This window comes from Nocardiopsis eucommiae, from assembly GCF_965344335.1.
Taxonomy (GTDB): domain Bacteria; phylum Actinomycetota; class Actinomycetes; order Streptosporangiales; family Streptosporangiaceae; genus Nocardiopsis; species Nocardiopsis eucommiae.
On sequence record NZ_CBDRIY010000041.1, the window covers coordinates 1 to 55,678 of the forward strand.

Sequence of the window (55,678 nt, forward strand, 5' to 3'; positions counted from 1 at the left end):
CACAACAACATCTTCTGGCCCGCCACCCACACCAAGAAGCTCATCTCCCTGTACCGGCGCCGCTTCGAGCACTACGGCCACGGCAGGGCCGAGCAGGCGATCGTCGGGCTCGGCGGCCAGGTGTTCATGCGGAAGAACTCCCAGGACGCGGTCAGGGAGTTCCGGCCCTACTTCGACAACGCGCCGGTCTACGGCGGTGGCCCCTCCCTGGAGGAGTTCACCCGGGAGACCCCGCTCACCGTGGGCAGTCCCCAGGAGGTCATCGACCGTACCCTGGGCTTCAGGGAGTCCTTCGGTGACTACCAGCGCCAGCTCTTCCTGATGGACCACGCGGGTCTGCCGCTCAAGACCGTCCTGGAGCAGCTGGACCTCCTCGGTGAGGAGGTCGTCCCGGTGCTGCGCAGGGAGTTCGCCGCGAAGAAGCCGGACCACGTGCCCGACGCCCCGAACCACGCCTCGCTCCTGGCCGCGAAGGAGCGTGCCACCACGAACACGGAGGTCCAGGAATGACCCGCAGGCTCGTCACCGTCACGGCCGGGCTCAGCAACCCCTCCTCGACCCGCCTGCTCGCGGACCGGCTGACCGCCGCCGCCGAGGAGGCCCTCACCGACCGCGACGAGAAGGTCGAGGTCCGGGTGGTCGAGCTCCGCGACCTGGCCCACGACATCATGAACGCCATGACCACCCGTGTCCCCACGGGCGACCTGCCCGGGGTCCTGGCGGACCTGGCCGAGGCCGACGGGATCATCGCGGTGACCCCGGTCTTCAACGCCTCCTACAGCGGGCTGTTCAAGTCGTTCTTCGACGTGGTCGACACCGAGGCGCTGGACGGCAAGCCGGTCGTGGTGGCCGCCACCGGGGGCAGTCCGCGCCATTCCCTGGTGCTGGAGCACGCGCTGCGGCCCATGTTCACCTACACCCGCTCGGTGGTGGTGCCCACGGGCGTCTACGCCGCCTCCGAGGACTGGGGCGCGGGCGAGGGCGGCGGTCGGGAACTGTCCGAGCGCATCGCGCGGGCCGCCCGCCAGCTGGCGCTGCTCGTCACCGACAGCGCGCCCACGGGGACCGACCCCTACGACGAGCCCACCCCCTTCGCGGACCTGATGTCCGGTCTGGGTCGGTGAACCCGACCCCCTCAGGGGAGCCCGCTCCGCGACCACGTGCCCTGCACTGCGCATCCCGCGTTGTGCAGGGCACAACTTTGTCCCCGCTCCCTTCTGCCTGGTCCGAGCGCGTCCCTAGAGTCATCCCACCGATGGTCGGCTCCCGCTTTCCCTACCTCCGACCTGGGGAGTTTCGATGCGACTCACTACCCCCGCGCGCCTGTGCGCGCTCCTCGGACTCGCGGCCCTGACCACCGCCTGCGCGCCCCTCCAGACCCCCGGGGCCGCCTCCGGTGTGGACGAGCCGGACGGCACCCTGCGCGTCTGGCTCTTCTCCGAGGTCGACCAGGCCCCGAAGGAACGGGTCGTCGACGCGGCCGTCGCGGAGTTCGAGGCCGCGCACGACGGGGTCGACGTCCAGGTCCAGTACATTCCCGTGGAGACCCGGGCCGAACGCTTCCAGGGCGCCTTCCTCGACCCCGGATCGGCCCCCGACGTCGCCGAGTACGGCAACACCGACCTGGCGGGATACGTCGAGTCGGCGGGGTTCGTGGACCTTACCGAGGACCTCGCCGACTGGGGGCCGCACGAGGACATCGCCGCCGACGTCGCCGCCACCGCACAGGTGGACGGCGCCTCCTACGGTGTGCCCTGGTTCCTCGGCGCCCGCGCCCTCTTCTACCGCACCGACGTGCTGGAGGAGCTCGACCTGGAGGTCCCCCGGACGCTGGAGGAGGTCGTGGAGACCGGCCGCGCCGTCCGGGAGGCCCGCCCCGGGATGCTGGGGATCTCCGCTGGCGGCGCCTACACCTACGCCATGATGCCGTTCGTGTGGGCGCACGGCGGCGACATCGCGGAGCTCCGTGGCGACACCTACGCCGCCACCATCGATTCCGCCGAGTCCCGTAGGGGCCTGGAGCTGTACGGACGCATCCTGTCCGACGACGTCTGCCCGCCCCAGACCTGCTCACAGCTGACCGGCGACGCCTCCGTGCAGAACTTCCTCGCCGGGAACGCCGCCATGACCATCGGCGGCAACTTCAACCTCAACGCGCTGCGCGACAGCGAGGTGGCCGAGAACGCCGCCGTCGTCCCGCTTCCCGGAACCGAACCCGGCACCGTGGCCCCCGCCTTCGCCGGGGGCAACAACCTCGGCGTGCTGGCCGGAACCGAGCGCCGCACCCTCTCCGTCGAGTTCGTGAAACTCCTGGCGGGCAAGGAGTACCAGCTGAAGATGTACGAGGCGATGGGCAACCTGCCCGCCTACACCGACGTCCGCGAGGAGCTGGCCTCCTCCGACGAGGAGATCGGCCCCTTCGTCGAGACCATCGACGCCGGGACGCGGTTCGTTCCCGTCACCGGCGCCTGGGCCACGGTGGACGCCGAGGGCATCCTGCCCGGCATGGTGCAGCGGGTGGCGGCCGGGAACACCGACGTGGACCAGGCCACCGACGAGGCCGCGCGCGCCCTCGACACCGCGTTCGGGGGAGAGTGACGCCCGTGGACGCCAGACCCCCCGTCTCCGCCCCCGCCCCCGCCGTACGGCGCCCCACCGGTCGACCTCCGGGATCCCGTAGCCGCCGCGTCGAACCCTGGATGTACCTGGTGCCGGCCGCGCTGGTGCTGGGCGTCATGCTCGTCTACCCGCTCTACCAGCTGGTCCTGGTGTCGTTCTTCGACTACCGCCAGCCCCAGGTCACCGGCGCCGAACCCCTGGAGTTCGTCGGCTGGGCCAACTACCGTGCGCTGCTGGCCGACCCCCAGTTCTGGGAGGTGCTGCTCAACACGGTCGGCTTCGCCGCCGCCTGCGTGCTCGGCACCCTCGCCGTGGGCGGCGCGCTCGCGGTGCTGGCCACCCGCCTGACCCCGTGGGTGCGCACGGTGCTCTTCCTGGCGGCCCTGGGAGCCTGGGCCACCCCCGCGGTCACCGGCAGCGCCGTCTGGCTGCACCTGTTCGACCCCACCCTGGGTCCGGTGAACCAGGCCCTGACCTGGCTGGGCCTCGGTGACTTCTCCGGGCACTCGTGGACCTACGACAAGTGGTCCGCGTTCGCCCTGGTCGGAGCCCAGGTGGTGTGGTGTTCGTTCCCGTTCGTCATGGTCACGCTCTACGCCGGGATCCGGGCCATTCCGGAGGAGGTGGTGGAGGCCGCCCGGCTGGACGGAGCCTCCACGTCCAGGATCGCGTGGTCGGTGATGCTGCCGATGCTGCGCCCGGCCGTCACCATCGTCACCATCCAGTCCATCATCTGGGACTTCAAGATCTTCACCCAGATCTACGTCATGACCGGGGGCGGCGGGATCGCCGGACAGAACCTGGTCCTCAACGTGTACGCGTACCAGAAGGCGTTCGCCTCCGGGCAGTACGGCCTGGGATCGGCGATCGGCGTGATCACGACCCTGCTCCTGCTGCTGATCACCCTCGTGTACCTGCGCGCGCTGCGCCGCCAAGGGGAGGTACTGTGACGCTCCGTAGACTCAGGAACGACGTCGCCGGGCTGCTGGTGGCGCTGGTCGTCGCCCTGCCGCTGTACTGGATGCTGCTCTCGGCGCTCAAGCCGCGGGCGGCCCTGGAGGCAGGTGACCCCACCCCCTACACGCTCGAACCGACCCTGGAGTCGTTCCGCAGGGTACTGCTGATCGACGGGTTCGGGCAGTACCTGCTCAACAGCGTGCTGGTGGCGGTCGTGGTCGTGACCGCCTCCACCCTGTGCGCCTTCCTGGCTGCGGTGGCGCTCACCCGCTACCGCTTCCGTCTGCGCACGACCCTGCTCGTCATGGTGCTGACGGTGCAGATGGTGCCGGTGGAGGCACTGACCATCCCGTTGTTCTTCCTGATGCGCACCCTGGGGTACGGCATCCCGGGGATCGGGCTGAACCAGCTGGGTTCGCTCATGCTCGTGCACACCGCTTTCGCCATCCCGCTGGCCGTGTGGATGCTGCGCGCCTTCGTCGCGTCGGTGCCGCGGGAGCTGGAGGAGGCGGCCTGGCTGGACGGCGCGGGCAGCCTCACCTTCGTCACCCGGGTGCTCTTCCCGCTGGTCGCCCCCGGCGTGGTGGCGTGCAGTATCTTCTCGTTCATCATGACGTGGAACGACTTCCTGTTCGCCCGCACCTTCATCATCTCCGCGCAGGAGAACCAGACCCTGCCCATCGCGCTGCTGTCCCTGTTCAAGCCGGACGAGAACGACTGGGGCGGCATCATGGCGGGGTCGGTCCTGATGACCCTGCCCGTCCTGGTGTTCTTCCTGTTCGTGCAGCACCGGCTGGCCAACGGTCTGGGCGGGGCGGTCAAGGGGTGAGTTCCGAGCCCGCGCCCCGCCGCAACGCGTCGGCGTCGCTGCGTCGCGCCCTGGCGGTGGTGGAGCAGGTCCGCTCCACCCCGCCCGAGCGCGGCGGCACCACCCTGACCGAACTGGCCGAGGGCCTGGGCGTGAACAAGAGCACCGTGCTGCGCCTGTCCGTGCCGCTGGTGGAGTACGGCCTGCTCACCCGGGACCGGCGCACCGGCCGGTTCCGGGTGGGCACGGCCGCGCTGCTGCTGTGGCAGTCCTACCTCGACCACATGGACCTGCGCTCGGTCGCCTCGGAACACCTGCGCGGCCTGATGCGCCACACCGGTCACACCTGCCACCTGGTGCTGTTGGACGGACACGACGTCGTCTACGTGGACAAGGTCGAGAACGCCGCGACGGTGCGGATGGCGTCGCGGATCGGCGCCCGGATGCCCGCCTACCGCACGGCGGTGGGGCGGGCGATCCTGGCCTTCGGCCCGGACGACCTGGTGGCCGACGTCGTGGCGGCGGGGCTGCCCGCCGTCACCGCCCGGACGGTGACCGATCCGGTGGTCCTCGCGGAGGAGCTGCGCCGGGTGCGCGAGCGGGGGTACGCGATCGACGACCGCGAGAACGAGCCAGAGGTGCGGTGCGTGGCCGCGCCGGTCTTCGACCACAACCGCGATCCCGTGGCGGCGATCAGCGTGTCCGCGCTGGTCAGCCAGTTGCCCGTGGCGCGGGTGCGCGGGCTGGGGCCGGAGGTCGCCGCCGTGGCGGCCCGGGTGTCTGCCCAGTTGGGCGGCCGGGCCGTGGACACTTCGGGTGGAGGGCACGGGGCTCCGTAGGCCGGAGGTGGTACGGACCGGTCACAGCTCGGCGGATGGACCAGCGGCTTCCGGAATCGGAAGAAACCTCCGCAGAGTTTTCTGTCCGTCACCCATTGCAGCCGGTTTTCAATGGTGTTAACTTTCCGGAAAGCGAAGCATGGGAGCGCTCCCGAATCCGGGGTGGCGCCCTCGGCTCGCAGTCCGGACAGCGCCACGACCGACCGGTGCGCGACCGGATCCGAGGGGTCAACCCCGGCCGGGTCCGCACGTCGCGTCGCCCTCCCGGCCCCCTCCGGGACCGTGCGACGCCCCCGCAAGCTCACTCTCCTTGGCACCCCCCTACGCGAGGAAACGACGATGAGCAGATTCCCTTCCCACGCACACCCGACCAGGTCGCGGCGAGCGCTCGCCACGGCCTCCGCCCTCCTGCTGGGCGCGACCACCGCGCTGACCGCCGCCCCCGCGGTCGCCGCCCCCGACGGGGCGTCCGCCGCCAACGAACGGGTGGACAACCCGTACGTGGGCGCCGACGTCTACGTGAACCCGATCTGGTCCGCCAACGCCGCCGCTGAACCCGGCGGTGAGGCCGTCGCGGACGAGCCCACCGGGATCTGGCTGGACCGCATCAGCGCCATCGAGGGCAACGACAGTCCCACCACAGGTGACATGGGGCTGCGCGACCACCTCGACGAGGCGGTCGCGCAGGCCGCCGGAGAACCGCTGGTCTTCCAGCTGGTCGTCTACAACCTGCCTGGTCGCGACTGTGCCGCTCTGGCCTCCAACGGCGAGCTCGGGCCCGACGAGATCGACCGTTACGAGTCCGAGTACATCGACCCGATCGCGGACATCCTGAGCGACTACGAGGACACCTCCCTGCGGATCGTCACGACGATCGAGCTCGACTCGCTGCCCAATCTGATTACCAATGTGTCCCCCCGCAACACCGCCACCCCCGAGTGCGACGTCATGCTGGCCAACGGCAACTACGTCAACGGCGTCGGTTACGCGCTGGCCCAGCTCGGCGCGATCGACAACGTCTACAACTACGTGGACGCCGGCCACCACGGCTGGATCGGCTGGGAGGACAACTTCGCGCCCTCCGCGGCCCTGTTCCACGAGGCCGCCAACGCCAACGGGGCCACCCCCGACGACGTGCACGGTTTCATCGCCAACACCGCCAACTACTCGGCCCTGAAGGAGGAGCACTTCGCGATCGGGGAGACCATCAACGGGACCCCGGTGCGCCAGTCCAGCTGGGTGGACTGGAACAACTACGTCGACGAGCTCTCCTTCGCCCAGGCCCTGCGCGGCGAACTGGTCTCCCAGGGGTTCGACCCGGGCATCGGGATGCTCATCGACACCTCCCGCAACGGCTGGGGCGGTGCCGAACGGCCCACCAGTGCCGGACCCACCACTGACGTGAACGCCTACGTCGACGGCGGCCGCTTCGACCGCCGCATCCAGTACGGGAACTGGTGCAACCAGGCCGGTGCCGGTCTGGGCGAGCGGCCCACCACCGCGCCCGAGCCGGGGATCGACGCCTACGTGTGGATGAAGCCCCCGGGTGAGTCGGACGGCTCCAGCACGGAGATCCCCAACGACGAGGGCAAGGGGTTCGACCGGATGTGCGACCCCACCTACGAGGGGAACCCCCGCAACAACCACAACATGAGCGGCGCGCTGCCCGACTCGCCCGTCTCCGGCCACTGGTTCTCCGCACAGTTCCAGGAGCTGCTGGCCAACGCGCACCCGCCCGTCCAGTAGGAGGCCCTCCCGGATCGGGCGCCCGCCGCCGTCCCCCGGCGGCGGGCGCCCGGCAGGGGCCACCTCTCCGAACGGAGCCCTCGTGAAGCAACGCCTGACACTCGCCCTCACCACGGCCCTCGCACTCGTGGCCGCGCTGTTCGTACACATGATCCCCGCCCACGCCGACACCGGGTTCCGGGTCAGCGACGGGCGCCTGGTCGACGCCGCGGGAAACGACTTCGTCATCCGCGGGGTCAGCCACCCGCACACCTGGTTCACCCACGAGACCGGAGCCCTGGCCGACATCGGGTCGCTGGGCGCCAACACCGTCCGCGTGGTCCTCAGCAGCGGCGACCGCTGGCAGGAGAACGACGTCGCGGACGTCGCTGCGGTCGTCGCCGACTGCAAGGAGAACCGACTCGTCTGCATGTTGGAGGTGCACGACACCACCGGCTACGGGGAGGACCCCGAGGCCGCGACGCTGGACCAAGCCGTCGACTACTGGCTGCGGATCCAGGACGCGGTCGCGGGGGAGGAGGACCACGTCCTGGTCAACATCGCCAACGAGCCCTTCGGCAACGACGAGGCGACCAACGCGTCGTGGGCCTCCGCCACCTCGGAGGCGATCCAGCGCCTGCGCGCGGCGGGCTTCGACCACACGCTGGTCGTGGACGCCCCGAACTGGGGACAGGACTGGACGCACACCATGCGCGACGGTGCCCAGGGAGTCTTCGACGCCGACCCCCACGCCAACACCGTGTTCTCCATCCACATGTACGGCGTCTACGAACAGGAGTCGGTGATCGTCGACTACCTGGAGTCCTTCACTGACCGTGGTCTGCCCCTCGTCGTCGGTGAGTTCGGGTTCGACCACAGTGACGGCGACCCCGACGAGGACGCCATCATGCGGCACACCGAACGGCTCGGCCTCGGCTACGTGGGCTGGTCGTGGAGCGGAAACAGCGGCGAGGTCGCCTACCTGGACATGGTCGAGGACTTCGACGTCGACTCCCTGACCCCCTGGGGAGACCGGATCTTCCACGGGCCCGACGGCATCGTCGAGACCTCGGTGCGGGCTCCCGTCTACGGAGCGGAGCAGCCCGGCCCACGAGCACGTACGTGAGACCCCCGGCCGCGCGCCGTGCGCGGCCGGGTTCCCCCAACGCACACACGAGGAGTGACCTATGCGGTCACGTCAGACCATCGCCGCCCTGGCGCTCGGAGGCCTGGCCGTCGGCTACGCCGTCGTCGCCGCGCCCGAACCCGCCGAGGCCCACGGGGCCTTCACCTATCCCGCGTCCCGCACCTACGCCTGTTTCCAGGACGCCACCGGGGGAAGTTCCGGGGGCGCCCTCCAGCCCGTCAACGCCGCCTGCGCCGACGCCCTCTCCGAAGGCGGCGACTATGCCTTCTGGAACTGGTTCGGCAACCTGATCAGCAACTCCGCCGGCCAGCACCAGGAGTTCGTGGCCGACGGAGAGCTGTGCGGCCCGACCGAGCAGTTCGCCGCCTTCAACGCGGCCCGCACCGACTGGCCGTCCACCCCGTTGCAGCCGAACACGACCGTGGAGTTCCACCACAACGCGTGGGCGCCCCACCCGGGAACCTTCTTCACCTACGTCACGGTGGACGGCTGGAACCCGAACTCGCCCCTGAACTGGGACGACCTGGAGCTGATCGACGAGGTCGTCGACCCCCCGCTGCGCAGCGGGGGAGTGGCGGGCGCCGAGTACTACTGGGACGTGGACCTCCCCGACCGGGAGGGGCGTCACCTCGTCTACTCGGTCTGGGAGCGCTCCGACAGCCCCGAGGCCTTCTACAACTGCTCCGACGTGGTCTTCGGCGACGACCCGGGGTCCGAACCCGGGCCCGGCCCGGACCCGACGGAGCCCGAGCCCACGGACCCGCCCGGCCCCGACCCCACGGACCCGCCCGTCACCGAGCCCACGGACCCGCCCGCGCAGGACTACTGCACGGCGGAGTACCGGGTCACCAACGCGTGGAGCGACGGCTTCCAGGCGGAGGTCGAGGTCACCGCGGGCGAGGACGGCGTGAACGGGTGGATGGTGGACTGGGTGTTCGCCAACCGCCAGGAGATCACCAACGTCTGGAACGCCTCGCTCGTCAACCACGGCGCGCACTTCGAGGCCTCCAACGTGGCCCACAACGGCACGCTCGCCGCCGGTGACTCCACCTCCTTCGGGTTCACCGCGACCTTCGAGGGAGCCAACATCCTGCCCGGCGTGGAGTGTCAGCGGCCCTGACCGGTGACACGTCGGACCGGTCCCGGGGCGTCGTGCTCCGGGACCGGCCCCACCCTTCCTAACGCTGTTAGGTAGCCTGGGCCGATGGACTCCGCGCGCATCTACGAGAACTGCCAGGACCGCCTCCTCGACCTGGCCCCCACCCTCGACCGTGACCAGCTCTCCACCGTCGTCCCCGCCTGCCCGGACTGGACCGTCCAGCAGGTGTACGCCCACCTCACGGGGCTCGGCGCCGACGTGGTGAGCGGAGCGGTCACCCCGCCGGTCGGCGACGAGGTGACGGCACGCCAGGTCGCGGACCGCGCCCACCTGGACATCGGTGCCATCACCGACCAGTGGCGCGAGAGCGCTCCAGCCCTGCTGGAGCTGTTGCGGACCCGGACGCGCAGGCGCTACGCCCTGCTCGCCCTGGACCTGTGGCACCACGAGAACGACCTGCGGGGCGCCCTGGGCCTGGCCGCGCTGACCAAGGACGCCGACCAGCTCGCGGACTTCCCACTGGGCGGGCTGGCGAAGGTCTGGTCGGCCGACCGCCCCGCCGTGCGGGTGGTCGCCACCGACACCGGGCAGGAATGGGTCCTCGGAGAGGACCCCCGGCTCACCCTGCGCGGCACCGCCTACGAGCTGGCGAGGGCGGTGACCGGACGGCGCGGCGTCCGCCAGATCCTGGCCATGGACTGGACCGGCGGCGACCCCGCGACCGTGGCCCCGCTCCTGCCCACCCTCCCCGCGCCCGAGGCCGACCTCACCGTCTGACGGCCCCGGGGGTCAGGGCCTGTAGGGGATGCGGTCGACGGCCCGCACCTCTCCCAGGGTGGACCACTCGTTGCGCCCGAGCCGCGCCATCGGACGCAGCAGTGTGGCCTCGGGAAGCCCGTCCACCACGACGGACTCGTCCACGGCCACCGTCTGGACCCGGCCGAACACCACGGTGGAGTCACCCAGGCGCAGGGTCGAGTGCAGGGCGCACTCCAGCGCCACCGGCGACGCGGCCACCCGGGGAGGCCGCACCGTCGTGCTCGCCTCCCGCTCGATGCCCAGCTCGTCGAACTCGCTCAGGTGTGGCGGGTACTCCGTCCCTGTCGCGTTGACCTGGTCCTGGAGCGGCTCGGTGGCCAGGTTGACCACGAACTCCCCGGTGGCCTCGGCGTTGCGCAGGGAGTCCTTGCGCCCCACCGAGGTGAACTGCACGATCGGCGGTTCGGTGCAGGAGATGGTGAAGAAGGAGTGCGGCGCCAAATTGTCCACGCCGGACTCGGAGGTGGTGGAGACCCACGCGATCGGGCGCGGGAGGATCACCGACGACATCAGCTTGTAGAAGTCCCGGCCGGGCAGGGCGGCGGGGGTGTGTTCGGTACGCATCACCGACGAGTATCCCGTGTGCCGGGGGTGGAGGCGGGCATACCCACCGGATGGAACTGGTCACCGCCGACGACGTCCGCGCCGCGGCCTCCCGGATTCGGGGCCACGTGGTGCGCACGCCCCTCACCCTGGGTCCCCACGGGACCGACCTCCTCCTCAAGCCGGAGAGCCTGCAACCCACCGGCGCCTTCAAACTGCGCGGCGCCACCAACGCCGTCGCCCAGCTCACCCCGGTCCAGCGCGAACGCGGGGTGGTCACGCACTCCTCGGGCAACCACGGTCTCGCGCTGGCCCTCGCGTCCGCCCGTCAGGGTGTGCCCTGCACCGTCGTGGTGCCGCAGGGCGCCCCGGAGGTCAAGGTGGAGCGGATTCGCGCGCACGGCGCGCGTGTGGTGACCGTGCCGCCCGCCGAACGCCTGGCCACCGCCACCGAGCTTCGCGACCGTGAACTCCGCGCGCTGATCCCGCCCTTCGACGATCCCCGGGTGATCGCCGGGCAGGGCACCGTGGGCCTGGAGGTCCTGGAACAGTCGCCCGAGGTCACCACCATCGTGGTGCCCGTGGGTGGCGGCGGACTGGCCTCCGGCGTGGCCACGGCCGCGCGGGCGGCGCACACACGGGTGCGCGTGGTGGGTGTGGAGCCCGAGCTGGCGGCCGACGCCGCCGAGAGCCTGCGCGAGGGGCGCCTGGTCGCCTGGGCACCGGAGCGCACCCACCGGACCATGGCCGACGGGGTCCGCGTCTGCCTGTCCGAACGCACCTTCGCGCACCTGTCGGCCCGGTTGGACGAGATCGTCACGGTCTCCGAGGAGGAGATCGCCCGGGCCGTGTCCGCGCTCGCCCACGGGGCCCGACTCGTCTCCGAACCCAGTGGCGCGCTGGCCACGGCGGCGGTGCTGGCGGGGAAGGTGGAGACGGTGTCGGGGCGGCCCGAGGCCACGGTCGCCGTGGTGTCGGGGGGCAACGTCGACCCGGCCCTGTTCACGCGGCTGACCACGGTGGACTGAGCCGGGGGCGACCGAGGTGAGGGACCCCCGTCTCGGGGCCCCTCACCGGGCTCCTCGGCCTCAGGCGGAGCGCCATCGGAAGCGTGAGTCCTCCGCTGTGGTGGTGCACTGCATGAGGGTGCCGTTGCTGGTGTGCCCGTACTGCCAGTGCTGCGAGCAGAAGGATCCGGGGTGCACGCCCTGGACCGGCGCGGGTGCCGGATCGGGGTCGGGTGCCGGTGCCGGTTCGGGCTCCGGGTCCGGCGCGGGTTCCGGCTCGGGTTCGGGTTCGGGTTCCGGAGTCGGGCTGGGGTCACCGATCTCCCCGGGGCAGTCCAGGTCCCCGGGGACCGCGAAGAGCTCCACCGCGAAGGCGTCGGAGAACGGGGCGGTGGCATCGTTCCCGTCCGGTTCCTGACCGCACACGGTGTGCCCGTCGGCCCGTGCCGGGTCCGGGGCGTCCGTGTCCCCGAAGGCGCTGGTGACCTCCACGGTGAGGCCCGCGCCCTCGATCCACGCCCGGGCGTCCCCGACACTCCCGTCGACGAAGTCGGGCAGCGTCGGCCACTCCTCGGAGGCGTCGGGGTCCTCGGGGCAGTCGACCCCCTCGGGCGCCACGGTGAGCGCCGCCGTGTCCCGGTCGACTTCCTGGCCGCACACGGCCATGGCCGATCGGGTCCAGGCCACGTCCTCCGCGAGCGCGCCGAGTACGAGGTCACCGAGGTCCAGACCGGCCTCGTCCAGTTGGTCCTCGGCGTCCGGGAGGTCGAGTCCCACCAGTTCGAGGACGGGCTCCTCCGTGGGGGACGCGGACGCGGGTTCCTCGGCCGTCGGCGGCAGGAGGAGTGCGAGCACGACCAGGGCGACGAACCCGAGAAGGGTCAGGGTCGCGCAGCCGCCGCATCCCAGGCCGACCATGGCCAGGGGGGAGAGCTTCTTCCGTCCGGGGGCGGGCCCGGGCACGGAGGGGGGAGGGTTCATACGGCTCCGTCTCAGCTTCTGGGAAGGCGGAGCGGGCGCCGATCACCGTGCCGCACCATGCGGCCGAATCCCACCATAGTGGGGCGGAAGGGGAGAGCGGTCAGTGTGGCGGAGGGTCAGCCGTCGGTGGACCGACGGTCGGAGGCCGCACGGTCCTCGCGTCGGCGCATGGCCATGTCGGACAGGACGGCCAGGCCGAAGGCGATCACCATCGCCGCGATGACCGCCAACGTGGTCAGTGCGGTGCCGAACGAGGTGGGGTCGATCATGGGGAGCTCCGGGGGTCGAGGGCGCCAACGCTCGTGCGTCCGACATGCCGGGCATGTCGGCGCCTCCAACCGTAATAGGTGTTAACTTTCAGACCCAGTGTAAGCCCGAGTGAACTGCGTCATATCCGCGCTCGGGGGGTCCCGGTTGGGGAACGGCGATCCAGGGCAGGTTCCGGGGCATGTCGGACGCCGAACGCACCCCCGACGGACGCCACGTCGTCGTCGGGGGCCGAAGGTGGCGGGCCAGTGACCCCGAACTCCCGGAGTCGGTCCGCCAGCGCCTGGTCGACCTCCTCATGGAGGCGCGCCGCGGTGTGGCCTCGGCCCTGCGCGCCGGGGACGCCGAGGCCGAGGAACGGGCCAGGGCGAACGTGCGGCACGCCAAGGAGGGGCTGGGGGAGAGGGGCACACCCTGGTGGGAGATGCCCGTCGAGGAGCGCCGACACCGCTGGGAACGCGCGCTGCGCGACCTGGGCGCGGAGTGACCACCGGTGTGCCCTCCCACGGGGCGGAGGACACACCGGCCGTGCTCAGGGGGTGGGCGGAGTGGTGCCCGGGCAGGTCTCGGTGACCGGCTCCCGGGTCTCGAAGAACTCCACCGCCACCTCGGCGCAGGGCAGCTCGTCCAGCGTGCCGTGGCCGTCGTCCTCCACGCTCAGCACCCGTCCGCCGACGACCTCGCGCATGTCCAGGGCCCAGCGGTGGGGGGTGACCATCTCACGGGTGTGGCCGACCAGCTGGAGCGGGCTCTCACCCCGGCGCAGCTCCGGAGCCCGGCCCTCCGTGGGCCAGCCCACGCACAGGTGCTCGTAGAAGCCCAGGGTGCCCATGGCGGGCAGGCGCTCGGCCCGTTCGGTCCGGTGCCGCCACACCTGGTCGAAGTCGCGCGGGCTCTCGGAGTCGTTGCAGAGCAGCGCCATCTGGGCGAAGAACGTGCCGCCGTCGGTCTCGGTGTCCCAGCCGAACCCCTGCACCGGAGGCCGCCCCGGCCCGGGGACGCCCCCGTCCAGCAGGGTCACCAGGGCGGCGGCGTTGTCGGGCCACTCGCGTTCGGGCGTGGGCAGCAGCGCCGTCACGGTGTCGCCGTCCACCACCGTCCCGTCGGGCGCGGTGCGCGGATGCTCCGCCAGCTCGTCACGGAGCTCCAGCACACGCGCCCGCACCGGCCCGCCCTCCGTGCCGAGACCGTAGACCGCGTCGTGCTCGGCCACCCAGTCGGTGAACCGGTGGAAGACCTCCTCGCCCGCCTCCGCCTGGCCCTCCTCCAGCCGGGACACACTGGTGTCCGGGGAGACCACCGAGTCCAGGAGCATGGCCTCGACCCGGTCGTCGTACAGGGAACGGTAGGCCGCGCCGAGCAGGGACCCCCACGAGATCCCGTAGAAGCCGATGGTCTCGGCGCCCAGCGCCTGACGGACCAGGTCCATGTCACGGGCCGCGTTCTCCACGGTCAGGGACTCGACCAGCTCCGGGTCGTGGGCGTGGCACTCCGCGTTGATCCGGGCGTGCTCCTCGGCGAGTGCACGCGCCCGCTCCTCCGCGCTCGGATCCCCCGTGGGATCGGTCGCGCGGTAGTCGTGGTCGCACTCCAGCGCCGCGCTGTGGCCGACGCCGCGCGGATCGAGCCCGACGAGGTCGTGCCTCAGCCCGAGGTCGCCCGCCTCACTGTCCAGGATGGCTCCGGGCATGGTCACGCCCTGCTGTCCAGGTCCGCCGGGGTTGAACAGCACCGGATAGGTGTTCCCCTCCGCTGCCGGAACCCGGGTGACGGCGAGTTCGATGGTGCGGCCGCCGGGGTCGTCGTGGTCGACGGGCACGGTCACGGTCCCGCACAGGGTGCGTTCGTCGTCCTCGTCCCAACCGGCGGCCACCTCCGCGCAGAGCCGCCAGTCCGGTTCCGGGTCGGGCGCGGCCCCGGCCGGGACGGCGCCGGCGGTGAGCAGCAACCCTGACAGGGCTGTCAGCGAGGCGGCGCGTACAAGGGGCATGAGGGTCTCTCCGCTCGTGGGGGTGGGGGCCGGGAGGGGCGCGGGGGGCGCCGCACGCCCCGGTGTCCCGGAGTCGCCGTCATGCTACGGTCGGCCACCACCTCCGGGCATGCCCCCGGCGAAGGATCCTCGTGGTCTCGGAAGTACCGGGTCGCGGCCGTACCTCCGTCTCCTTGGTCGGTGCCGACACCCACTTTCGTGGGGGGAGCGTGCCCCGGGGATCCGTCCCACGGTCCGGACACGGGGGTGGGCGTCCTAAACTCAGCCCCCATGCGCACCCGGATCCCTCACCCCAGCCGCTGCCTCGCCCGGTGGCGCGGCCTGGACCCCCTCACCCGACGCGAGTGGCGCTGGACCGTCGCCGACTGGCTGTACGCCCTGGGGACCGTGCTCCTGACCCTCCAGTTCCAGATCCAGTCCATGGACGGCTGGGGCCTGGCCGGAACCTGGATGAGAGAGCTCTTCGAGGCCGAGTCCGCCCGCTACGGGCCGGAGCTGCCGGGGCTGCTGTACTACGTGCTCCCCGTGCTGGTCGTGACGGCGACCATGCTGGTACGGCGTGCCCGGCCCCTGTGGCTGCTGGGGTCGGCGCTCGTCCTGCTCCTGGGGTTCGGCAACGTCGTGCCGGTCCTCGTGGCGGTCTACTCCCACGCCGTCCACGCCAGGGGCCCGCTCTCCCCGGTGGTGTGGTCCGCGGCCTACGCCGCCGGGATCGTGCTGGCCTTCCGGGAGGCCGCCGACATCGTCTTCATGGGAGTGACGGCCGTGCTGTTGCTCCTGGCCGTCGGGCTGTACGTGGGCACCCGCCGCGAGCTGGTGGACGGGCTCAGGGAGCGTGCCGAACGGCTCGACCGGGAACAGCACCTGCTCGCGGAGCGCGCGGTGAGCGCCGAACGCAACCGCATCGCACGCGAGATGCACGACGTCGTCGCCCACCGGGTCAGCCTCATCGTCCTGCACGCCGGGGGGTTGGAGGTCTCCACCAGCGATCCCAGGGCCCTGGAGACCGCCGGACTCATCCGAGGAACGGGACGCCAGGCCCTGGGGGAGCTGCGCGACATCCTCGGTGTGCTGCGCGAACAGCCCTCCGCCCCGGCACCGACGCGGCCGCGACCGCAGCCCACTCTGGGACGGGTACGGGAACTGCTCGACGAGTGGCGCGCGGCGGGTATGACCGTCGAACTCCGGGACGGGCTCACGGGAGGGCACGACCTCCCGCCCGCCGTCCAGCGCACCGCCTTCCAGGTGGTGAAGGAGGGCGTCACCAACGCCGCCAAGCACGCCGCCGGGGCCGACGTGACCGTCACGCTCCAGCCGGATGCGGGCTGCCTGACCGTGGACGTCACCAACGCGGAACCGCCGGGCGACCTCGTGCCCCCGCCAGCGAGCGGGTACGGACTGTCCGGTCTACGGGAGCGGGTGGACGCGCTGGGGGGCCGACTCACCTCCGAGGGGACCCCCGACGGCGGGTGGCGGCTGAGCGCCGCACTGCCCACGACGGTGGACGCGGAACCCGAACCCGTCTGACGGGCGGACACGCGACGGTCCGGGAACCACGAAGGGGCCCGGGGACGCCGCGCGCCCCGAGCCCCGACGACGTACGGGCCTACAGGATCGAACCGGGCGTGTAGGCGGCGGCCTCCGGGCGGGCCGAGGTGACCTCCTCGATCCGCGCCACCACGGCGGCCACCTGGTCGGCGGCGGCACCGGTGAAGGTGATCCGGTCGGCCAGCAGCGCGTCCAGGGCGGCGCGGTCCAGCGGGAAGCGCTCGTCGGCGGCCAGCCGGTCCAGCAGCTGGTTGCCCACGCCCTCCTGACGCATGGCCAGCGCCGAGCCCACCGCGTGCTCCTTGATGAGCTCGTGCGCGGTCTCGCGGCCCACCCCGGCGCGCACCGCCGCCATCAGCATCTTGGTGGTGGCCAGGAACGGCAGGTACCGGTCCAGCTCCGCGGAGATCACGGCGGGGAAGGCACCGAACTCGTCCAGCACCGTCAGCATGGTCTCGACCAGCCCGTCGAAGGCGAAGAACGCGTCCGGCAGCGCCACCCGGCGCACGACCGAGCACGACACGTCGCCCTCGTTCCACTGGTCGCCCGCCAGCTCACCGGTCATCGACGCGTACCCGCGCAGGATCACGGTGAGGCCGTTGACCCGCTCGCACGAGCGCGTGTTCATCTTGTGCGGCATCGCGGACGAGCCCACCTGGCCCTCGGCGAAGCCCTCGGTGACCAGCTCGTGCCCCGCCATCAGGCGGATCGTCCTGGCCAGGGAGGAGGGACCGGCGGCGAGCTGCACCAGCGCGGTCAGCACCTCGAAGTCCAGCGAACGCGGGTACACCTGGCCCACGCTGGTGAAACGGTGCTCGAAGCCCAGGTGGGAGGCGACCTCGTCCTCCAGCGCGTCCAGGGCCGCGCGGTCGCCGCCGAGCAGGTCCAGCATGTCCTGGGCGGTGCCGACCGGGCCCTTGATCCCGCGCAACGGGTACCGGGCGATCAGCTCGTCCAGGCGCCCGAGGGCCACCAGGACCTCGTCCGCGATCGACGCGAACCGCTTGCCCAGGGTCGTGGCCTGCGCCGCCACGTTGTGGGACCGGCCCGCCATGACCGTCTCGCCGTACTCGGCGGAGAGCCGACCGAGCCGGGCCAGCAGCGCCACCACGCGGTCGCGCACCAGCAGCAGGCTGTCGCGGATCTGGAGCTGCTCGACGTTCTCGGTGAGGTCGCGCGAGGTCATGCCCTTGTGGACGTGCTCGTGACCGGCGAGGGCGTTGAACTCCTCGATCCGGGCCTTCACGTCGTGCCGGGTGACCCGTTCGCGCGCGGCGATGGAGGCCAGGTCGACCTGTTCGAGGACCTTCTCGTAGTCCTCCACCACACCGGCCGGAACGTCCACGCCCAGACGCGCCTGGGCACGCAGCACGGCCAGCCACAGCCGCCTCTCGGCGACCACCTTGTACTCAGGGGACCACAGCCGGGTCAGCTCCGCGGACGCGTAGCGGGCAGCCAGGACATCGGGGATCACAGGTTTCGCGCTCACGTCGTCCGACCCTATCGCCCCGGGCGGGCCGGGTGCGCGTCGGTCCAGCCCCAGTTCACCGGTAGTGCCGTCCCTACCCCGAACCGGTGGGCCCGGCGGATGTCCCCGCCCCCGCGCCGCGCCCTAGCGTGGGGGACATGATCACCCCGAACGTGCGCCGCAGAGGGCCGAGCACGCTCCTCCAGTCGCTCGCCAGCCCCCGGTACCTGCTCTCGGCGTGGCCGTGGCGGTCCCTGGCCTACTCGCTCACCACCCTGGCTGTCGGGGGCGCGCTGCTCCTCGTGGCGGCGCCCGTGTACGCGCCCTGGGCCGTGTTCGTGGCCCGGCTGGGGAACGGCCACGGCGCCGGAGAGCAGGCGTCGTGGTTCCTGTTCGGACTGCTCATGGTGCTCTGCTTCGCGCCGCTGGTGGCCATCCCCCTGGGTGCGCTGGAGCGGCGGCGCCTGTACCTGGTGATGCCGGAGGAGAACCGCAGCGGGCACCGGTCCCCTCCCGCCGGGCTGTGGGGCTGGGCGCGCACCCGCTACTCCGAGGCCGCCACCTGGCGTGAGGTCGCCTACGCCGCCGTCATGTTCCCGATCTTCGGCCTGGTCCTGCTGGTGACCACGACGCTGACTGTGGCCACGGCCGTCCTGGCGGCCGGCCCCTTCCTGCTGCTCGACGAGAACGAGGGTCCGATCGCCCTGGGCTGGACCACCCTCACCACCCCCTCCGAGGCCCTGCCCTACGCCCTCGCCGCCCCGCTGACCGCCCTCCTGCTCCTCTACGTGTGCGGGCTCACGTCCTATGGCCACGGGGTGATCGCCCGCGCCCTCCTGGTCGGGCCGCCCAAGGAGGTGCTGCGCGCCGAACTCGACCAGGTCACCGAGTCCCGTGCGCGCCTGGTCAACGCCTTCGAGTACGAGCGCCGCCGGATCGAAAGGGACCTGCACGACGGCGCCCAGCAGCGTCTCGTGGCGCTCAGCATGGACCTGGGCATGGCCCGAGTGGACCTGGACGAGGGCACCCCGGCCGACCTCCGCGTGGCGGCGGCCCAGACCAAGGTCGACGACCTCATCACCGAACTCCGCGAACTGGTGCGCGGCATCCACCCGCGCGTGCTCACCGACCGGGGACTGCGCGACGCCCTCCAGGAGCTGGCCGACCACTGCCCGGTCCCCGTCACCGTGGAGACCGCGATCCCGCACCGCCTTCCCCCGCACGTGGAGGGGACCGCGTACTTCGTGGTCGCGGAGGCACTGACCAACGTCTACAAGCACGCCCGGGCCCACGCCGTGACCGTGCGCGCCCACCTGGCACCCGGCGACCCCCGGGCCGCGACCAACGGCACCCCAGGCGGGGCGCGGGAGGACGGAACCGCCGTCCTCACCGTGGAGGTCACCGACGACGGGGTCGGCGGGGCCGACGCCGACCGCGGGAGCGGCCTGACCGGCCTCGGTGACCGGGTCGCCGTGATGGGCGGGACAATGGGACTCACGAGCCCCGAAGGCGGGCCGACCCGAATCCGAGTGGAGCTGCCGTGCGGTCCGATTCCCGCGAACCCGACGCCGTGACCCCCGTACCGACCGTGCTCGCGGAGGACGGCGTGCTCCTGCGAGAGGGCCTGGTGGGTGTCCTGGAACGCTTCGGCTTCCCCGTGGTGGCGGCGGTCGAGGACGGCGACGCCCTGGTCGAGGCGGTCACCGAGCACCGGCCCCGTCTGGTCGTCACCGACATCCGGATGCCCCCCGACTTCACCGACGAGGGGCTGCGCGCGGCCGTTCGCCTGCGCAAGGCCGACCCGGGACTGGCGGTGGTGGCGCTCAGCCAGTACGTGGAGCTCAGCTACGCCACCGACCTGCTCGACTCCGGCGACGGCAAGGGCGTGGGCTATCTGCTCAAGCAGCGCGTGGGTGACGTCCGTGAGTTCGCCTCGGTCCTGCGCAGGGTCGTGGAGGGCGCCACCTTCGTCGACCCCGAGGTGGTGCGGCAACTGCTGCGCCGCAGCTCCGACCCGCTCGAACGCCTGACCGCCCGGGAGCGTCAGGTGCTCGAGCTGATGGCCGAGGGCCACTCGAACGGGGCCATCGCCCGCAAGCTGGTGGTGAGCGACGCGGCGGTCGGCAAGCACGTGGGCAACATCCTCGCCAAGCTCGACCTGCCGCCCGACGACGACGTGCACCGCCGGGTCCAGGCGGTCCTGGCGTTCCTTCGCGCACAGGCCGACTGAACCCGGAGCGATGGCTCAGGCGTCCATGGTCCGGTCCACGACGACCACGGTCTCGTCGCCCACGACCCACGCGTCGTGGCCGGGCGGCACGAACGCCACCTGGCCCGCCCGCAGCTCGCTCTCGGACCCGTCGGACGTGCGGATCCGCAGGGTCCCGCTCATGAGCGTGAGCGAGTGGGTGGCCATGCACAGGTCCGTGCCCGCGGCCGGGCCGATGTGCTCGCTCCACCGCCACCCCGGTTCCAGGGTGAGGCGGTTGAAGCTCTGGCCGCCCAGGTGCACGGACTCGGCGTGCCCGTGGTCGAACTCCATCCGTTCGTCGGAGGCGTCGAAGTCACCGATCCGCACGGCCCCCGGGGACTCCTCGTCCCAGGCCTGCACCATGGACTGGTGGACGATCCGGCCGCCCTCCAGGTCCAGCATGGAGATGCTCCTGACGGTGAGGCCGTCCGGGTAGGTGCACCGTTCCGTGTAGGCGGCGCGGTCGCCGTCCGTCACGCACTCCAGGACCTCGTGGTCCAGGTCCATCGAGTAGACCTGCCGGATCTGCTCCTCGATCGACGCGCGCCCGTGCAGGACGGTGGGTGCGCTGGGCGGGGTGCGACGGTCCACGGTCTCCATGTCCGCGTCCTCCGCGAACTGGCCCACGAGGGTGGCGGTGTCACCGTTCTCGACGGCCCGCCGGAACGCCTCGATGTCGAATTCCGTGCCGCTGCCGCTGCCGCTGGTGTTGACAGACATGGTGCGGACCCCCTTCCGCTGGGAACTCAGAAGGCACGTCGGATTCACGGGTGCCTCTCCCTCCACTCTCCTCGCCCCCCTGCCCCCGGTTCGACCAATCCCGGGTCAGGCCTGGGTTTGCCCGGACCGGGGGAGGGGATCGACCGGTGACGGAGCACGGGGAGCGCGCAGCACCCCGAAGGAGGCAGGATGAGGCCCACGGTCGCCGCACCCGAGAGCGTCACCTGGAGGGTGCACCTGGACCGCGCCATGTGGGTGGCCGGCGTGCGGGCCCTCATGCTCCAGGCACTGCACCCGATCGCCATGCAGGGGGTGTGGCAGCGCTCCGACTTCCGCACCGACCCCACCGGGCGCCTCATGCGCACCGCCCACTTCGTGGCGGTCTCCACCTACGGCAGCCCGGCCGAGGCCGAGGCCCTCGGTCGGCACGTGCGCCGCGTCCACCGCGCGCTGAGCTTCACCGACCCCTCCGGCGGTCGGCTCCACCGGGTCGACCAGCACGACCTCCTCGTGTGGGTGCACTGCGCGGAGGTCTCCTCGTACCTGGAGGTCTGCCACCGGGCCGGGGTGGAACTGAGCGCCGCCGACCGCGACCGCTACCTCGACGAACAGGCGCACACCGCCACCCTCGTCGGGCTCTCACCCGGCGACGTCCCCCGCGACGTCGCCGCCATGCGCCGCTACCTGGCCGCGGTCCGGCCCAGCCTGCGTGTGACCCCCGAGGCCCGCCGGGCCGTGCGGTTCCTGCTGTGGCCCAGGATCCCCGACCGGCTCGCCTGGCTCACGCCGCTGCGACCCCTCTGGTTCCCGGTCGGCGCCCTGTCCTACGCCACCCTGCCCCGGTGGGCGCGCCACGCCTACGGGACGCTCCCGGAGGTCCCCGGGTCGGACGCGGCGGCCACCGTGAGCCTGCGCGCGCTGCGCTCGGGGCTGAACCGGGTACCCGACCGCCACTACGACCGGATCTTCGACGAGGCCACGGTGCGCAGCGCGCACGACGCCAAGCGGAGGCTCCTCGCGGCCGGGTACCGGGTGGAGGACGGCCTGCGCGGGGTGCGCCGTGCCGCCGACCCGCGGGGGCTCCGGGCCACCGCGCCCGGAAACGGGTCTCGACCCTCTCCGACCCCACGGACTACCGTGGAATGAGGGGACGGCCTCACCATCGGTGCACCGGAGGTGACATGGTCAAACGCAGGAAGATCCGGTACGCGCTCGTCATGGGGACGTGCCTGGTGCTGTTCGTCGGAGCCACCCCCGTGTACTACCTGTTCGGCACGGGGTGGGCGGTGGCGATGTGCCTGGTCGCCATGGTGCTGCCGCCGATCGCGGTGACACTGGGGAGCATCTCCGACCCCGACGACCCGCGCGACCACGACAACAGGTACGGGCCCAACGCCGAGTAGGCCGGGCGACCACGCCCGGCTCCCCGCGTCGGGGCCCGTACCCGGTGTCAGCGTTCCAGGACGCGCCGCAGGGCGCTCAGGACCAGCTCGGCGCGGTCCAGACGGGCGTTGTGTCCCATCAGACCGATCCGCCACACCGTCGCCGCGTGGGGACCCACACCCGCGCCGATCTCCAGGCCGTAGTCGCGCAGCAGCCGCTCACGCACCTTGCCCGAGTCCACGCCGTCGGGCACGCGCACCGACGTCAGCTGCGACAGCCGGTGGCCCTCGGCGGCGAACAGCTCCAGGCCCATCTCCTGAAGGCCCTCGCGCAGACGCGCACCGGCCGCCTCGTGGCGGGCGGACACGGAGTCCACACCCTCCTCCTCGATCCGCGCCAGCGCGGCGTCCAGGGAGGCGACCATCGCGGTCGGGGCGGTGTGGTGGTAGGCGCGCCCGCCCGGGCCGCCTCGCACGTACGCGCCGAGCAGACCGAGGTCCACGTACCACACGGGAGGCGCCTGCACCCGGCGCTCCCAGGCCCGTTCCGAGAAGGTGAAGGGGGCCAGCCCCGGAGCCACGCCCAGGCACTTCTGGGTGCCGGAGTAGGCGATGTCCACCCGCCACTCGTCCAGGGCCATCGGCATGCCGCCCAGCGAGGTGACGCAGTCGGCCAGCAGCAGGGTGTCGTCGGACCGCTCACGCAGGGCCCGGCCCAGGGCGCCGATGTCGCTGACCACACCGGTGGAGGTCTCCGCGTGCACGGCCGCCACCAGCTTCGGCGCGGGGTGGGCGTCCAGGACGCGCTGGACGTCCACGGGCCGACCCCACTCGTGGTCCACCCGGACCACCTCGGCGCCGTAGCGCCCGGCGACCTCGCACATCCGCTCGCCGAACAGGCCGTTGACCGCCACGACCACGACGTCACCGGAGCGGACGGTGTTGGCGAAGGCGGTCTCCATCCCGAGGGAGCCGGTGCCGGAGAGCGGGAGTGTGAGCGGGTTCTCGGTGCCCCAGAGGGAACGCAGGCGTTCGCAGGTGCGTTCCAGCAGGGTGATGAACTCGGGGTCCAGGTGTCCGAGGAGCGGGGCGGCCAGACCCAGAGTCGCCTCCGGGTAGGGGTTGCTCGGACCGGGGCCCAGTAGGGTGCGTTCGCTGACTGACATGGTCGAACACTAGCCGGGAAGGGCCGGTCGGGCCCAAACGGGGGTCACGGGGCCCGCGCGCCCCCGCCCACCTCGAAACCGCCGCCCGAGTGGGCCCGAACCAGGAAGGAGACGGGTGTCCACCACCCAGCCGGAGGCTGGTGCGCGCACACCCGAACCACCATGACCGAGACCAACACCGAGACGGCCACCGGAGCCGACACCGACGGCGTGCGCATGCTGCGGGTGGCCCACGACGACCCCCGGGTGGCGGGGCTGCTCGCCGGACTCCTGGCGGAGTACACCGAACGCTACGGCGCCGAGGGCGCCGCCACAGAGCTCAGCCGTTACCCGGTCACCGAGTTCGTCGCCCCGCACGGCTGCCTGGTCCTGGCCGAGCTCGACGGAGAGGTCGTGGCGGGGGGAGCGCTGCGCCCGTACCGGAGGGACCGCGCGACCCAGGCCGAGACGGTCGAGTTCAAACGGGTGTGGACCAGCGCGCGGCACCGGCGGCGCGGACTGGGACGGCGGATCATGACCGCGCTGGAGGGCGCCGCGCGTGACCTCGGCTACTCCCGGGTCATCCTGTTCACCGGTCCCTCGCAGCCCGAGGCCGTCGCCCTGTACGAGCGGATCGGCTACCGCTGGGTGGACCCCGCCACCGTCGAGGACCTGCCCTACCCGAAGGCCATCCCCTTCGCCCACGACCTGGTATGACACGCGTACGCACGGGCCTGTCGGCGCCGCTCCGGACGTTATGGGCAGCGCTATGTCCGGCGTGCGGACAGGGGTACGAACGCCCCCGTACGATGAGGAGGAGGCGGCCGCCACCAGCGGTCCCCGCTCCCCGCACCCTTTCGACGAACTCTGGAGAGTCACAACGTGAGCGAGCAGCAGCGTCCCGAGGCCGAGGTCGACGCCCCCGTGTTCAGGCCACGCAAGAACGGCCAGGCGCAGTCGGTCTCCGACGAGCTCGCGGCGTGGATGACCACCGGCTGGGCCGACACCGAACTGCGGGACCTCGCGCCGATCGAGCAGGCCGAGCACACCGCCCGACGCCGGGCCGCGCTCAGCGCCGCCTTCCCCGGCGACCGGCTGGTCATCCCCTCCGGTCAGCTCCTGACCCGCTCCAACGACACCGAGTACCCCTTCCGTGCCGCCACCGACTACGCCTACCTCACCGGTGACACCACCGACGGCAACTGCCTGGTGTTCACCCCGAGGGCCGACGGTGGCCACGACGTGGTCCTCCACCTCAAGCCGCGCTCCAACCGCGACAACGGCGAGTTCTGGCTCGGCGGCTACGGCGAGCTGTGGACCGGCCGCCGCAACAGCCTCGGTGAGGCCTCCGACCTCCTGGGCGTGCCCACCGCCGACGTGCGCCGGCTGCCCGCCGAACTGCGCGCCGACGCTTCCGTCACCACCCGCGTGGTCCGCGGCCACGACGCCGAGATCGACGCCCTGGTGGACGAGCTGCGGGCCGACGCCGACGACGAGGCCCGCGCGAAGTCCGCGCGGCAGGACGAGGACCTCGGTGTCGTCCTGGCCGACCACCGCCTGGTCAAGGACGAGTGGGAGGTCGCCCAGCTCCAGCTCGCGGTGGACGCCACCGTGCGCGGCTTCGGTGACGTCGCCAAGGCGCTCCCGCAGGCGAAGGACACCTCCGAGCGCTACGTCGAGGGCACCTTCTTCCTGCGTGCCCGTGTGGAGGGCAACGACGTCGGTTACGGCACCATCGCCGCCTCCGGTGCCAACGCCACCACCCTGCACTGGACCCGCAACGACGGCCCCGTCCGCGAGGGCGACCTCCTCCTGCTGGACGCCGGTGTGGAGACCACCACCCTCTACACCGCCGACGTCACCCGCACCATGCCGGTCTCGGGCACCTTCACCGACCTCCAGCGCAAGGTCTACGACCTCGTCTACGAGGCCCAGGAAGCCGGAATCGCCGCCGTGGCGCCGGGTCGGCCCTTCACCGCCTTCCACGAGGCCTCCCAGCGCGCGCTGGCCGAGGGCCTGGTCGAGTGGGGCCTGCTCGAGGGCCCGGTCGACCGCGTCCTGGAGCTGGGCCTCCAGCGCCGGTACACCCTGCACGGCACCGGCCACATGCTCGGCATGGACGTGCACGACTGCGCCGTCTCCCGCCAGGAGAACCACCTGTACGGCGACCTGAGGCCGGGCATGGTCCTCACCGTGGAGCCGGGCCTGTACTTCCAGCCCGACGACCTCACCGTCCCCGAGGAGCTGCGCGGCATCGGCGTGCGCATCGAGGACGACGTCCTGGTGACCGAGGAGGGCCGCACCGTGATGTCGGCCGGTCTCCCGCGGTCCTCGGCCGACGTCGAGGCCTGGCTGGCCGAGCGCCTGCCGCGCTGAGCGCGACGTTCCCGAGCGCACGGGCCGTCCTCCCCTGACGGGAGGCGGCCCGTCGCCGTTCACGCCGTCGGAAGCGTGCGCACCCGGGATTCGGTCACCGGAGACCCGGTTCGCCGGACGTGGTCGACGGTTTTCGGCTGTCCGTAGCCCGAGCCCTTTCCGGGGCCGGAGTGGGGCATGACCGCCCTGTCCGGATATTCACCGGGGCGGGTGTGGAACCATCGGTGCTGATCCACCTACGGGCTGCCCGATCAGTGGGCGGTCCGATCTGGCACCCGCTACGGTTTTTGTGGCGAGCGGATACGTAGGACGGAACTGGGGGAGGTTCACGCGTGCGCGCGGAACGGCTGTGGCGCAGGGGGTTGAGGTTTCCCCGCCTGTTCCTGGCGGAGCGGACGGTCCTCGTTCACGGCGACGTCGACCCGAACCCCGATCCCCGGAAGTCGCGGTACGAGGCCCGGGCCTTCGACACCCGCTCCCTGCGTCCCCTGGGCACCGCCTTCGAGGCGCAGGGACCGGTCAACCTGGCGCGGTCACCCGAGGGACAGGAGTGGCCCGGCACGGTCCTGGTGCAGGCCTCCCGGCGCTCGGTGACGGTCCGCGACCCGAGCACCGGAACTCCCCTGCTGGAGACCGACCTCGCGGAGCCCGGCGAGCTGTGGCCCGACGACGTGGCCCTGCGCGTCCTGGACAAGGAGGCGGTGGTCCTGCTCTTCGGTGAGGACGGCGACGGCGGGACCCGGTGGTGGGCGGTGGACCCGTTCACGGGAGCCACCGTTCCCGACCTCACGGACTCCCGCCCGGGCCACGAGGCACGGGGGGAGCGGATGTCCTTCGCCGGTGACTTCCTGGTCGCCCCGGGACAGGACCCGGGGTTCGACCCGGTCATCCTCGCTGACTACGAACACCCCCGCGAGCGCGTGTACCGGCTGGAGGACGGCGAGTACCTGGGCGAGGTGGAGAGCCACGCCGACTCCGAGACCGTGGCGGCCCGGGTGGGCGGGCGCTCCCTGCTGGCGGTCGCGGGGCGGATCCACTCCCTGCCCGACCTGGAACTGGTCGCGGAGCTGGGCGGTCCCCGCACGCTGGTGTCCCTGGTCGAGTGGGAGGGCGAGGCGATCGCGGTCTACCAGGAGGAGGACGCCCGGCCCGGCGGCCTGGGCTCCTGGTACCTGGACCGGCTGCGCGTCCGGTATCTGGACCGCCCGGGACAGCCGGTCGTGGAGATCCCCGGGACCTGGCCGGGCGAGCTGGAGGACCTGGTCGCCGCCCCGGATCGGGTGGTGGTACTGGCCACGACCGAGGGAGTGTACGCCCTGCACGTGACGGTCTAGGGCCGACTCCCGGGGGCATCGCGCCCGCCCGTCTCCCGACACCGGTCGGGGTCAGGTCGCCCCGGACCGGGCCAGGTAGCCCCGGGAGGCCTCGTAGGCGCGGTCGATCCGCTCCCGCACGGTGTCCAGCCGCCGGAACGCCAGGGGCCTGTCGTCGCCGTCCAGGGATCCCCCGCTGGGCAGCACGTGCAGGCGGACGTCCTCCGGCAGTGTCGCCAGATCCCGTGCGAAGCGGTGGCGGCGCGCGATCTCGAAGGCCACCCGCGCTGTCTCCACCGGATTGGTCGGCACTGAGAGCGGCTCCTCCACCCGGCCCACCTGCAACACGTACACCGTGCGCGCGCCCGCCCGCACGGCCGCCTCGATCGGGATGGAGTTGACGATCCCGCCGTCCATGAAGTGCTCGCCGTCGATCCGGACGGGCGGCAGCAGCCCCGGGACGGCCGAGGAGGCCAGGACCGCCTCGATCAGCGGCCCCTCCGAGAACCAGTGCTCGGCGGCGCGCTCGATGCTGGCCGCCACCACCCGCAGCGGTACCGCCAGATCCGCGAACACGGGATCCGGCCCCAGCGTCCTGACCAGGAGACGGCGCAGCGGCTCGGGCGAGATCAGGTGGGTGCGGGTCGTCACGATCCGGTGCAGCTGACGGCCCACCGCTTCCCCGAACACCGTGTTGGCCTCCTCGGAGGTCCAGGTCCGGGTCAGCCGCTCCACCGCCGTCCAGGAGGGGTCGGCGGCCAGCACCGCGCCGTTGATCGCCCCGATGGACGTCCCCACCACGAGGTCCGGGGTGATCCCGTCCTCCAGCAGGGCGCGGATCATGCCCACCTCGACGGCGCCGCGCACCCCGCCGCCGCCGAGGACGAAGGCCACCGGTCCCGGGCCCCGTCGGTCCGGAGGGGGTGTGGGGGCGTCGGGAACGGGCGTGGTGCCACGGGGGGTCTCGGGCGTGTCTGTCACCCGGACAGTCTAGGAAGGGAACCCCGACCGGGCGGGGGCGCCCGCCTCCCTCAGCCCTCGACCGTGCGCAGGACCTCGAAGTCGACCCCGGCCCGGTGCAGCCGCCGGATGAGGGCCCCGCCCATGGCCACGGCGGTGGTCACCTGGCCGGAAGTCGGCGGCAGGTCGTCCTCCCACAGGCACAGCGCCGACTCCGCGAGCATCCCCGAGGTGGCCCCGTACCCGGGCTCGCCGCCCGACACCAGCGTGTGCACCCGGCGGCCGCCGCCCGAACCCGAGAAGTGCACGGTGAACCACCCGTTGGCGAGCTCCTCCTCGGTGGGTCCCGCACCGGGTGGGCGCAGCGACTTCAGCCGGTCCCGCAACGGCCTCACCTGGGCGGCGGCCATCACCCCGGCCGCCCCGCCGACCGCGCCCAGGGCGCTGCCGAACCGCCGGAAGGCCGCGTAGTGGCCGTAGGTGAAGTCCGGCCCGTACCGTTCGAGGGCCGCCGCCGACCTGACCACCACCCGGGGGTCCAAGGTCGGCAGCGGGACGGTCCACCCCCGCGCCAGCCGGGTGCGGGGACGGCCGCGGTGGTCGATCCGGACCCTACGGTCCCGGGGGCCGTCCTCGACCCGGTGCCGCTCCCGGGCCGCAGCCAGCATGCCCGCCGGGTCCGCGAAGGCGTCCACGGCCGAGTGCAGGGTGCCCCCCGAGACGTTCCCCCGAGCCCGGACGAACCCCTCCACGTGCAACGGCACCCCCTCGGGCAGCTGCTCGACGGTGAACAGCGCGCCGAGGTCGTGGGGGATCGAGTCGAATCCGCAGGCGTGCACGATCCGCGCCCCGGTGCGCACGGCGGTGGCGTGGTGACGGACGTACATGAGGTCCACGAAGGCGGGCTCGCCGCACAGGTCCACGTAGTCGGTGCCCTCGGCCGCGCAGGCGGCCACCAGGGGCTCGCCGCGTTCGCCGTAGGGGCCCACCGTGGAGACGACCACCCGCGCCGAGGCGGCGAGGGCGCGGATCGAGGCGGTGTCCTCGACGTCGGCCAGCAGCAGCTCCGGCAGCGGCCGGTCCGGGTCGATCTCGGCCAGCTCCGCCCGCACCGCCTCCAGACGGTTCCGGTCCCGGCCCGCCAGCGCCCACCGCAGCCCGCGCGGGGCGTTGGTGGCCAGGTACTCGGCGGTCAGCGCCCCGGTGTAGCCGGTCGCGCCGAACAGGACGATGTCATGACCGCGTTCCACGGGGGTCCAACCTCTCAGATCTGCTCCATGCGCCGCCCTCAGTCTCGCACGCCGGGTCCCACCGGTTTGGCGGGCCGGGGGCACCGGGTAGGCAGCTCCGGAACGGCATCCGATCACGGGGAGACACCATGGCCGACCTGGCCGACCTGCACGGCACCGCGATGGCGGAGTTCGACCGCCGCGTCGCGGAGGTGGCCCTGACCGACTGGGCACGGCCCACCCCCTGTACGGACTGGGACGTGCACGACCTGGTCAACCACCTCACCACCGAACAGATGTGGGTCCCGTCCCTGCTCGACGGCGCGACCATCGAGGAGGTGGGGGACCGGTTCGACGGCGACATGCTCGGCGAGGAACCCGCCACCACCTGGTCCGTCGCCTCCAGGGAGGCCCGCACCGCCTGGCTGGCCCCCTCCTCACTGGAGCGGACGGTCCACCTGTCCTTCGGTGACGTCCCGGGCCGCGTGTACCTGTGGCAGATGACCTTCGACCTGGGGATCCACGCCTGGGACCTGGCCAGGGCGGTCGGCGCCGACGAACGGCTCGACCCCGCCCTGGTGGCGGAGCTCCTGGCCTGGGCCAGCGAGAACGCCGGGGTCCTGTCCGGGAGCTCCCTGTTCGCGGGGCCGGTCCCCGTGGACGACGACGCCGACCCCCAGACCCGTCTCCTGGCCCTGACCGGGAGGAGGGTGTAGGGCGTTCTCCGGACCCACCGAAGGGATCCGGGAGGCGGGGACCGAAGGGAGCCCTCAGCCGTGCGCCAGGGCCCGGCCCAGCACCCGCGCCCCCTCGGGGAAGGCACCGGGTCGGGGACCGGCGTAGTTGAGTCGAAGGTGGGGGCCGGTGGGTTCGGCGGGAAACCACTCGCCTCCCGGAGCCACGAGGACCCCCGCCTCCTCGCACTCACGGACGACACCGGAGAGGTCGGTGGCGTCCGGCAGCCGCAACCACAGGTTGAGCCCGCCCTGCGGGACCGCGTCCAGGTAGGCGGTGGGGGCGTGCTCCCGCAGGGCCTCGACCAGCAGGTCACGGCGGGCGGCCAGCTGTTGCCGCAACCCCCGCAGGTGGGTGCGCCAGGCGGGCTGGGTGACGACGTCCAGCGCCACCTCCTGCAACACCCCGCTGACGTACATGGCCTCGGCCTGGACGTCGGCGAGGACGCGTTCCCGGGCGGGGCCCCGGACGACCATCCCGGCCACGCGCACCGACGGGGACACGCTCTTGGTGAGCGAACGCAGGTACACCACGTGCCCGCCGTCGTCCCGCGCGGCCAGTGGGGTCGGCTCCGCGTCGATCCCGAGGTCGTGCGCCCAGTCGTCCTCCACCAGGAACGCGCCGTGGCGCCGCACGGTCTCCAACACGCGGTCGCCGAGGTCCGTGGACCATCGGGCCCCGGTGGGGTTGGCGAAGTTGGGCTGCGCGTACAGCACCCGGGCTCCGGTCCGTTCGAAGGCGCGGTCCAGCTCGTCCGGGTCCGGGCCGTCGGCCCCGCTCGGGATCGGGACCGCCTCCACGCCCGCACGCGCGGCGGCGCGGGTGGCGCCCCAGTAGGTGGGCGACTCGATCAGGAGCGGGCGTCCGGCACCGACCAGCGAACGGAAGACCGAACCCAGCCCGCTCTGGCTTCCCGGAAGCACGATCACGTCTCCGGCGGCGGGCGGTGTGACCCCCACGGGAGTGTGGGAGCCGAGGCTGTGGGCGAACCAGGTCTGGAGGTCCGGCAGTCCGGTGGTCGGGGGTCGGCTCACGGTCGCCTCACCCCGGGCGGCGCGCGCGAAGGCCGCGCGCACCAGGCGCTCCGGAAGCAGGTCCCGGTCCGGGTATCCCGAGTGGAGCGCGACCGCGTCGTTGGGCGGGGTGCGCAGCGCCGTGTTCAGGCCGGGGGAGTGGTGCCGTGGGGCGCCGAGAGCGGCGGTCTGCCAGCCGTAGTCGTGGGGTCGGGCGACCCGGACCGCGCGCACGAAGGTGCCCACGCCCGGGCGGCTCTCCACGACCCCCTGGGCGGCGAGTGTGCGCAGGGCCCGCTGCACCGTGACCGGACTCGCGGCGTACTGGGCCACAAGTGCGCGGGTGGAGGGCAGGCGGGCCCCGGGCGGCGCGCCGGCGATCCACGTGCGCAGCCCTTCGACGATGCGTGCACTGCTATCGTTGGACATGAGGATCAATAGTAGCGCTACTCTCGATCAGCCCCGGGTGCTATCCACGCGAACCGGGCTCTGGTGGGGGCTTCTCGGGGTCGGGGCCTTCTCCCTGACGGTGCCCCTCACCCGTGTGGCCGTGGCGGGCGGGACTCTGTCGCCCCTGTTCGTCGGCTCAGCTCGCGCTGTGGTCGCGGCCCTGTTGGCGGCCGTCGCGCTCACGCTCACCCGGCAGCACCTGCCCCGGGGTAACCAGTGGGTCCGCCTGGCCTTCGTCGCCGGCGGTGTGGTGGTCGGGTTTCCGCTACTCACCTCGTTCGCCCTCACCACCGCCTCGGCCAGCCACAGCGCGGTCGTGATCGCCCTGCTGCCCGCCGCGACCGCGGTGACGGCGGTGCTGCGCGGCCACGAACGGCCCCCGGTGTTGTTCTGGACCATGGCGGCGGTGGGCGCGGTCGCGGCCGTGGGATTCGCGGCCGTCCAGGGGGCCGGGGGCGGGCACGGCCTGGTCTGGTCCGACCTGCTCCTGCTCGGCGCGGTGGTCGCCGCCGCGATCGGCTACGCGGAGGGCGGTCTCCTCGCCCGCGAGCTGGGCGCCTGGCAGACCGTCTCCTGGGCGCTGGTGGTCGCCGCGCCGCTCATGATCGCCCTCTGCGGCGTCGCCGTGGCCCGGCAGCCGCCGAGCGGGACCCCGGCCGAGTGGGCCTCGTTCGCCTACCTGGCGGTGGTCAGTATGTACCTGGGGTTCTTCGCCTGGTACCGGGGGCTGGCGATCGGTCCCATGACCCGGGTGAGCCAGATCCAGCTCACCCAGCCCGTGATGACCCTCGGATGGGCCGCGCTGCTGCTCGGTGAGCAGCTGACCTGGCCCACGGTCCTCGGCGGGGCCGCCGTGGTGCTGTGCGCGACGGTCGCCGTCCGGGCCAGGCTGGGGCGGGTGTCCGCCGGGGCGCGCGGTTCCGCTGGCGGGGCCCGCGACCAGGACCGCGGGAACGCACGAGGGCGTCGAAGCCGGTCTCACCACCGGTCATCGACGCCCCGTGTGCCCCGTCGCTGACGGGCCCTAGCCGACGGTCACCCGCTCAGCCTCGGTGCCCTCGGTCCCGGCGGAGGACCCGGGCTCCTTGTCCTCCGACTCCGGGCGGGAGGCGGGAGAGGAGACGATCCCTTGCTCCACCGCCATCTCCCTGACCAGGCGCGGCGCGCTCCACAGCGTGGGCAGCAGGATCAGACCCACCGGCACGGCGGTCACCACGATGAACGACTGGAGTGCCTGGACCCCGTTGTCGCCCACGGTCAGCAGCGCGATGGCGGCGGCGCCCATGCCCACGCACCAGAACGCCCGCACCCACGGGATGGGCTCGCCCGCGCGCATGCTGGAGGACGAGATCGAGTACGACATGGCGTCGAGGGTGGCCGCGAAGAAGATGAGCGTCACGACCACCATGACCAGCGCCAGCACGGCGCTCATCGGCAGGGCCTGCACGATGGCGAGCGCTGCGGCGGGCAGGCCGTGCTCCTCGTACGGGCCGGAGATGGCCCCCGGGTCGCGCTGTTCGAGCCACAGACCGCTGCCGCCCAGCGCCGTGAACCACAGGGAGGTGATCACGGCGGGCAGTACGGTGGCGCCCACGTAGATCTGTCGGACCGTGCGGCCCTTCGAGATGCGCGCGATGAAGATGGCCATGATCGGGCCGTAGCCGATGAACCAGCCGAAGAAGAAGACCGTCCAGTAGCCGAGCCACTCGGTGTCGCCCCGGAAGAGCGCCATCGGCACGAACTCACGAACGTGCACGGCGCTGGCCTGGAGGAACAGGTCGACCACGAAGGGCAGGGAGGACAGACCAACGACGCACACGACCAGCGCCAGCGCGGCCCAGACGTTGATCCGGCTGAGCAGCTGGATGCCCCGGTCGAGACCGCTGAGCACCGACACGGTCGCCACGACTGTCAGACCCACGATGATCGCCACCTGGGTGCCGAACCCGGATCCGACCCCGAACATCTCGCCGCCGATGTAGGACATCTGGAGGCCGAGGAAGCCGATCGGGCCGACCGTTCCGGCGACCACCGCGACCACGCAGCTGATGTCCGCGACGGTGCCGATCCAGTGCGTGCGGATCCGGTCACCCATGACCGGCCACAGCAGCGTGCGGGGCCGCAGGGGCAGGCCCTTCTCCACGCCGCGCATCATCACCAGCGTGGCCAGCGAACCGCCGATCGCCCAGGCGGGGAAGCCCCAGTGGACGAAGGTCTGCGCGAGGGCGACCGAGGCGCCCTCCATGCCGCCCGCCGTGTCGGCGTACTGCGGCGGCGGGTCCACGTAGTGGGCGAGGGGCTCGGCGGCGGCCCAGAAGACACCGCCGGCGGCGAGCAGGGTGGTCAGGACCATGGCGACCCAGCGGAACCAGGTGAACGCGGGGGCGTCGGTCCCGCCCATACGTACCCGCCCGTAGCGGGAGAAGGCCAGCACCGTGGCGACGCCGACGGTGGCCAGGAGCAGGACCTGCCAGTAGGCGCCGAACCAGCGCGCCGACCACGCGAACGCCGTGTCGACGGCGGAGTTGACCCCGGCGGGGGCTATGAGCGCGGCCAGGACGAACGCGATCAGCAGGCCGCCGGAGACTCCGAGCACCCAGGGATCGGGACGTCGGCCGGTTTCGGGCACAGGTGTGCTCGGGGTGGAAGACATGGAGAAGAGGTTGCCCCTCAATCGGAAGCGCCCACCGGAGGCCCCGGTAGACCGGCCGAGTCTACGTGCGTTTGTCCAGGTTGGGCCCGAGACGCCGGGGTGCGACCCACCACGCTGGTGTGTGGCCGTGAACGCTTTCACGGTGTGGTCCCCGTCCGGGGGCGCCGCGCTGGCCCGGTTCACGGCGTCTCTCCGGTCCGGGGGCTGGTGCGTCAGTCGTGGAGGAGGGCCACCGAGTTCCGCTCCACCAGGTGCACGGGAAGCCGCACACGGCGCCCCTCGGGGGCCTCGTCAGGGGAGACCAGCAGGCGCATGGCGTGGTCGCCCAGCAGCTCGCGATCCACCCCCACGGTGGTCAGGCCGGGGTCGAGCAGCTCCGAGGTGGCCAGGTCGTCGTGCCCGACCACGCTGAGGTCCCGGCCCACCCGGCTCCCCAGGGAGCGGGCGGCGGCGTACACGGCTGAGCCGAGGTAGTCGGAGTTGACCACGAACGCCTCGTGTCCTGCCGTCCCGCCACCGGCGGACGCGCCCACCCGCTCCACGACCATGCGGGCGATGCTGTCGTGGTCCAGCGGACAGCGCACCACTGTCCCGGCCAGCCCCCACTCCGCGCAGCGGCGGACGAACGCCTCCTCGCGCCCCCAGTCGGCGGCCAGGCCCTCGGGTGCCATGACCAGCGTGGGAGCACGGTGGCCCCGGGCACGCAGGTGCTCCAGCGCCAGGTCGACGGCTGCCCCGTCGTCCGGTCCCACCGTGGACAGCCGGTCGCCCTCGGGCGGCGCGGGTTCGGGCGTGCGGTTGAAGGCCACCACGGGCACGTCGGGGTGACGGGGGAGCCAGGCGGCCAGCGGACCGTGGCGGCCGATCGGGCTGATGGCCACCCCGCCCACCCCCTCGGCGGCGAGCCTGCGCAGCGCCGCGGCCTCGCGGTCCACGTCGTAGTCGGAACTGAGGATGAGCAGGAACGCGCCCTCCCGGTGCGCCCGCACCTCCATACCGCGCAGCACGTCGAGGAAGAAGGGGTTGCGCATGTTGCGGATGACCACGCCGTAGGCCGACCGCTGACCCGTGCGCAGCGCCCGCGCACGGCCGTCCACCTGGTAGTCGAGGTCGCTGGCGGCCCTGCGTACCCGTTCCACGGTCGCCGGAGCCACCCGGCCCTGGCCGTTGAGCGCGAAGCTGGCCTGGGCGACCGAGACCCCGGCCCTGGTGGCGACGTCGCGCAGGGTCACGCGCTTGCGGGAGGCGGGCATGGAGGTCCTTCCGAAGGGGAGGTGTCCGGCCATGATGCCGGACGTCGGCGGACGCTCCACGAGTGAGCGGGGCGGGCGGGAGCGGTGTCCACCGGGCGAACACGGCTCGTACCAGGGCCCGCGTCGGATGGTCGGCGGGCGGGTCGCCCGCGGCGGGGCGTCGGGATTGGCCGAGGGTTCCCGGGCCGTTGACCCTCCGGACACCCGTCACGACCGCGCAGGTCACCCCTGTGGTGAATCGTTTCATCACGAAGCGCCCCCCGACCCACTCCCCGGCCCGCCGCCCGGGCCGCCCGACCACCCTTCGGAGCCCTCATGTCCCACCGACGCACGGCGCTCACCGGCGCCGCCGTGACCCTCTCCGTGCTGGCCCTGGCCTCGTGCGGGAACGTCGACGCCCCGCCGGGGTCGGCCTCGGGTGACGGCGGGGTCGTCATCACCTACAACTCGCCCTCCGAGTGGGGGAACTACGGCGAGGTCCTGCGCGCCTTCACCGAGGAGACGGGAGTGACCGCCCCGAACGACCCCAAGAACTCGGGGCAGGCCCTGGCCGCGCTCCAGGCGGAGAAGGGCTCCCCGGTCGCGGACGTCGCCTACACCGGTATCGCCTTCGGTGAACAGCTGGTGGAGGCGGGGGTCCTCCAGGAGTACGTGCCCGAGGGCGCCGACCAGGTCCCCGACGAGCTCCGTGACCCCGACGGCGCCTGGACCAGCGTGCACACCGGAACCATCGCGTTCATCGTCAACGAGGACCACCTCGACGGCGCCCCCGTCCCGCGCGGCTGGGACGACCTGCTGGACCCCGCGTACGAGGGGAAGGTCGGCTACCTCGACCCCACCCAGGCCGCCGTCGGCTACTCCGCCGCCACCGCCGTCAACGTCGCCCTGGGCGGCGACTTCGACGACTGGGGTCCGGGCCTGGACTACCTCAACGGCCTCAAGGACAACGGGGCCTCCACCTCCGCCCAGACCGCCACCGCCAAGGTCGCCCAGGGCGAGATCCCCATCCTCGTCGACACCGACTTCAACGGTTACAAGCTCCGCGACGAGGGCGCCAACGTGTCCGTCGTCATCCCCGAGGAGGGCTCGCTCCAGATCCCCTACATCGTCGGTCTGGTCGAGGGCGCCCCCAACGAGGACAACGGCCGCGCACTCCTCGACTTCTACTTCTCCGAGCGGGGCCAGGGCCTGTTCGCCGCCGGGTACATGCGCCCGGTGATCGGAGAGATGCCCGACGAGCTGGCCGACAAGGTGCTCCCGCCCGAGGAGTACGAGCGGGCCACCACCGTCGACTACGTCGAGCAGGGCCAGCGGCAGCAGGAGTTCATCGAGCTCTACCAGGACGAGGTCGGCTTCTAATGCCCTCCCGTACCGCCGCCGGAGGTCGCGCGGCCGTCGTCACCGGTGCGGGCGTCGGACCCGCCACCCGCAGGGGCGCGCCGCACGCCCCCGCCTGGCTCGCCGCCCTCCCCGCCCTGGTCGTCATCGGACTGTTCAGCGCCTACCCCGTCCTGGTCATGGTCGCCAACTCGCTCGGCCTGGGCCAGCCCCCGGCTGACGGCGGCCCCACACTGGAGCACTACGCTCGGGCCCTCGGCTCGGTGACCGTCCGCGAGGCGCTCCTGAACTCCCTGTACATCGCCGTGGGCTCGGTCCTGATCACGCTCTGCGTCGCGGTGCCCGTGGTGCTGCGCCAGGCGGACGACGACCGCGCGGGCCGCCGGGGCGGCGCCGCCACCGACGCCCTGCTCACCCTGCCCATCGCGCTGCCCGGCATCATCATCGGGTTCTTCGCGATCGTCCTCACCGGACGCACCGGGCTGCTCGGCCTGGCGTGGGACGGCTTCTCCGGGCTGGCCTACACCTTCTCGGGGCTCCTCATCGCCTACCTCTACTTCTCGCTGCCCCGCGTGCTGGGCCCGCTGCGCGGCGCCGCCGCCACCCTGGACCCCTCGCTGACCGAGAGCGCCCGCACGCTGGGCGCCTCCCGCCCGCGCGTGTTCCTCACCGTCACCCTGCCCCTGCTGCTGCCCGCCGCGATCGAGACCAGCGGCACCGCGATCGCGGTCGCCCTGGGCGGGTACGGCACGGTCGCCACCCTGTCCGAGGGGGTGCGGCTCCTGCCGCTCAACGTCGCCAACGAACTCACCACCGGGTACCGGCTCGCCGCCTCGTCCACCCTCGCGGTGATCCTCGCCGCGACGGCCGTGCTGGCTCTGGTCCTGGGGCGTGTCCTGGCCCGTGCCGTCCGCAGGGCGGTGGCCTCGTGACCCGACTCATCACTCGCCTGACCTGCGCGTTCGTGGTCATCCCGCTCCTGGCCACCCTCGTCGCCGCCACCAGCGTCGACTTCTCCCAGGGGCCCTGGGGAGGCGGCCTCACCCTGGACTGGTTCGCCCACGCCTGGCCGCCGCTGGCTCCGGTCATCGGCCGCAGCCTGGCCGTGGCGGCCCTGGTGGTGGTGCTGAACCTGGCCGTCGGCGGCCCCCTGGCCTGGTGGGTGGCCCGCCACCCCTCGGTCCTGACCCGCCTGACCGGCTATCTGGTGAACGTGCCGCTGGCCGTGCCCGGCATCGCGCTGAGCGTCGCACTGGTCGGCACCTACCCGATGCTGCGCCCCAGCGGTCTGCTGCTGGTCCTGGGCCACCTGGTCTTCACACTGCCGTTCACCCTCGCGGCCCTGGTGCCCGCGCTGGCCGACGACGAGCTGCGCACCAACGAGAGCGTCGCGCGCAGCCTCGGCGCCGGTGCGGTCCGTGTCCTGCGGACCATCACCGTCCCGGCCTGCCTGGTCGCCGTCACCCAGGCCGTGACGATGGTCTTCGCCCTGTCCTTCGGTGAGTTCAACGTCAGCTTCTTCGTCAACCCGCCCGCCACACCCACCGCGCCCTTCGCGCTGTTCGACTCCTACTCCACCCAGCGCCTCGAACTCGCCTCGGCGCAGTCGATGATCTTCGTGGCCTTCGTCGCGCCGGTACTGACCGCCATCGTCCTGGCCCGGCGCCGGGCCCCAGGGAGGACCCCGTGAGCACCCCAGCCGCCGTACCCACCACTGACCCCACGCCGACCGCCGTACGCCCGGCCGGGCTGACCGTGGACGACCTCACCGTGCGCTACGGCTCCACGACGGCGGTGGAGCACGTCTCCCTGGACGTGGCCCCGGCCGAGACGGTCGCCGTCATCGGCCCGTCGGGCTGCGGCAAGAGCACGACGCTGCGGGCCGTGGCCGGGCTGGTCCCCGTCGCGGAGGGGGTCGTCGGCCTGGCCGGGCGCGACATCACCGGCCTCAGCCCGGCCCGGCGCGACATCGGCCTCGTCCCACAGAACTACGCGGTCTTCCCGCACATGAGCGTGGCCGCCAACATCGGCTACGGGCTGCGCGCCCGTGGCACCGCGACGCCTCGCCGCGAGGAGCGGGTCAGGGAGATGCTGGAGCTGACGCACCTCTCCGACCTCGCCGAACGCCGCCCCGACCAGCTCTCCGGAGGGCAGCGCCAGCGGGTCGCCCTGGCTCGGGCGCTCGCCATCCAGCCCGACGCCCTGCTCCTGGACGAACCCCTGGCCGCGCTGGACCCGCAGCTGCGCGGGGGACTGCGCCGGGAACTGGCCGCCATGCTGGCCGCCACCGAGTGCGCCACCCTCATCGTCACCCACGACCAACGCGAGGCCCTGTCCCTGGGATCGCGGATCGCCCTGCTGCGTGACGGGAGACTGGTCCAGTTCGACACGCCCCAACGGCTCTGGGACGACCCGGTGGACGCGTTCGTCGCGGACTTCCTCGCCGGCGCGGTGCTCCTAGACGCCGAAGTCGCCGACGGGCACGCCGTGACCCTGGACGGACGCTGGCGGATCCCGGTCGGCGACCTGGCGGTGCGACCCACCGGGCACGGGGCCGTCCGGCTGCTGCTGCGCCACGACAGTCTCACGGTCACGGACGACGCGGACGCGGCGGCGCTGCTCGCGGAGGTGACGCACTCGGAGTTCACCGGCGACGGCGTGCACCTCACCGTCCGGGCGGGGGAGCGCCTCCTGGGGGTCCGGGTGCCACCGGACGCCCGGATCGGCCGGTCGGTGTCGCTGGCGGTGGCCCCGGGGCGGGCCACCCTGCTCTCACCCCGGGCCTGAACGGACCCCGGCCCCGCCCCGCCCGACGACCACCGCCACCCCGCACCACGAGAGGAACACGATGCTGGAACTGGAGATCCTCGGATCGAACGCGACCGCCCCCACCAAGGAGGGACCCGCCTCCTGCTACCTGCTCCACACGGAGACCGGTCTGGTCCTGGTCGACGCCGGGCCCGGGTCGCTGCTCGCCTACTGTTCCCGGTACGGGCTCGACCAGCTGCGCGGGATCGTCGTGACGCACATGCACGCCGACCACAGCCTGGACCTCATGGCCTGGGCCTACCGGTGGACCTTCCCGGAGGTGCTGCCCCGCGTCCCGCTGTTCCTCCCGGAGGGCGAGGCCCACCGGGTGGCCGCCTTCGACGCGGTTTTCGGCATCCCCACCCTGCCGACCATGAACCAGCCCATCACGCAGTCCTTCGGGATCACGGCGATGCCGAGGGACGGCCGGACCGTGCACAAGGTGGACGGGGTGGCGTTCCGCTCGTTCGCGGCGCACCACAGCGTGCCCTCGGCCGCGCTGCGCTTCGAGGCACCGGACGGCCGTACCGTGGCGTTCTCCTCCGACACCGGCCACTGCGCCCCGGTGGCGGAGGCCGCCCGTGAGGCCGACCTGTTCGTGTGCGAGGCCACCTACCTGGAGGCGGATGAGCAGGCCCTGCACGGACACGGCCACCTCACGGCCCGGATGGCGGGGGAGCTGGCCGCCGAGGCCGACGCGCGCCACCTGGTGCTCACCCACTTCGCCAGCCCCGCCGACTGGGACGAGGGCCGCCGACACGCGCGGGAGGCCTTCGGGGGGAGGGTCAGTGTGGCCGTCCCCGGGAGCCGGTTCTGAGCCGACGCTCCCGCCGCGTCCGACTCCGGAGGTCGGTGTGGACTATCCTCGCGTCGGGTGTCGCACCTCCGAACGCGGTGTCGACGGCGTGCCCCGCACCAGGATGGGAACCATGACTGAACAGACCTCCGTCGCCCGGGACGAGCTCCGCCGCGTCGAGACCCCGACCGGACCCGTCGTCGGCGTGGTGCGGGGCGAGGTGGTCCGCGCGCTCGGCGTCCCCTACGCGCGCGCCGAACGGTTCGCGCCGCCCCGGCCCGTGCCGCCGTTCACCGAGCCCTTCCAGGCCACCCGGCCCGGACCCGCCTCACCGCAGCTCACCTCCAAGGTGGTCTCGGCGGCGGTCGACGGGGTCTCGGTGGGCCGCCACGACGAGGACTGCCAGCGGCTCTCGGTCACCTTCCCCGCTGACGTCACCGAGGACGAGCGCCTGCCCGTCATGGTGTGGATCCACGGCGGTTCCTATGTCACCGGAGCCGGGGACATGGAGATCTTCGACCCCACCCGGCTCGTCACCGAGCAGCGCGTCATCGTCGTGGCAATCACCTACCGGCTGGGGGTGCTGGGCTACCTGCGCCTCGGAGACACCGCCCCCGCCAACCTCGGCCTCCTCGACCAGATCCAGGCGCTGCGGTGGGTCCGGGCCAACATCGCGGCCTTCGGCGGCGACCCGGAGCTGGTCACCCTCTTCGGTCAGTCCGCCGGAGGCGACGCCGTCGCCCACCTCATGATCAGCCAGGGCGCCGAGGGTCTGTTCCGTCGCGCCGTGGTCCAGAGCGCCCCGCTGGGCATCATCACCGGACGGTCCCGGATGTCCGAGGCCATGGGGCGGGCCGTCGGCGTGCCCGACCCGGAGGCCAGCGCCGCCGACCTGGTCGCCCTCGAAGAACGGGCGAGTGCCGCCGCCAAGGGGCACGGCCTGGCCAGCGCCATGCCGTTCGGCACCCAGTACGGGCACGCACCCCTGCCCGCCGAGACCCTCCGGCTCCGCGCCTGGGAAGCGGCGGCCCCCGGGATCGACCTGCTGATCGGGGCGACCAGCGAGGAGACCGGGCTGTTCGCCGAGTTCCTTCCGCCGATCCAGCGCCTGGCCGCCCTGCCCCTGGCCGGCCCGGTCCTGCGCCGGATCCTGGTGTGGGCCACCACGTACCGCATCTACACGGGTCCGACCAAGCGCTTCGCCCGTCACCACCGCAGGTCCGGCGGCAGGGCCACCCGCTACACCGTCACCTGGCGGCCGGAGGGCAGCCCCTACGGCGCCGCCCACATCGTGGACCTCCCCCTGCTGCTCGGCAACCGGAAGGCCTGGGAGAACACCAGGCTCGTCGGCCGCACCGGCTGGGCGGAGCTCGACCGGCGCGGCCGCGCGGTGCGGCGGGTGTGGGCGGACTTCGCCCGCACCGGGGCGGTCTCCGCGAGCAGCGCCGAAGCCGCCACGGAGAGCCTCACCGTGCACCGTTCCTGACCCCCGACACGAGGACGGGTCCGAGCCCCGGACGGTGGCTCGGGCCCGTGCGCGGCGGAGGGTCAGCGGTACCCGTACTGCTGGGCCGGAACCCGGTTCCGTCCGATCAGGAACCACAGGATCGCGCCGATCAGGGGCGCGAGGAAGACGAGGATGATCCAGACGAGCTTCATGGGGACGTCCAGCCGGGAGAACAGGATGCTGAACACGGCGGCGATGATGAGCACGATCGCCGCCAGACCCACCAGCAGGGCGCCGATCATGAGGACCAGGGCGATCCCGGTCTCGGGGGTCATCGACTCGAACAGGTTCAGCAGTGTCATCGCGGGACTCCTCAGTCTCTTCCGGGGTCCGGCCCCTGGCGTCGTGCGGGACCGGACCCCCTGGCTACGTACTCCACGCTAGGTCCGCCGCACCCTCCCGGACATCCACCTGCGGGACGCTCCGTCGTGTCGCCTAAGAAGACGACACGCGGCCCCGGGTGGGCCCTTTGGTGGAGGGTCCGTACCGACTTTCGTCGGGGGTGCCCGGTCACCGAGTGAGACCAGCCGTCACCGAACCGTGGGTGTCCGTTCGCTGGGGCCTGTGCCCGCGTTCAGCCGTGTCGAGGAAAGTGGCGTTGGTCCGGTCCCCCGACCGGACAGGTCCCCTCACGTATCGGAGAGCAACCGCATGCTCACGACACACACCCCCACCGAACACACCCGCCGCGGCCTCCGCGCCGCGCTGACCGCCTCGACGGTCGTCGCCCTCACCGCCTCCCTGACCGTGGCGATCGCCCCGGCCGTGGCGGCGCCCGCGAACGACGGGGACGACTCCGTCTACCGAGGCGGGATCGAGGTCGTCCGCACCCCCGCCGACGCTCCCGACACCCCGCTGCTCCACGGAACGGTGTTCGTCGACACCGACCGCGACGGCGCCAGCGAGGGCGAGACCGGCCTCGCAGGTGTCGTGGTCACCAACGGCCGCGACGTGGTCCGCACCGACGACCTGGGCCGGTACGAGCTGCCCGCGTTCGACAACATGACCGTGTCGATCACGCAGCCGTCCGGCTACCAGGTGCCGCTGGACGAGCACAACGTCCCGCAGTTCCACTACAACCACCTGCCCGAGGGCTCCCCGGACCTGCGCTACGGCGGCATCGAGCCCACCGGCCCACTGCCGTCCGAGGTCAACTTCCCCCTCGTGGAGAGCGAACTGACCGCCGCCGAGGAGCAGAGCTGCGTCATCGCCGGTGACCTCCAGACCTATGACCGGCAGGAGATCGAGTACGCGCGCGCCGGGGCCATCAAGGACCTGTCCGAGCGGGACGACTACGCGGGCTGCGGCACGCTCTTCGTCGGTGACGTCGCCGGTGACGACCTGTCGCTCTACCCCGACATCAGGGAACTGGTCGCCGAGACCAACGGGCCGGCGCGCTTCCTGCCCGGCAACCACGACCTCGACTTCGACGCCCCCGGCGCGGAGCACGCCTTCGACACCTTCCGCTCGGCGCTGGCCCCCGCGTACTACTCGTACGAGGTCGGTGACGCGCACGTCGTGGCCCTGAACACCGTCGACTACCCCTGCACGGCGGCCGACGACAGCCCCGAGGGCATCGAGGAGCACTGCGCCCCCGACGGCCGGGCGTCCTACAACGGCCGGATCAGCGACGACCAGCTCACCTGGCTCGAACAGGACCTGGCCCACGTGGACGAGGACAAGCTGGTCGTCGTGGCGGGCCACATCGGACTGCTCAACTACGCCGACGAGGGCTCCCCGGTCCACCAGGTCGACCAGGTCGCGCGGGTCCACGAACTCCTCGAAGGCCGTGAGGCCGTCGCGGTGGCCGGACACAGCCACAGCATCGAGAACCTGCGGACGGGCGACGACGTCGAGGGCTGGCGGGAGCTCTTCGGGATCGAGGGTCTGCCCTTCCCCCACCTCACGGTGGGCGCGATCTCGGGTGACTGGTACTCCGGCGAGGTCGGTGAGGACGGATACCCCACGGCCCTCGGCCGTGACGGCGGGCGCCCAGGCGTGGTGACCCTCGACATCGAGGGCAACCAGTTCCGGGAGCGCTACACCGTCACCGGCGAGCCCGACGACGTGCAGACCCAGCTCGGTCTGAACAGCCCGACCTACCGCGCGTGGTACACCGAGCGCCGCGAGTGGAACTCCGACCCCGTCGGTGACGCTCCCGAGCTCGCGGAGCCACTGGTGGTCGGCGCCGAGGACCTGGCGGGCGGCACCTGGCTGACCACCAACCTCTTCCTCGGCTCCACCGGCGCCACCGTGGAGGTCAGCCTCGACGGAGCCCCCGCCACGAAGGCCGAGCGCACCCAGCGGCTCCGTGGTGAGGGCGTCAACGTCGGCGCGGAGTACTCCGACCCCCACGCCGTCGCCCAGCAGCTGGTCCACGGCGGCAGTGTCGCCGACCGCACCATGCACCTGTGGCGGTTCGACCTGCCCGAGGACCTCGAGACCGGTGGGCACACCGCCGAGGTGACCGCCACCGACGTCCACGGACGCACGTTCACCGACACCCTGGAGTTCGAGGTCGTGGAGTAGCCCGAGCGACAGGAGGAGGGCCGGCGCGACAGCGCCGGCCCTCCCGTGTTCCTAGTGGCGGTCGACCAGGAGCTGTCCGTCAGCGGCTTGCTGACCGGCGAGCCCGCCACCGTAGTTGGCCTCGACCCGCGCCTGCTCGGAGGCGTTGGGCTGGGCGTTGGTGCAGCCCACCCCGCCGGTGGAGCCCGACATCAGGGAGGAGCAGGGGCCGGGCTTGGCGTCGGGCAGACCCAGGCTGTGGCCCAGCTCGTGCGCGGCGATCCGCAGCGGGTCGTGGCCCTCGGCGGTGCCCTGGCGGCCCATCCAGACGGTGACCTGACCGCCGGGACGCACCGGCCCGAGGTGGGCGCGGGGCCAGCCGTCGTCGGCGATGACACGGATCTCTGCGCGCTGCCCGGCGGAGGCGGGCTCCAGACGGACGTTGTCGACGCTGGAGTTCCACACGTCGACGGCCGAGGCGACGACGGAGGTGAACTCGGCGGCCTGGCTGGAGTCGTAGTAGAGGACGGTGGGGTTCTGGGACTGCTCGGCGGCGCTCGCCGTGACGGTGCCCGCCAGCGTGAGTGCCAGTGCGCTCAGCGCGACCAGGAGGGGTGTGAGGACGCGTCTCAGCATGGGGTCTCCCTGGGGTGAGGGTGCTGATGATCTTCGTGACCCGGTGGGGCCGCGCTGATGCTATGCGTAGTGACATAGGACCACAAGGAGGGCAGAACGCTAAGATTCCGCAGTGGGAAGCCGGTCGCGGGACCGTTCCGCGTCCGGGCGGGCCGCGAGGTCGACCGGATGCGCGGTCACCGCCTCCGGATCCCAGCCCCGGAGGCCGCTGACCGGGACGCGGATCCCCGACGTGCTGGGGATCCGGACCCGAAATCCCCTGGCGCTCGGCCGCGGACCGGCGCTACCGTGCCCGGATGACTGACGCTGAACCGGTACCGGAGCCCCGCGCACCGTCCGCCCCGTCCCCGGTGTGGGACGCCGAGATGGCGCGTTCCTACGACACCCCCGGTGAGGGGATGTTCGCGCCCGAGGAGGTGGATCCCGCCGTGACGGCGCTGGCCGCGCTCGCGGGGAACGGCGGGGCCCTGGAGTTCGCGATCGGCACCGGGAGGATCGCGGTTCCCCTGGCGGCCCGGGGCGTCCCGGTCACCGGAGTCGAGCTTTCCCCGGCGATGGTCGAGCGGCTGCGCACCAAAGCCGACGAGGCGACCATCCCCGTGGTGATCGGTGACATGGCCACCACGCGGGTCCCCGGCGACCACTCGCTGGTGTACCTGGTCTACAACACGATCTCGAACCTGCTCACCCAGGCCGAGCAGGTCGAGTGCTTCCGCAACGCCGCCCGCCACCTCGGGCCCGGCGGACGGTTCGTGGTGGAACTGGGCGTGCCCAGCCTGCGGCGGCTTCCTCCCGGCCAGGACGGCCTGGTGTTCGCCCACCGCGACGGGTACGTGGGGCTGGACACCTTCGACCTCGAACACCAGCACCTGGTCTCGCACCACATCCGGTTCGAGAAGGGCGGCGAGCCCAGCGTGATCCGCGTGAAGCAGCGGTACGTGTGGCCGTCCGAACTCGACCTCATGGCGCAGATGGCCGGTTTCGAGCTGGAGTCCCGGCACGCCGACTGGAAGGGCGCCCCCTTCACCGGTGACTCCCGCTCGCACGTGTCCGTCTACCGGCTGCCGGAACGGGAACGGGCCTAGGGGCGGTCCTGGCCACTCGCCGTACTCCGGGGTGAACACGTCGGTTCGGCTGGAGGGCCCACTCGGCCGTCATCACCGGGACGGGGTGCGGGCCTTCGGGCGGGAGGCGGGCGTTCCGTGGCCACGGGCGCCGCGCTGCGCCGACTCCGCGAGGAGGGGTCGTCGTCACCGGAACCGGGGCCGGTCACCCGAGTGCCAGGCGCGGGTGCCGGGTCACCAGGGTGTCCGGTTCTGCGCCCCCTGGACTCTCTGAGGGAGTTGTCCACAGCCGGGAACCACGCGCTTGTGGCCCACGCACCCGCCGCGCAGACTGGGATCGGGGCTGACCACGCCCCTCCTCGCCCCCTCTGATCAGTAGGGACGTCCATGCCGGAACCCCTCTTCGCCACGCACGCCTGCCTCGACGCCATCGTCCTGTACACCTCCCGGGCGGAAGAGTGCCGGGACTTCTACAACGCGCTCGGCCTCGCCTTCGGTGAGGAGCCCGGCCCGGACGGGCCGAGGCGCTACTCCAGCAGGCTTCCCCTGGGGCCGGTCCTGGAGATCCACCCGGCCCCCGACGTTCACCGGGCCGGTGACCTCAGGCTGAGCCTGGCCCTGGACGTGACGGAGACCGACCCGCCGCTCTCCCGGGGCGAGCACCTGCTGACCGACCCCGACGGCCGCAGGGTGGACGTCACGGTCCTGTAGTGCGCCTCATGGACACGTAGGCGTCGAACCCGCTCCACCGGGCGTGCTTGGTCGGGTTCCGCCTGTACTCACGGAAGCCGAGGTGTTCGTAGAGCCCGAGGGCGGGCGCGTTGTTGTCCTTGATGTCCTCCAGCGTGTACTCGTCGTACCCGGGCAGGGCGAGGAGGTGGTTCAGGACCGCCTTGGCGGCGCCCCGACCCCGGAAACGCCGCGCGCTGGCGACGAAGCCGATCTCGGCGCGGCCCGGTCGGGACGTGGCGGTGCCACCCTGGAAGTGCGTTCGGAAGACCCGGTCCGCGATGGTGCCCTTGATCAGGCCCAGGTGCCCGCGCAGCGTGCGGGCGTCGTGGTCGATCGCCTCCTGGTCACCCTCGGTGAGGCTGGCCAGCGCCGCCGGTCGGCCGTCGATCAGCGCCACGTGGAAGCGCTCCAGCACCAGCATGTGCTCGACGGCCTCGGTGAGTCGGGCCGGATCCCTGGCGAAGTACGCCAGGTCGTCACCGAAGCCTTCGACGAACACCTCCGCGATCGCCCTCCGGTACTCCTCGCCCAGCTCGTCGCCGCGTCTGACCTCGATCCGCATCGTTTCCCCGCTTCCGTCAACCATCGTTTCCCTCCTTGAGGAGCAGACCCATCACCGTGGACGTGCTCGGCAGCACACACCGCTCGCCCAGGGCGGACCGCATCGTCACCAGACCGTCCAGCAGGGCGAAGTAGCAGGACGCCAGCTCGTCGGCGGGGCCGGGGCGCAGCGCCCCGTGGGACTGCCCGCGCTCCACCAGCTCCACGGTCGCGCCGAGGAGCTCCGAGTTCCGGCTGACCAGTGCGGCCACGGCGGGGGCGCCTCCCTCAGGGGAGTTGCCCTGGGTGAACGCCTGGTGCATGAGCTGGAAGAACTCGACGAAGTCCCCGGTTCCGGCCAGATCGGACAGGAACTCCTCCGTGAACGCCCGCAGGGACTCCACGGGGTCGCCGGGCCCCCGGAACAGGGCGACGACCTCGCCCATGCCGGTGGCGGCCTCGGTGACCAGGTCCTCGAACAGCTCCTCCTTGGTGGTGAAGTGGCGGTAGATGGAGCCGGTACTGATGCCCGCCTCCTCCGCGATCCGCCGCATGTTCACCGCCGCGAACCCCTGGCGCGCGAACAGCCGAACCGCGGCGGACCGCACCCGTTCCCGGGTCGCGGCGCGCATCGCCTCGTGCTGTTCCGGAGTCCGTGGCATCGACCCTCCTGTTTTTGAATGAACACATGTTCATTCTATGCCCGAGGTGCACCGGCCCTGTCCTCCGTGCCCGCCGACGTCCGCGCGGATACGATCGGCCTCCACCGCACCTGCCACGACCAGGGGAGACACATGACCAGGACGATCCGACGCGCCGTGATCCCCGCGGCCGGTATGGGTTCGCGGTTGCTGCCGCTCACCAAGGCCACGCCCAAGGAGATGCTCCCCGTCGGTGACAAGCCGGTCATCGAACACACCGTCCGCGAACTCGTGTCCTCCGGCATCACCGACATCACGATCGTCGTCTCCGGTGGCAAGTCCCTCATCCAGGACCACTTCCGCCCCGACCCGACCCTGGTCGCGCGGCTGCGTGGCGACGGAAAGCAGGAGTACGCCGACGCCGTGGAGGAGGTCGCCGAACTGGCTCGCCTGGGGCACATCACCTATCTGGACCAGCACGGTCCCTACGGCAACGGCACCCCGGTCCTCAACGCCTACCGGGACGCCCGTGACGAGCCGACGCTCGTCCTGTGGCCCGACGACGTCTTCGTCGCGGAGGTCCCCCGGGCCCAGCAGCTCGTGAGCGCCTTCGAGCGCACCGGCCACCCCGTGCTGGCCCTCATGCCCATGGACAGGGAGGAGTCCCGCCGCTACGGGGTCCCCCGCGTGGCGGAGGACCTCGCCGACGGGCTCCTGCGCATCTCCGGACTGGTCGAGAAGCCCAAGCCCGAGGACGCGCCCTCCGCCTACGCCGCGATCGGGGGCTACGTGGTCACGCCCGACGTCGTCGCCCAGCTGCGCGCCCAGACCGAGCGTTGGTTCACCCACCGCACCGGCGAGATCTACCTGACCGACGCCATCAACGCCCACGCCGCCGATCACCCGGTCTACGGTCAGGTGATCCAGGGGCGCTGGTACGACACCGGCAACCCCGCCGACTACCTGGTCGCCCAGTTCGCGTCCGCCCTGGCCCACCCCGAGTACGGTCCGCTGCTGCGCCGCCTCGCCGCCGACCCCGTCCCGTCCGTACGACCGGACGCGGAATCCGCCGGGTGACCGGCCCCCGTCGGACGGAGACCCAGGGATCGTCGAGGCCAGCGGTGCCGGATACCTGCCGGGGCGAGCCGCCGGGTCCTGCTGCGGCCGGACCGTGCCGTCCTGGAGGCGCGCGTCGCCGCCCACGACGTCGCCCCGGACCACCCCGAGGCCAACGAGGGCGCCCGGGCCTTCCGGCGGTCCAGGATCGACCCCTTCTACCGGGCCGACCGGGAGTGGCTGCGCGCGTGGGCGGACCTGGCCGTGGACAACACCGACCTCGGCCCGGCCCAGGTGGTGGACCGGGTGCTCCAGCGGTTCCCCGAACTCACCCGGAACCGGACCTGAGCCGCCGGGCGCCCTCGGAGAACCGGCCGACCAGGACGTCGACCACCAGGAAGACCAGCAGCGAGACCCCCAGCACGGGCAGGGCCAGACCGACCCCCGCGCAGGTCAGAACGACCGCCACCCTCAGGGGCCAGGACAGTGCCAGGAACGAACCGCGCTGGTAGGGCCGCCCCAGCCCCCAGGCGCCGCCGCGCGTGGGCCTGCGCTGCCACCACATGCGGTAGCCCAGGACGATCACCCAGAGCAGCCCGCCGCAGACCGCCGTGAGGACGAGCTGGTTGGGTACCCCGAACAGCAGGCCCATGTGGGCGTCCACGCCCCAGCGGCTGAGTTTGGCCATCAGCGGGTGGTCCTCGAAGCGGACGACGTCCACGACCTCGCCCGTGTCCTGGGCGACGGCGACCGAGTCCGCCTGGGTCGGCCAGGAGCGTTCGAGCTGGGTGACCACGTAGGGAGAGGTGTGGTCGGCGGGCAGGTCGACGGTGACCCGGCCGTCGAGTCCGGCCTCCCGTGCGCTGGCCAGGACCGCGTCCGGGCCGACGTCCACACCGGGGCTGGCGGAGGGGACCTCCGTGGACGCCGCCGGAGTGGTCCAGGACATCCGTTCACGCAGGTCGGAGATGTTCGACCCCGCGTACTGGGACCAGGTCAACCCGGTGGCGGACAGGAACAGCAGCCCCAGAAGGACCCACGCCCCCACCGTGGCGTGCAGGGAGACCGAGCGTGCCCGGCCCGACCGCTGGCGGCCGCGCCGACGCCGGGCCACCCACAGGGCCAGGCCGCCCAGGGCGACCACGCCGAGCCAGCTCGCGGCGAGCTCGCTGTACAGCCGGCCGACCTCCCCCAGGTGCAGTTGCCGGTGGAGCAGGTCGATCCAGGTGCGCACCGGCAGCGCCCCGCTGGTCCCGTAGCTCTCGGACACCCCCAGGACCTCGCCCGCGTGGGGGTCGACGAACACCGTCGTGCGCGCCCCGTTGCCGCTCTCGGCCAGGTCCATCAGGACCCATGTGGAGTCCTCCGGGGTGGTGGCCGGGCGCACCGAGTGGACGCTGGCGTCGGGCGCCTCCGCGCGGGCGATCCGCACCTGTTCGGCCAGGGGCAGGGACCCCTCGGAGGCGGGGACGCGCAGCTGGTCGGCGTACAGCACCTGCTCGACCTGGGGTGTCCACACGTACAGCAGCCCGGAGACCGTCGCCACCAGGAGGAAGGGCGCCACCAGCACGCCCGCGTAGAAGTGCAGCCGCAGTACGAGCGGCCTGAGCTGCTGCCACACGCCCGTCCTCGGCGGGGGTGTTCCGTCCTCGGTCACGGGTCTCGTGCTCGCCGGGTCCATGGATCTCCTCCGCCGTCGCCGTTCCGGTCGACACTGACGTCGTTCGGAGGGGTCCGTGAGTTCCCGCGACTTACGAACCGGTCGTGGGAACCCGGGGGGCGGGCGTCACCCGGACAGGTGGGCGCGCAGGGCGTCGGCGGTGGCGCCCCTCCCCGCGTCGGCCATCCGCGCGGGCGTTCCCTCGAACACGACCCGGCCGCCCTCGTGTCCGGCTCCGGGGCCGAGGTCCACCACGTGGTCGGCGGCGGCCACCACGTCCATCCGGTGCTCGACGACCACCACCGTCGCGCCCGCGTCCACCATGCCGTCGAACAGGTTCACGAGCCCGGCCACGTCACCGCCGTGCAGGCCGGTGGTGGGTTCGTCCAGCACGTACAGCCGTGCGGGCTCCGCCAGCTCGCGGGCCAGCCGGAGGCGCTGCCGCTCCCCGCCGGAGAGCGTGTCCAGGGACTGCCCCAGCCGTAGGTAACCCAGCCCGACCCGTTCCATACGGTCCAGCGACTCCGCGACGGGCCCCGCGAGGACCTCCCGGGCGCGCGCCGCCGTCAGCGCCAGCACCTCCGCGATGGTGCGGCCGTCCAGGGTGTACGACAGCGCGCGGTCGTTGAACCGCAGCCCGCGGCAGCGCTCGCACTCCGTCTTGACGTCGTCGAGGAAGGCGAGGTCGGTGATGATCACCCCGCGTCCCCGACAGGTCGGGCAGGCGCCCGTGGAGTTGGCGCTGAACCAGCCGGACGCCACCCCGTTGGCCCGCGCGAACAGCGCGCGCAGGGTGTCCTGGATCCCCAGGTAGGTCACGGGGGTGGACCGGGGTCCGCCGTGCAGGGAGCCCTGGGTGAGGACCACCGCGTCCGGGCGCACCCGGGGCAGTTCCCCATGGGCGAGTGAGCTCTTGCCCGACCCCGCCACCCCGGTCACGGCCGTCAGCACCCCGGTCGGAACGGACACGTCGATCCCGCGCAGGTTGTGCAGGCGGGCGCCGCGAACCTCCACCGAACCGTCGGGGGTGCGGGTGCGGGACCGTACCGAGCGGGGTCGGCGCAGGTAGCGGCCGGTGGGGGTGGGCGCTCGGCGGAGCCCGGCCACGGGGCCCTCGTAGACGACGCGGCCGCCCTCGTGTCCGGCTCCGGGGCCGAGGTCCACCACGTGGTCGGCGGCCTCGATCACGTCCGGGTCGTGTTCGACCACCAACACCGTGTTGCCCTTGTCGCGCAGGCGGCGCAGCAGAGCGGTGAGCCGGTGCACGTCGGCCGGGTGCAGCCCGGCACTGGGTTCGTCGAGCACGTAGGTCAGGCCGGTCAGCGCGCCCCCCAGGTGCCTTACGAGCCGCACGCGCTGGGCCTCGCCACCGGACAGCGTGGCCGAGTGCCGGTCCAGGCTGAGGTAGCCCAGGCCCACCTCCTCCAGCCCGCGCAGGCGCTCCAGGAGCGCGGAGGTCACCGGGGCCACCCGCGGGTCGTGGATCGCGGCGATCTCCGGGACGAGCCGGACGACCGGCAGGGCGGAGAGGTCCGCGATGTTGTGCCGACCGATCCGGCAGGCCAGCGCGGCCGGGTTCAGCCGCGCGCCCCCGCAGGCGGGGCAGGGGCCGCGCCACACCACCCGTTCCAGTTCGTCCCTGTCCCTCGCGTTGACCGACGTCGCGTCCAGCAGGCTGCGGGTGATGCGGGGGACCACCCCCTCGAAGACGCCGCTCGCCGGGAACTCCGGGTCCGGGTCCGTGAGCCTGACCCCCTCGGCGTGCAACAGCAGGTCGCGTTCCCGGGCGGTGTAGCGGCCCACCGGTTTCTCCCTGTCGAACAGTCCGGCGTGCACGTAGCGCTTCCACCGCCAGGTCCCCGGTGCGAAGGTCCGGAGTCGGATGGCCCCCTGGTCCAGGGAGAGGTCGTCGTCCAGCAGGGCGTCGGCGTCGATCCGGCGTAGGGTGCCCAGGCCCTGGCAGTCCGGGCACATACCGCCGGGGTCGTTGAAGGAGAAGGCGGGCGAGTACCCGGTCCAGGGCCGACCGATCCGGGAGAACAACAGGCGCAGGAGCGGTGCGAGGTCGGTGGCGGTGCCCAGGGTCGAGCGCGCGTTGCCACCGAATCGCCGCTGATCCACGGCGACGGTGACGGTGAGGTTCTCCCACCGGTCGGCGTCGGGCACGCCCAGGTGGGCCATCCGGCTGCGGGTGAAGCTGTCGTGGGCCTCGTTGAGCTGGCGCTGCGCCTCGGCGGCGATGGTGCCGTACACCAGGGAGGACTTGCCCGATCCGGACACGCCGGTGAAGACGACGAGTCGCTCCCGGGGCAGGGCTAGGTCCACCCCGCGCAGGTTGTTCTCGCGGGCTCCGGTCACGGTGATGCCCGTGGTCGTGGTGCTCATGGCCGTCACACTAAGTCGGATTGTGGTCAGAAACCGGCCACAACTGCTCGGCGATCGGGAAGAATGCGGGTATGGCCGACACCAGTCAGCGCATGCTGCGCCTGCTCTCCCTCCTGCAGAACGGACGGGCCTGGTCCGCCGCCGCCCTCGCCGAGGCGCTGGGCACCAGCCCCCGGTCCCTGCGGCGCGACATCGACCGCCTGCGCGAGCTCGGCTACCCGGTGGAGAGCCTGCGCGGCCCCGGCGGGCACTACCGCCTGGTGGCGGGCAACGCCGTTCCTCCGTTGATGTTCGAGGACGACGAGGTGGTCACTGTGGCGCTGGGGCTGCGGATGGTCGCGGGCGGGCTCAGCGGCGTCCAGGGTGCGGAGGAGGGCGCGGAGCGGGCCCTGGGCAAGATCGAACGGGTGCTGCCCTCCCGACTGTCCCACAGGGCCAGCACCCTGGCCTCGGCGGTGGAACCCGGCCGGAGTGTGTGGCCCGGGGCGTCGGTCGACGTGCTCACCGGGCTGAGTGACGCCGTCGCGGCGGGCCACCGGATCCGGATGACCCACCGGGGCCGCGACGGGCGGGAGCTCCACCGCCACGTGGACCCCTACCGTCTGGTCCTGCTGCGTCGGCGCTGGTACCTGTTCGCCTGGGACCGCGACCGCGAGGACTGGCGCTCCTTCCGGCTGGACCGGATCACCGAGATCACCCCGACCCGCGCCGCGTTCACCCCCAGGGCGCTCCCCGCCGAGGACCTGGCCGCGCACCTGGAGGAGGGGTTCGGTCCGGGCCGGGAGAGGCACACCGTCACGGTCCTCTTCCACGCGACGGCGGCCGAGGTGGCCGCCCGTCTCACCCGGGTGGACGGTTCGCTGGAGGCGGTCGGCCCCGACCGCTGCCGGTACGTGGCACTCGTGGACTCCTATGAGTGGATCGTCATCGTGCTCGCCCTGGCCGGTCTGGACTTCACCCTGGAGGCACCGGAGGAGTTCGTCGCTCGCACCGCCGAGCTCTCCACCCGGCTCGCGCGGGCGGTGCCCCCGGTGGCCCGGGGGCCGCTCACCGCGCGGGCGGGAGCAGGTGGAGGGTCGAGGCACGGTGCCGGTCCACGGCCGCGCGGGAGTAGAGCAGGGGGAAGTGACGGCCCCGAGCCCACGGTTCGGTGAGGTCGTCGTGGTGGGAACTGCGGGGGTCCCCGGACTGGCCCGGAGCGTTGACCGCGACGGACTCGTCCCACGCACCGACGTCCACCACGATCCGGAAGGACGCGCCGTGGTACTGGCGGCCGGAGGCGTCCGCCGCCGTCAGGTCGACGGTGTCCGCGCTTCCCGGGCGCGCGATCCGCCGTCCCCGTGCCCACGGCGGGGGGTCCGGGAGCGCGGCGAGGGGGTGGTCCAGGCGGGCGAAGTGGTGTTCGCCCCAGTGCCAGGCCGGACCGGGCGGACCGAGCCGCTCGCACAGGTCCCGGTGGGCCGCCCCCAACGAGCGCGCCACCAGCGCGCGTCCCTGTTCGCTGAGGACCGCCTCCGCCAGCAGGCGCAGCGGAACACGCGGGTCGGCGGCCCGGTCCGGATCGGGGGTGAGGGCGGCCACCGCCGCGTCGACACGGTCGGAGGAGACCAGCTCCGGCAGACGCGCACGCAGCAGCGCGGGACGCAGACGGTGTGCGAACCAGTGCTCGAACAGGGTGGGCTGGGGCAGGTCGACCGCCATGGTCCCGTCCCAGCCTCCGGCCCGCAGCAGCTCCAGGGCCGGGGCGGTCCCCGGGAGGCCGTCCGGGAGTGCGTCCAGCACGGACAGGGCGGCGCGCGCGACCGGGCTCCGGTGGTCGCCCTGGAGGCGGCAGGCGTCCTCGACGGTCCAGTCGGAGCGTGTGGACAGCTCCTCGGCGATGCGCTCGTACCGCAAGGGGGCCGCCCAGTCCCGGGTCACGGTGAACGGCTCCCAGCCGAGCGCCCGGTGCGTGTTGTGTTCGTTGGCGGAGGCGAACCACCCCTGCCCGGGCCGGTGCGCGGAGGGCATGCGGCCGTGGAAACCCGCCCACTCGTGGCTTCCGTCGCCGGGAACGGGCAGTGAACCGTCCCAGTTCGGGCGTACGGGGACGCGGCCCGCCGCGATCCAGCCGAACCCCTCCGCGTCGGCGTACACCTGGTTCTCGCCGGGAGCGCCCCACACCCGCAGGGCGTCGCGGAACTCCTGGCTGTCCCGGGCCCGCATGTACTGGACGCTGCCCAGGTAGGGAGCCATTCCGGGACCGAGCCAGGCGGCGCGTACGGCGAAGGCGGCGTTCCGCTCGGGGTCGGAGCGCACGAGCGGACCGTGCACGGTGAAGTCCAGCCGCACCTCGCGGTCGGGACCGCCCCGCACCGGGACGCGTTCGGTGACCGTCTCCAGCTCCCGCCAGCCGTCGCGGTGACGGTACCGACCCGGGTCGTCCGGGTGGAGTTGGTAGACGTACAGGTCCTCCTGGTCGATCGGGAAGATGGTGAGCCCGAAGGCGACGTGCCCGTTGTGCCCGATGGAGACCCCGGGCAGGGCGGGCTCGCCCGCGCCGATCACGTCGAACTCCGGACAGCTCAGATGGGTGACGTAGCGCAGTGCCGGGGCGCCGACCGCGCGGTGCGGGTCGTTGGCCAGGATCGGGCGGCCCGTGGCGGTGCGCTCGGCGCCGATCACCCAGTTGTTGCTGCCGTCCGGTTCGGGTGGGGTGGTGCACGGTGCG

52 protein-coding genes (1 of these 52 cut by a window edge) are annotated in these 55,678 nt (G+C 72.6%); 33 read left to right on the forward strand and 19 right to left on the reverse strand.

Going from position 1 to position 55,678, the window contains the following annotated elements; translation table 11 throughout:
- From ACRWK8_RS22055 to ACRWK8_RS22100, 10 genes are all read left to right on the forward strand, one after another.
- A partial coding sequence (locus ACRWK8_RS22055) for an LLM class oxidoreductase (protein ID WP_488186465.1) occupies positions 1-510 on the forward strand: 510 nt, incomplete at its 5' end.
- On the forward strand, positions 507-1,124 hold the full coding sequence (locus tag ACRWK8_RS22060) for an FMN reductase (RefSeq protein WP_378736665.1): 618 nt from the start codon (positions 507-509) through the stop codon (positions 1,122-1,124). The genes ACRWK8_RS22055 and ACRWK8_RS22060, both read left to right, overlap by 4 nt.
- A gap of 175 nt (positions 1,125-1,299) precedes the next feature.
- Entirely contained in the window at positions 1,300-2,598 is a 1,299-nt protein-coding gene (locus ACRWK8_RS22065; RefSeq protein WP_431872591.1) for an extracellular solute-binding protein, read from the forward strand.
- Positions 2,599-2,699: 101 nt separating this feature from the next.
- Positions 2,700-3,569 carry a carbohydrate ABC transporter permease gene (locus ACRWK8_RS22070; RefSeq protein WP_431872593.1) on the forward strand — a complete coding sequence of 290 codons (870 nt, stop codon included), beginning with the start codon at positions 2,700-2,702 and terminating at the stop codon, positions 3,567-3,569.
- Complete coding sequence (locus ACRWK8_RS22075; protein WP_431872595.1) at positions 3,566-4,405, forward strand: carbohydrate ABC transporter permease; 840 nt, start codon at positions 3,566-3,568, stop codon at positions 4,403-4,405. Before ACRWK8_RS22070 ends, ACRWK8_RS22075 begins: the two co-directional genes overlap by 4 nt.
- Positions 4,402-5,223, forward strand: coding sequence for an IclR family transcriptional regulator (locus tag ACRWK8_RS22080; RefSeq protein WP_431872597.1), 822 nt, complete (start codon positions 4,402-4,404; stop codon positions 5,221-5,223). Before ACRWK8_RS22075 ends, ACRWK8_RS22080 begins: the two co-directional genes overlap by 4 nt.
- A gap of 339 nt (positions 5,224-5,562) precedes the next feature.
- A complete protein-coding gene (locus tag ACRWK8_RS22085; protein WP_431872599.1) occupies positions 5,563-6,969 on the forward strand; it encodes a glycoside hydrolase family 6 protein in 1,407 nt (468 codons plus the stop codon).
- 82 nt (positions 6,970-7,051) lie between these two features.
- Positions 7,052-8,074 (forward strand): glycoside hydrolase family 5 protein, encoded by a 1,023-nt coding sequence (locus ACRWK8_RS22090; RefSeq protein ID WP_431872601.1) that lies wholly within the window; start codon positions 7,052-7,054, stop codon positions 8,072-8,074.
- Positions 8,075-8,135: 61 nt separating this feature from the next.
- Positions 8,136-9,215, forward strand: coding sequence for a lytic polysaccharide monooxygenase auxiliary activity family 9 protein (locus tag ACRWK8_RS22095; RefSeq protein ID WP_431872603.1), 1,080 nt, complete (start codon positions 8,136-8,138; stop codon positions 9,213-9,215).
- Between the two features lie 84 nt (positions 9,216-9,299).
- Entirely contained in the window at positions 9,300-9,971 is a 672-nt protein-coding gene (locus tag ACRWK8_RS22100) for a maleylpyruvate isomerase family mycothiol-dependent enzyme (RefSeq protein WP_431872605.1), read from the forward strand.
- A 12-nt stretch (positions 9,972-9,983) separates the two neighbouring features.
- Here the strand turns inward: ACRWK8_RS22100 and ACRWK8_RS22105 are convergent, their stop codons facing one another.
- Positions 9,984-10,577, reverse strand: coding sequence for a flavin reductase family protein (locus tag ACRWK8_RS22105; protein ID WP_378736646.1), 594 nt, complete (start codon positions 10,575-10,577; stop codon positions 9,984-9,986).
- A gap of 50 nt (positions 10,578-10,627) precedes the next feature.
- Between ACRWK8_RS22105 and ACRWK8_RS22110 the strand changes: the two genes are divergently transcribed.
- The gene (locus ACRWK8_RS22110) at positions 10,628-11,584 is read left to right on the forward strand and encodes a threonine ammonia-lyase (protein ID WP_431872608.1); all 957 of its coding nucleotides are present in this window, start codon (positions 10,628-10,630) and stop codon (positions 11,582-11,584) included.
- Between the two features lie 60 nt (positions 11,585-11,644).
- Here the strand turns inward: ACRWK8_RS22110 and ACRWK8_RS22115 are convergent, their stop codons facing one another.
- Entirely contained in the window at positions 11,645-12,544 is a 900-nt protein-coding gene (locus tag ACRWK8_RS22115) for a serine/threonine kinase (RefSeq protein ID WP_431872610.1), read from the reverse strand.
- A 116-nt stretch (positions 12,545-12,660) separates the two neighbouring features.
- Positions 12,661-12,813, reverse strand: a complete 153-nt coding sequence (locus ACRWK8_RS22120; protein WP_378736640.1) for a hypothetical protein — start codon at positions 12,811-12,813, stop codon at positions 12,661-12,663.
- Positions 12,814-12,992: 179 nt separating this feature from the next.
- Here ACRWK8_RS22120 and ACRWK8_RS22125 point away from each other — a divergent pair, with 179 nt between their 5' ends.
- Positions 12,993-13,298 (forward strand): hypothetical protein, encoded by a 306-nt coding sequence (locus ACRWK8_RS22125; protein ID WP_378736638.1) that lies wholly within the window; start codon positions 12,993-12,995, stop codon positions 13,296-13,298.
- A gap of 45 nt (positions 13,299-13,343) precedes the next feature.
- Here ACRWK8_RS22125 and ACRWK8_RS22130 read toward each other — a convergent pair whose 3' ends face one another.
- On the reverse strand, positions 13,344-14,801 hold the full coding sequence (locus ACRWK8_RS22130) for an alpha/beta fold hydrolase (RefSeq protein ID WP_431872612.1): 1,458 nt from the start codon (positions 14,799-14,801) through the stop codon (positions 13,344-13,346).
- Between the two features lie 270 nt (positions 14,802-15,071).
- Between ACRWK8_RS22130 and ACRWK8_RS22135 the strand changes: the two genes are divergently transcribed.
- Complete coding sequence (locus ACRWK8_RS22135) at positions 15,072-16,328, forward strand: sensor histidine kinase (protein ID WP_378736634.1); 1,257 nt, start codon at positions 15,072-15,074, stop codon at positions 16,326-16,328.
- A 79-nt stretch (positions 16,329-16,407) separates the two neighbouring features.
- Here ACRWK8_RS22135 and purB read toward each other — a convergent pair whose 3' ends face one another.
- Positions 16,408-17,838 carry an adenylosuccinate lyase gene (gene purB, locus ACRWK8_RS22140; protein WP_378736632.1) on the reverse strand — a complete coding sequence of 477 codons (1,431 nt, stop codon included), beginning with the start codon at positions 17,836-17,838 and terminating at the stop codon, positions 16,408-16,410.
- 137 nt (positions 17,839-17,975) lie between these two features.
- Here purB and ACRWK8_RS22145 point away from each other — a divergent pair, with 137 nt between their 5' ends.
- Entirely contained in the window at positions 17,976-19,391 is a 1,416-nt protein-coding gene (locus ACRWK8_RS22145) for a sensor histidine kinase (RefSeq protein ID WP_378736630.1), read from the forward strand.
- Complete coding sequence (locus ACRWK8_RS22150) at positions 19,358-20,047, forward strand: response regulator (RefSeq protein ID WP_378736628.1); 690 nt, start codon at positions 19,358-19,360, stop codon at positions 20,045-20,047. Before ACRWK8_RS22145 ends, ACRWK8_RS22150 begins: the two co-directional genes overlap by 34 nt.
- A gap of 15 nt (positions 20,048-20,062) precedes the next feature.
- Here the strand turns inward: ACRWK8_RS22150 and ACRWK8_RS22155 are convergent, their stop codons facing one another.
- Positions 20,063-20,788 (reverse strand): nuclear transport factor 2 family protein, encoded by a 726-nt coding sequence (locus tag ACRWK8_RS22155; protein ID WP_378736626.1) that lies wholly within the window; start codon positions 20,786-20,788, stop codon positions 20,063-20,065.
- 189 nt (positions 20,789-20,977) lie between these two features.
- On the opposite strand from ACRWK8_RS22155, the gene ACRWK8_RS22160 reads away from it, so the two are divergent.
- Positions 20,978-21,934 carry an oxygenase MpaB family protein gene (locus ACRWK8_RS22160; protein ID WP_431872615.1) on the forward strand — a complete coding sequence of 319 codons (957 nt, stop codon included), beginning with the start codon at positions 20,978-20,980 and terminating at the stop codon, positions 21,932-21,934.
- Positions 21,935-21,969: 35 nt separating this feature from the next.
- Complete coding sequence (locus tag ACRWK8_RS22165; protein WP_378736622.1) at positions 21,970-22,191, forward strand: DUF3099 domain-containing protein; 222 nt, start codon at positions 21,970-21,972, stop codon at positions 22,189-22,191.
- Positions 22,192-22,238: 47 nt separating this feature from the next.
- Here the strand turns inward: ACRWK8_RS22165 and ACRWK8_RS22170 are convergent, their stop codons facing one another.
- Positions 22,239-23,336, reverse strand: coding sequence for a pyridoxal-phosphate-dependent aminotransferase family protein (locus ACRWK8_RS22170; protein WP_378736620.1), 1,098 nt, complete (start codon positions 23,334-23,336; stop codon positions 22,239-22,241).
- A gap of 162 nt (positions 23,337-23,498) precedes the next feature.
- Between ACRWK8_RS22170 and ACRWK8_RS22175 the strand changes: the two genes are divergently transcribed.
- From ACRWK8_RS22175 to ACRWK8_RS22185, 3 genes are all read left to right on the forward strand, one after another.
- Positions 23,499-24,032: a GNAT family N-acetyltransferase gene (locus ACRWK8_RS22175; protein WP_378736618.1), complete on the forward strand. Its 534-nt coding sequence runs from the start codon at positions 23,499-23,501 to the stop codon at positions 24,030-24,032.
- A 165-nt stretch (positions 24,033-24,197) separates the two neighbouring features.
- The gene (locus ACRWK8_RS22180; RefSeq protein ID WP_431872618.1) at positions 24,198-25,691 is read left to right on the forward strand and encodes an aminopeptidase P family protein; all 1,494 of its coding nucleotides are present in this window, start codon (positions 24,198-24,200) and stop codon (positions 25,689-25,691) included.
- 332 nt (positions 25,692-26,023) lie between these two features.
- The gene (locus tag ACRWK8_RS22185) at positions 26,024-27,025 is read left to right on the forward strand and encodes a hypothetical protein (protein ID WP_378736614.1); all 1,002 of its coding nucleotides are present in this window, start codon (positions 26,024-26,026) and stop codon (positions 27,023-27,025) included.
- 51 nt (positions 27,026-27,076) lie between these two features.
- Here the strand turns inward: ACRWK8_RS22185 and ACRWK8_RS22190 are convergent, their stop codons facing one another.
- On the reverse strand, positions 27,077-27,985 hold the full coding sequence (locus ACRWK8_RS22190) for a patatin-like phospholipase family protein (protein ID WP_378736613.1): 909 nt from the start codon (positions 27,983-27,985) through the stop codon (positions 27,077-27,079).
- 50 nt (positions 27,986-28,035) lie between these two features.
- Positions 28,036-29,214, reverse strand: a complete 1,179-nt coding sequence (locus ACRWK8_RS22195; protein ID WP_431872621.1) for a saccharopine dehydrogenase family protein — start codon at positions 29,212-29,214, stop codon at positions 28,036-28,038.
- Positions 29,215-29,342: 128 nt separating this feature from the next.
- On the opposite strand from ACRWK8_RS22195, the gene ACRWK8_RS22200 reads away from it, so the two are divergent.
- Complete coding sequence (locus tag ACRWK8_RS22200) at positions 29,343-29,909, forward strand: TIGR03086 family metal-binding protein (protein ID WP_378736609.1); 567 nt, start codon at positions 29,343-29,345, stop codon at positions 29,907-29,909.
- A 54-nt stretch (positions 29,910-29,963) separates the two neighbouring features.
- Here the strand turns inward: ACRWK8_RS22200 and ACRWK8_RS22205 are convergent, their stop codons facing one another.
- Positions 29,964-31,370 (reverse strand): aminotransferase-like domain-containing protein, encoded by a 1,407-nt coding sequence (locus ACRWK8_RS22205; RefSeq protein WP_431872623.1) that lies wholly within the window; start codon positions 31,368-31,370, stop codon positions 29,964-29,966.
- A 37-nt stretch (positions 31,371-31,407) separates the two neighbouring features.
- On the opposite strand from ACRWK8_RS22205, the gene ACRWK8_RS22210 reads away from it, so the two are divergent.
- Positions 31,408-32,409, forward strand: coding sequence for a DMT family transporter (locus tag ACRWK8_RS22210; RefSeq protein WP_378736605.1), 1,002 nt, complete (start codon positions 31,408-31,410; stop codon positions 32,407-32,409).
- A 6-nt stretch (positions 32,410-32,415) separates the two neighbouring features.
- On the opposite strand, the gene ACRWK8_RS22215 is transcribed toward ACRWK8_RS22210, so the two are convergent.
- Complete coding sequence (locus ACRWK8_RS22215; RefSeq protein WP_431872625.1) at positions 32,416-34,044, reverse strand: BCCT family transporter; 1,629 nt, start codon at positions 34,042-34,044, stop codon at positions 32,416-32,418.
- A 212-nt stretch (positions 34,045-34,256) separates the two neighbouring features.
- Positions 34,257-35,297, reverse strand: coding sequence for a LacI family DNA-binding transcriptional regulator (locus ACRWK8_RS22220; protein ID WP_431872627.1), 1,041 nt, complete (start codon positions 35,295-35,297; stop codon positions 34,257-34,259).
- Positions 35,298-35,612: 315 nt separating this feature from the next.
- Here ACRWK8_RS22220 and ACRWK8_RS22225 point away from each other — a divergent pair, with 315 nt between their 5' ends.
- The 6 genes from ACRWK8_RS22225 (at position 35,613) to ACRWK8_RS22250 (ending at position 41,725) form a co-directional block, all read left to right on the forward strand.
- Entirely contained in the window at positions 35,613-36,656 is a 1,044-nt protein-coding gene (locus ACRWK8_RS22225) for an extracellular solute-binding protein (RefSeq protein WP_378736599.1), read from the forward strand.
- Positions 36,656-37,567 (forward strand): ABC transporter permease subunit, encoded by a 912-nt coding sequence (locus ACRWK8_RS22230; RefSeq protein WP_431872629.1) that lies wholly within the window; start codon positions 36,656-36,658, stop codon positions 37,565-37,567. Before ACRWK8_RS22225 ends, ACRWK8_RS22230 begins: the two co-directional genes overlap by 1 nt.
- Entirely contained in the window at positions 37,564-38,325 is a 762-nt protein-coding gene (locus ACRWK8_RS22235) for an ABC transporter permease (RefSeq protein ID WP_378736597.1), read from the forward strand. Before ACRWK8_RS22230 ends, ACRWK8_RS22235 begins: the two co-directional genes overlap by 4 nt.
- Positions 38,322-39,422 carry an ABC transporter ATP-binding protein gene (locus ACRWK8_RS22240; RefSeq protein ID WP_431872631.1) on the forward strand — a complete coding sequence of 367 codons (1,101 nt, stop codon included), beginning with the start codon at positions 38,322-38,324 and terminating at the stop codon, positions 39,420-39,422. The genes ACRWK8_RS22235 and ACRWK8_RS22240 overlap by 4 nt, the downstream gene beginning before the upstream one ends.
- A 61-nt stretch (positions 39,423-39,483) precedes the next feature.
- Positions 39,484-40,260, forward strand: coding sequence for an MBL fold metallo-hydrolase (locus tag ACRWK8_RS22245; protein ID WP_431872633.1), 777 nt, complete (start codon positions 39,484-39,486; stop codon positions 40,258-40,260).
- Positions 40,261-40,372: 112 nt separating this feature from the next.
- Positions 40,373-41,725, forward strand: coding sequence for a carboxylesterase family protein (locus ACRWK8_RS22250; RefSeq protein ID WP_431872635.1), 1,353 nt, complete (start codon positions 40,373-40,375; stop codon positions 41,723-41,725).
- Between the two features lie 62 nt (positions 41,726-41,787).
- Here ACRWK8_RS22250 and ACRWK8_RS22255 read toward each other — a convergent pair whose 3' ends face one another.
- Positions 41,788-42,048, reverse strand: coding sequence for a PLDc N-terminal domain-containing protein (locus tag ACRWK8_RS22255; RefSeq protein WP_378736589.1), 261 nt, complete (start codon positions 42,046-42,048; stop codon positions 41,788-41,790).
- A 349-nt stretch (positions 42,049-42,397) separates the two neighbouring features.
- Here ACRWK8_RS22255 and ACRWK8_RS22260 point away from each other — a divergent pair, with 349 nt between their 5' ends.
- Positions 42,398-44,275, forward strand: coding sequence for a calcineurin-like phosphoesterase C-terminal domain-containing protein (locus ACRWK8_RS22260; RefSeq protein ID WP_378736587.1), 1,878 nt, complete (start codon positions 42,398-42,400; stop codon positions 44,273-44,275).
- Positions 44,276-44,326: 51 nt separating this feature from the next.
- Here the strand turns inward: ACRWK8_RS22260 and ACRWK8_RS22265 are convergent, their stop codons facing one another.
- The gene (locus tag ACRWK8_RS22265; RefSeq protein WP_431872638.1) at positions 44,327-44,890 is read right to left on the reverse strand and encodes a snapalysin family zinc-dependent metalloprotease; all 564 of its coding nucleotides are present in this window, start codon (positions 44,888-44,890) and stop codon (positions 44,327-44,329) included.
- A 365-nt stretch (positions 44,891-45,255) separates the two neighbouring features.
- On the opposite strand from ACRWK8_RS22265, the gene ACRWK8_RS22270 reads away from it, so the two are divergent.
- Entirely contained in the window at positions 45,256-45,975 is a 720-nt protein-coding gene (locus ACRWK8_RS22270) for a class I SAM-dependent DNA methyltransferase (RefSeq protein ID WP_431872661.1), read from the forward strand.
- A gap of 366 nt (positions 45,976-46,341) precedes the next feature.
- Positions 46,342-46,665: a hypothetical protein gene (locus ACRWK8_RS22275; protein ID WP_431872639.1), complete on the forward strand. Its 324-nt coding sequence runs from the start codon at positions 46,342-46,344 to the stop codon at positions 46,663-46,665.
- Here the strand turns inward: ACRWK8_RS22275 and ACRWK8_RS22280 are convergent.
- Together ACRWK8_RS22280 and ACRWK8_RS22285 are read right to left on the reverse strand one after the other, a co-directional pair.
- Positions 46,652-47,272, reverse strand: a complete 621-nt coding sequence (locus tag ACRWK8_RS22280) for a GNAT family N-acetyltransferase (RefSeq protein ID WP_431872641.1) — start codon at positions 47,270-47,272, stop codon at positions 46,652-46,654. The genes ACRWK8_RS22275 and ACRWK8_RS22280 overlap by 14 nt on opposite strands.
- Positions 47,265-47,888 carry a TetR/AcrR family transcriptional regulator gene (locus tag ACRWK8_RS22285; RefSeq protein ID WP_431872643.1) on the reverse strand — a complete coding sequence of 208 codons (624 nt, stop codon included), beginning with the start codon at positions 47,886-47,888 and terminating at the stop codon, positions 47,265-47,267. Before ACRWK8_RS22285 ends, ACRWK8_RS22280 begins: the two co-directional genes overlap by 8 nt.
- A 132-nt stretch (positions 47,889-48,020) precedes the next feature.
- Between ACRWK8_RS22285 and ACRWK8_RS22290 the strand changes: the two genes are divergently transcribed.
- Complete coding sequence (locus ACRWK8_RS22290) at positions 48,021-48,944, forward strand: UTP--glucose-1-phosphate uridylyltransferase (RefSeq protein WP_378736577.1); 924 nt, start codon at positions 48,021-48,023, stop codon at positions 48,942-48,944.
- A gap of 307 nt (positions 48,945-49,251) precedes the next feature.
- Here ACRWK8_RS22290 and ACRWK8_RS22295 read toward each other — a convergent pair whose 3' ends face one another.
- Together ACRWK8_RS22295 and ACRWK8_RS22300 are read right to left on the reverse strand one after the other, a co-directional pair.
- On the reverse strand, positions 49,252-50,604 hold the full coding sequence (locus tag ACRWK8_RS22295) for a PepSY-associated TM helix domain-containing protein (RefSeq protein ID WP_431872646.1): 1,353 nt from the start codon (positions 50,602-50,604) through the stop codon (positions 49,252-49,254).
- 105 nt (positions 50,605-50,709) lie between these two features.
- Entirely contained in the window at positions 50,710-52,968 is a 2,259-nt protein-coding gene (locus ACRWK8_RS22300) for an ATP-binding cassette domain-containing protein (RefSeq protein WP_431872648.1), read from the reverse strand.
- Between the two features lie 71 nt (positions 52,969-53,039).
- On the opposite strand from ACRWK8_RS22300, the gene ACRWK8_RS22305 reads away from it, so the two are divergent.
- The gene (locus ACRWK8_RS22305) at positions 53,040-54,122 is read left to right on the forward strand and encodes a helix-turn-helix transcriptional regulator (RefSeq protein WP_431872650.1); all 1,083 of its coding nucleotides are present in this window, start codon (positions 53,040-53,042) and stop codon (positions 54,120-54,122) included.
- On the opposite strand, the gene ACRWK8_RS22310 is transcribed toward ACRWK8_RS22305, so the two are convergent.
- Positions 54,016-55,678, reverse strand: partial view of a penicillin acylase family protein gene (locus ACRWK8_RS22310; protein ID WP_431872652.1) — the 3' portion only. It continues 638 nt past the right edge of the window; the window shows 1,663 of its 2,301 coding nt (coding positions 639-2,301); the start codon falls outside the window, past its right edge — the gene reads right to left on this strand; the stop codon is at positions 54,016-54,018. The genes ACRWK8_RS22305 and ACRWK8_RS22310 overlap by 107 nt on opposite strands.

What these genes read in the sequence shown, in the direction of transcription:
- ACRWK8_RS22060 (WP_378736665.1), top strand. Translation starts at nt 507, where the DNA reads ATGACCCGCAGGCTCGTCACCGTCACGGCCGGGCTCAGCAACCCCTCC.
- ACRWK8_RS22065 (WP_431872591.1), top strand. Translation starts at nt 1,300, where the DNA reads ATGCGACTCACTACCCCCGCGCGCCTGTGCGCGCTCCTCGGACTCGCG.
- ACRWK8_RS22070 (WP_431872593.1), top strand. Translation starts at nt 2,700, where the DNA reads ATGTACCTGGTGCCGGCCGCGCTGGTGCTGGGCGTCATGCTCGTCTAC.
- ACRWK8_RS22085 (WP_431872599.1), top strand. Translation starts at nt 5,563, where the DNA reads ATGAGCAGATTCCCTTCCCACGCACACCCGACCAGGTCGCGGCGAGCG.
- ACRWK8_RS22095 (WP_431872603.1), top strand. Translation starts at nt 8,136, where the DNA reads ATGCGGTCACGTCAGACCATCGCCGCCCTGGCGCTCGGAGGCCTGGCC.
- ACRWK8_RS22100 (WP_431872605.1), top strand. Translation starts at nt 9,300, where the DNA reads ATGGACTCCGCGCGCATCTACGAGAACTGCCAGGACCGCCTCCTCGAC.
- ACRWK8_RS22105 (WP_378736646.1), bottom strand. Translation starts at nt 10,577, where the DNA reads ATGCGTACCGAACACACCCCCGCCGCCCTGCCCGGCCGGGACTTCTAC.
- ACRWK8_RS22110 (WP_431872608.1), top strand. Translation starts at nt 10,628, where the DNA reads ATGGAACTGGTCACCGCCGACGACGTCCGCGCCGCGGCCTCCCGGATT.
- ACRWK8_RS22115 (WP_431872610.1), bottom strand. Translation starts at nt 12,544, where the DNA reads ATGAACCCTCCCCCCTCCGTGCCCGGGCCCGCCCCCGGACGGAAGAAG.
- ACRWK8_RS22120 (WP_378736640.1), bottom strand. Translation starts at nt 12,813, where the DNA reads ATGATCGACCCCACCTCGTTCGGCACCGCACTGACCACGTTGGCGGTC.
- ACRWK8_RS22125 (WP_378736638.1), top strand. Translation starts at nt 12,993, where the DNA reads ATGTCGGACGCCGAACGCACCCCCGACGGACGCCACGTCGTCGTCGGG.
- ACRWK8_RS22130 (WP_431872612.1), bottom strand. Translation starts at nt 14,801, where the DNA reads ATGCCCCTTGTACGCGCCGCCTCGCTGACAGCCCTGTCAGGGTTGCTG.
- ACRWK8_RS22135 (WP_378736634.1), top strand. Translation starts at nt 15,072, where the DNA reads ATGCGCACCCGGATCCCTCACCCCAGCCGCTGCCTCGCCCGGTGGCGC.
- ACRWK8_RS22145 (WP_378736630.1), top strand. Translation starts at nt 17,976, where the DNA reads ATGATCACCCCGAACGTGCGCCGCAGAGGGCCGAGCACGCTCCTCCAG.
- ACRWK8_RS22155 (WP_378736626.1), bottom strand. Translation starts at nt 20,788, where the DNA reads ATGTCTGTCAACACCAGCGGCAGCGGCAGCGGCACGGAATTCGACATC.
- ACRWK8_RS22160 (WP_431872615.1), top strand. Translation starts at nt 20,978, where the DNA reads ATGAGGCCCACGGTCGCCGCACCCGAGAGCGTCACCTGGAGGGTGCAC.
- ACRWK8_RS22165 (WP_378736622.1), top strand. Translation starts at nt 21,970, where the DNA reads ATGGTCAAACGCAGGAAGATCCGGTACGCGCTCGTCATGGGGACGTGC.
- ACRWK8_RS22170 (WP_378736620.1), bottom strand. Translation starts at nt 23,336, where the DNA reads ATGTCAGTCAGCGAACGCACCCTACTGGGCCCCGGTCCGAGCAACCCC.
- ACRWK8_RS22175 (WP_378736618.1), top strand. Translation starts at nt 23,499, where the DNA reads ATGACCGAGACCAACACCGAGACGGCCACCGGAGCCGACACCGACGGC.
- ACRWK8_RS22200 (WP_378736609.1), top strand. Translation starts at nt 29,343, where the DNA reads ATGGCCGACCTGGCCGACCTGCACGGCACCGCGATGGCGGAGTTCGAC.
- ACRWK8_RS22205 (WP_431872623.1), bottom strand. Translation starts at nt 31,370, where the DNA reads ATGTCCAACGATAGCAGTGCACGCATCGTCGAAGGGCTGCGCACGTGG.
- ACRWK8_RS22215 (WP_431872625.1), bottom strand. Translation starts at nt 34,044, where the DNA reads ATGTCTTCCACCCCGAGCACACCTGTGCCCGAAACCGGCCGACGTCCC.
- ACRWK8_RS22220 (WP_431872627.1), bottom strand. Translation starts at nt 35,297, where the DNA reads ATGCCCGCCTCCCGCAAGCGCGTGACCCTGCGCGACGTCGCCACCAGG.
- ACRWK8_RS22225 (WP_378736599.1), top strand. Translation starts at nt 35,613, where the DNA reads ATGTCCCACCGACGCACGGCGCTCACCGGCGCCGCCGTGACCCTCTCC.
- ACRWK8_RS22230 (WP_431872629.1), top strand. Translation starts at nt 36,656, where the DNA reads ATGCCCTCCCGTACCGCCGCCGGAGGTCGCGCGGCCGTCGTCACCGGT.
- ACRWK8_RS22245 (WP_431872633.1), top strand. Translation starts at nt 39,484, where the DNA reads ATGCTGGAACTGGAGATCCTCGGATCGAACGCGACCGCCCCCACCAAG.
- ACRWK8_RS22250 (WP_431872635.1), top strand. Translation starts at nt 40,373, where the DNA reads ATGACTGAACAGACCTCCGTCGCCCGGGACGAGCTCCGCCGCGTCGAG.
- ACRWK8_RS22255 (WP_378736589.1), bottom strand. Translation starts at nt 42,048, where the DNA reads ATGACACTGCTGAACCTGTTCGAGTCGATGACCCCCGAGACCGGGATC.
- ACRWK8_RS22260 (WP_378736587.1), top strand. Translation starts at nt 42,398, where the DNA reads ATGCTCACGACACACACCCCCACCGAACACACCCGCCGCGGCCTCCGC.
- ACRWK8_RS22265 (WP_431872638.1), bottom strand. Translation starts at nt 44,890, where the DNA reads ATGCTGAGACGCGTCCTCACACCCCTCCTGGTCGCGCTGAGCGCACTG.
- ACRWK8_RS22270 (WP_431872661.1), top strand. Translation starts at nt 45,256, where the DNA reads ATGGCGCGTTCCTACGACACCCCCGGTGAGGGGATGTTCGCGCCCGAG.
- ACRWK8_RS22275 (WP_431872639.1), top strand. Translation starts at nt 46,342, where the DNA reads ATGCCGGAACCCCTCTTCGCCACGCACGCCTGCCTCGACGCCATCGTC.
- ACRWK8_RS22280 (WP_431872641.1), bottom strand. Translation starts at nt 47,272, where the DNA reads ATGGTTGACGGAAGCGGGGAAACGATGCGGATCGAGGTCAGACGCGGC.
- ACRWK8_RS22285 (WP_431872643.1), bottom strand. Translation starts at nt 47,888, where the DNA reads ATGCCACGGACTCCGGAACAGCACGAGGCGATGCGCGCCGCGACCCGG.
- ACRWK8_RS22290 (WP_378736577.1), top strand. Translation starts at nt 48,021, where the DNA reads ATGACCAGGACGATCCGACGCGCCGTGATCCCCGCGGCCGGTATGGGT.
- ACRWK8_RS22295 (WP_431872646.1), bottom strand. Translation starts at nt 50,604, where the DNA reads ATGGACCCGGCGAGCACGAGACCCGTGACCGAGGACGGAACACCCCCG.
- ACRWK8_RS22300 (WP_431872648.1), bottom strand. Translation starts at nt 52,968, where the DNA reads ATGAGCACCACGACCACGGGCATCACCGTGACCGGAGCCCGCGAGAAC.
- ACRWK8_RS22305 (WP_431872650.1), top strand. Translation starts at nt 53,040, where the DNA reads ATGGCCGACACCAGTCAGCGCATGCTGCGCCTGCTCTCCCTCCTGCAG.